A 56,977-nucleotide genomic window follows, 5' to 3' on the forward strand; every position below is an offset into this window, starting at 1 on the left:
CTGCGGCAAACTCAACATGGCTATCGAATCATGACGGAACAGCAGAAGCCCTTACCCACGATATTCTGCGAAGAACCAAAAAAGGAGACAATATTCCCAAGCGCATGGCATGGAGGTATTGTAAAGGTAGCATTACCCAAAGTAGCTGAACAACCCCAAGAAATTCATCTCGTGGTAGATGTTGCTGGAGAGAAACATAAATTCAGGTTTATGGAAGAAAAAGTAGTAAGCAAATAAAATGCTTAACGCTGACTTTTACCGAAACGCAAAAAAGCGGCCTGCGATAGGCCGCTTTTTCATCACTTCAAAATAATCTCCAACGTCAATCCTCCCACTTCCAATCCCTCACTTCTGGCATATCCTCACCATATTTCCTGATGTACTCCTTGTGCTCGATCAGGCGGTCGCGGACGTATTGTTTGATATACGCCGCCTGCGGTCTCAGGCATTCTACTCGGTTGGCTACGTCGGCTACCAGGTGGAAGCGGTCGAGGTCGTTCATCACCACCATGTCGAATGGCGTGGTCGTGGTGCCCTCCTCTTTGTAACCGCGCACGTGCAGGTTCTGATGGTTCGTGCGGCGATAGGTCAGGCGGTGGATCAGCCACGGGTAGCCGTGATAGGCGAAAATGATCGGCTTGTCGGTGGTGAACAGATCGTCGAAGTCGCGATCCGAAAGACCGTGCGGGTGCTCCTCCTTGGGCTGAAGAGTCATGAGATCGACGATGTTGACCACCCGTATCTTCAGCTCCGGCGCGAGCTTGCGCAGAATCTTCACGGCGGCCAGCGTTTCGAGCGTTGGCACGTCGCCCGCGCAGGCCATCACCACGTCCGGCTCGCCCTTTCCAGCATCGCTGGAGGCCCACTCCCAGATGCCGATGCCGCTGGTGCAGTGGCGGACGGCGGCCTCCATGTCGAGCCACTGCCATGAGGGCTGTTTTCCCGCCACGATCACGTTGATGTAGTTGCGCGAGCGCAGGCAGTGATCCGTCACCGAGAGCAGCGTGTTGGCATCCGGCGGCAGATAGACGCGAATCACCTCGGCCTTTTTGTTCACCACGTGGTCGATAAAGCCCGGATCCTGATGCGAAAAACCGTTGTGATCCTGCCGCCACACGTGCGAGGTGAGGAAGTAGTTGAGCGAGGCGATGGGCCGCCGCCACGGAATTTCGCTGTCGGTCACTTTGAGCCACTTGGCGTGCTGGTTGAACATCGAGTCGATGATATGAATGAACGCCTCGTAGCAGGAGAAAAAGCCGTGGCGTCCGGTCAGCAAGTACCCTTCGAGCCACCCCTGGCAGGTGTGCTCCGAGAGAATCTCCATCACGCGGCCATCGGGCGAGAGATGGTCGTCGGCGGGGATGGTGTCGGCCATCCAGGCGCGGTCGGTCTCCTCGAAAAGGTCGCCGAGGCGGTTCGAGGCGGTCTCGTCCGGCCCGAAGACGCGGAAGTTGGCCGTCTTGTCGTTCATCTTCATGATGTCGCGCAGGAAGCGGGCCATCGGCTTCGGCGCCTCGGCCTCCACCGCGCCGGGCTTCGGCACGTCGAGCGCGTAGTCGCGGAAATCTGGCATCCGCAGCTCCTTGAGCAACAGGCCGCCGTTGGCGTACGGAATGTCGCCCATGCGCTTCTTGCCCTTCGGAGCGAGCGCCTGCAATTCTGGCAAGAGTACGCCGTCTGGCGTAAACAGCTCCTCGGCGCGGTAGCTCTTCAGCCACGTTTCGAGCAGCTCCATGTGCTCCGGATTGTCGCGCACGGTGCTGAAGGGCACCTGGTGCGAGCGCCAATTTCCTTCGGCGGGTTTGCCGTCAACCACCTTCGGCCCCGTCCACCCCTTCGGCGAGCGGAAGACGATCATCGGCCACATCGGGCGTTCGGTCACGCCCTCGACCCTCGCCCGGCGCTGGATTTCGGCGATCTCGTCGAAGCAGCGATCCATCGTGGCGGCCATCGCCTGGTGCATCGTCACCGGATCGTCCCCCTCGACGAAGTACGGTTTGTGACCGTAGCCGATCATGAGCTTCTCCAGCTCGTCGTGCGAAATACGCGCCAGCACGGTCGGGTTGGCGATCTTGTAGCCGTTGAGATGCAGGATCGGCAGCACTGCCCCGTCGCGCTCCGGGTTCAGGAACTTGTTGCTGTGCCATGCCGTGGCAAGCGGGCCGGTCTCCGCCTCGCCGTCGCCGATGACGCAGGCCGTGACGAGATCGGGATTGTCGAACACCGCGCCGTAAGCGTGCGACAGCGCATAGCCAAGCTCACCCCCCTCGTGGATCGAGCCGGGAGTTTCGGGAGCCACGTGGCTCGGAATGCCGCCGGGAAAGGAGAACTGCCGGAACAGGCGCGTCATGCCCTCCTCGTCGAACGACACGTCGGGATAGTACTCGCTGTAGGTTCCCTCCATCCAAACATTGGCTACCAGCGCAGGCCCGCCATGCCCCGGCCCGGCGATATAGACGATGTCGATGTTGCGGTTGAGGATGATGCGGTTGAGATGCACGTAGAGGAAATTGAGGCCGGGAGTGGTGCCCCAGTGGCCGAGCAGGCGGGGCTTGATATGCTCTTTTGAGAGCGGCTCTTTCAGCAACGGATTGTCCATCAGGTAGATCTGGCCAACCGAGAGATAGTTGGCCGCCCGCCAGTAAGCGTTCATCAGTTCAAGTTCACGTTCAGAAAGCGGAATCGTCGTTTGATTCATGGGTTGTCTTGTTTGATTTCAATAATCAGTCTAACATGGCAAACTGCCGGATCAGATATTTTTTACATCATACGGAGTTCCAACTTCAGCCAGGACTCCGGGCTTTTAAACTTTTCCATTCAATTGCCCCGCGCTTCAGCGCAACTTTTTCATCTTTAACGAAAAAGCGGCACCGACTCATTGGTACCGCTCTCCGTTCGTCATTCAATGCCAAACCGGTAACCACACCATATCGGCATCACACTAACCACCTTCGAGTACACGTCTTGCCTCTCTGACAATCGTCACCTCTTCGTTGGTCTCAATGACTTTGACGACAATCTTGCTGGTTTCCTGCGAAATCACTCCAGAATGGTTCCTGTTCTTTTCATTGTCGAGCCGTACGCCAAGGAACCCGAGGCCCGCAGAGATGCGCTCGCGGATTTCGGGCGAGTGCAGGCCGATGCCGCCGGTGAAGACGATCATGTCCAGCCCGCCGAGCGCCACCACGAGCGCGCCGATGTGCTTTCGCGCCGAGTAGCAGAACAGCTCCACGGCCAGCCGCGCCTGCGAATTGTCCGCTTCAGCTTCGAGCAGGTCGCGCATGTCGGCGCTCAGGCCGGAAACACCCAGCAGGCCGGACTGTTTGTTCACCATGTCCCGAAGCGCATCGGCGTCGAGATGGCCTTCTTGCAACAGGAAAAGCACCACGCCCGGATCGAGATCGCCCGTGCGTGTGCTCATCACGAGGCCGCCCGCGGGCGAAAAGCCCATCGTTGTCTCGATGCTCCGCCCGTCGAGCACCGCCGCCATGCTCGCGCCGTGGCCGAGATGCGCGAGGATGACACGCCCCTTGCGGGCCAGCGGATCGCCTTCGGCTTGCAGTTGGCTGAGAATGTACTGGTAGGAAAGTCCGTGGAACCCGTAGCGCTGCACCCCCTGGCGGCGGTACCGTTCCGGAATGGGGCAGAGCTTGGCCAGTGGCGGCATGGTGCTGTGGAAGGCGGTATCGAAACAGGCGACCTGAAAGACGCCCGGCAACTCGTTGGCCGCGTAGCGGATGGCGTTCAGCGCCTGCGGAAGATGTTCGGGAGCGTAGGGCACGAGTTCGGCGATGGAGGCGAGCAGTTCAGGCGTGACCTTTTCGGGCGCGGTGTGGCGCGGCCCGCCATGCACCACCCGGTGGCCCACCGCGTCGGGCATTCCGGGGCCGTGCCGCTTGATCCACGAAAAAACATGCCGACACGCCGCTGCGTGATCGGGCGCATCGACGCGCTCGCAATCGATGTACCGCCCCTGCGGATCGGTCACGGAGAAGCGCCCGTCCTTCAGCCCGATGCGGGTCAGCGATCCGGAAAAGAGCAGCTCCTCCCGCTCGCCGCTCTCGTAGAGCGAGAACTTGATGCTCGACGAGCCGGTATTGACGGCAAGAATGGTACACACAGGCCTGGGCATCATGGCAAAAACTCCTCCGAAAAATTACAGGCGCAAACGGCAAACCGCGCCACCGTCCCTTCAAGTCACGCAAAGATACGCGACAGACAACACTAACCAAGTCGGCGAGTCGTTACGTTCCTGAAAACTCGGGCGAGGCGGGAATGACGTGGACTGGGTGGACGGTATGGACGTGGCGGACATTACTACCATACCGGCCTGGTCGAGAGGCATAAAAAAACAGACGGGAGCTAATAAATCGAGTCCTGCTTCAAAAAAACGCAGCCGGGTTGATCTGGCGTAGAAAAGTGTATCTTCTTCGCAAGGAACATCATAACCAAGAATGACGAAACCATGTCAAAAGAGCACCTTGAGGAGCTGATTTCAGCAGAGAAGATTCGAGAACGCGTCATAGAACTGGGCGCGGAAATTTCGCGTGACCTGGCCGGTTTGGATGAACTGACCGTGGTGTGCGTACTGAAGGGAGGATTCATCTTCACCGCCGATCTGGTGCGCCACCTCGCCATTCCATGCCGCATCGAGTTCATCCGAGCGTCGAGCTACGGCACGCACCGCGCTTCGAGCGGCAAGGTGATGCTCGATCATCACCACGACCCGCATGTCGAGGGCAAGAACGTGCTGCTCGTCGAGGACATCCTCGATACCGGACTCACACTCTCCCGCATCCTCGACGAGCTGCGCGGGCACAATCCCGCATCGATGCATGTCTGCACGCTGCTCGACAAGCCGTCGGCGCGCACCACGCCTGTCAAGGCGGACTACACCGGATTCACCATCCCGGATGTGTACGTCGTGGGTTACGGACTCGATGCCGCCGGAAAGCTCCGTGAGCTGCCGTACGTCGCCACGCTGAACGCCTGAAGCCCTCCTCTCAATCCCTCACAACCTGCACGGCGGCTCCTCAGCCAGCGAGCCGCCCTCCGTCCGCATTCTCACGCCACGCCGTCGTCCCATCCCCTGACAACGTCGGCTTATTACCATAATGTCTGCTTTTTTCTCTCAAAACCGTTTTATGCCCTAATATTTTTAGGATTAATTTTATATTCACCTAAATCAAAGAGAGACACAAAGTCGAAATACCAGAAAAAAACATCCATGTCGGCCCAGACTCAAACCAACCCCGGAATGATCCGCAAGCCGTGGATCATCGATACGACCCTCCGGGATGGAGAGCAGGCCCCCGGCGTGGTGTTCAGCCCGCATGAGAAAAAGCGCATCGCGATGCTTCTCGCCGAAACCGGCGTCGATGAGATCGAGGTGGGCTATCCGGCCATCAGCGCGGCGGAGCGGGAGGTGATTCGAGAGATCGCCGCCATGAATCTGCCGGTGCGGCTCACGGCGTGGGCGCGGGCCAGCCTGGCGGACATCGAGCTGGCCGCCTCGTGCGGCACCGAGGCGGTGCACATCAGTTTTCCGGCTTCGCGGCTCTATCTGGAGCTGATGCGCAAGGAGCAGGACTGGATCCGGGAGCAGCTCCACGCGCTGGTGTCCAAAGCCCGCGAACTGTTCGATTTCGTCAGCGTCGGCGGACAGGACGCGACGCGCGCCGACATCGCGCTGCTGCAACGCTTCATGCTCGATGCCGAAGCTGCCGGAGCCGAGCGGCTCAGGATCGCCGATACGGTGGGCATCGCCACGCCAGCCTCAGTGATGAGCCTCGGCGCGGCGTTGCGCCAGGTCTCCTCACTGCCGCTGGAGTTCCACGCGCACAACGATCTCGGCATGGCGACCGCCAACGCCTTCACGGCGCTTGGCGCAGGCTTCGAGGCGGTGAGCGTGTCGGTGACCGGCCTCGGCGAACGCGCGGGCAACGCGGCGCTCGAAGAGCTGGCGATGGCGCTCGCCATGAGCGACGGCTTCGAGAGCCGTCTCGACACGACGACGCTCGCGCGGCTTTGCGACGCCGTGGCGGCGGCCTCCGGACGCGTCATTCAGGATCAGAAACCGGTGGTCGGGCGCTCGGCCTTCCAGCACGAATCGGGCATCCATTGCGCGGCCTTGTTGCAGAATCCGCTCTCCTACCAGCCATTTCTGCCCGCGCAGGTTGGCCGGAACGATTTCGAAATGGTCATCGGCAAGCACTCCGGCACGGCGGCGGTCATCGCCCATTTCAAAAGGAGAGGCGTCGAGGTCTCCAAAGAGGAGGCCCGCGAACTGCTCGACACGATCCGCGCCCACTCCGACCGGCTCAAGCGGGCGCTCCGGGCCGAGGAGATCGACGCGATCCGCGAACAAAACTCTGTCAAACACGCTTAACTCCAACAGTTTTCATGCTCATAGCCCAGGAACAGGAACAGAGCAGCATCAGCCTTCTTGCCGAAGTCAGCAGGACGGTCAACAATGAGGAGGACATCAGCAAGGTGCTCCGGCTGGTGCTTTTCATCTTGTCGGAACATATGAACATGCTCAGGGGCATGGTCACCATTCTGAACCGCACCACCGGCGAGATGGTCATCAACGAATCGTTCGGCCTCTCCGACGAGCAGCGCCAGCTCGGGCGATACAAGGTCGGCGAGGGCATTATCGGCCAGGTGGTCAAAACCGGCAAACCGGCGGTCGTGCCCCGCATTGACGAAGAGCCGCTCTTTCTCGACCGAACCCGATCGAGAGCAAAGGAGAACAAGGAGGAGCTGTGCTTCATCTGCGTACCGATCAAGGCGGGCAACGAGGTGATCGGCACCTTGAGCGCGGATCGGCGGATTCCCATGCCAGCCGAAAATGGCAACAACAATCTCCGGCGCAAAAGCGACCGGGTGGATATTCTGCAATACTATGTCGATCTGCTCTCCATCATCGCGGCGATGATTTCGCAGGCGGTGCGCCTCAAGCAGCTCGACGACGAGGCGCGCATCGATGGCGCGCCCGATCGCGCCGGACGCACAGCGCCAGCAAGTTACCAGCTCGTCGATGGCGATATGGACGATGAGCTGCCCGAGGCGGAGCGGCCCGCCAACATCATCGGCAACGCCAAGCCGATGATCTCGCTCTTCAGGATGATCGACAAGATCGCCAAAACCAGCGCCACCGCCCTGATTCTCGGCGAGAGCGGCGTCGGCAAGGAGCTGGTGGCCAACGCCATCCACTTCAAGAGCATGAGGAACGGCAAGCCCTTCATCAAGTTCAACTGCGCGGCGCTGCCGGAGAGCATCGTCGAGAGCGAGCTGTTCGGCCACGAAAAAGGGGCCTTCACCGGAGCTGCCGCGCTACGGCGAGGACGCTTCGAGCTGGCCGACGGCGGCACGATCTTTCTCGATGAGGTCGGCGAGATGAGCTTGCCCACGCAGGCCAAGCTGCTCAGGATCATCCAGGAGAAGGAGTTCGAGCGGGTCGGCGGATCGAAAACCGTCAAGACCGACGTGCGCATCATTGCCGCCACCAACCGGAACCTCGAAGAGCAGATTCGCCAGGGTAGTTTCCGCGAAGATCTCTTTTACCGGCTCAACATCTTCCCGATCACCGTGCCGCCGCTCCGCGAGCGCAAGACCGACATTCTCTTGCTGGCGGACTACTTCGTCGAAAAGTTCAACACGGCCAACCACAAAGGCATTCGCCGGATTTCGACCACGGCCATCGACATGCTGATGCGCTACCACTGGCCCGGCAACGTGCGCGAGTTGCAGAACTGCATCGAACGCGCGGTGATTCTGAGCGAGGACAACGTCATCCACGGCTACCACCTGCCGCCGTCGCTCCAGACCGCCGAATCGAGCGGCACGCCCTACACCGGCGACTTGCAGCAGAAGCTCGACGCCATCGAACAGGAGATGATCATCGAAGCGCTCAAGCGCACCAAAGGCAACATGACCAAAGCCGCCGCAGAACTCGGCCTGTCAGACAGGATTATGGGATTGCGGATGAAAAAATTCAACATCGACTACCGCAAGTTCCGGGCGTGAAGGCTGAGATGCAGTGTCGATGAAACGAGACGCCATTCGCTTGATTTTCTCCGTACTATTCGGTGAATCAGGTGAATGGCGTTTCCTCTTGATGTCTGGATTTTGAACTTGTGAAAATCCCGTAATCTTCGTAGATATAAATCGTAAGCCTCGCCGTCGGGCTTACTCTGTACCCCTCTTGAGACGGCTTTTTGGATGAGCAGTACAACTCCCGCTGCCAAGAACACGAAACTTACAGCTGAACCTAAAAATCGACACGAACGAAGAAGACCCATGAAAGTCAAAGATCTCAACCACAACGCATTCTCCGAGCGTGAACTAAAACCTTATGAGAAGCGGGCACCCGACTTTTCTGGCCGATTTATCCGATGGTTTTTAGAGAACATATATCGACTGGAAGAGATCGATGCCGATGATGCCTGCGTGGATGCTAAGCACGATAAGGGAGTGGACGCCATCTATGTTGACGATGTTGCTGAGACCGTCCACATCATCCAAGCGAAAACAAAGACTAAGGACAATGCTGAATTCGGCGATACTGAAATTAAGGAGTTCTACGGAACTCTCCAGCAATTCGCTAGCAAAAACAAGATTGACGAAGTTTATTCCGAGACAAAAAACGACAAGCTGAAGCAGACCATCTCGAGAACGGGTCTTGCCTCAAAGGTGGACAGCGGATATGACGTACTTGGTGTCTTCATAAGCAATGCGCGTGCAAACGATGATGCAAAAGCAATTCTCGCCAAACTGCCCAAAATCGAACTCTTTGATGCAGAAACGATAGCCAATGATTACGTCGATTTAAATGTCGATGGTGGTATCAAGGGCAGCTACTACTTCGATGTTTCTGACTCTGATGTCATCAAATATGATGCTGGCGGTGCCGCTGCCCGACTATTTCTAGCCCCGGCCCTCAATCTGCTCAAGATGGATGGAATCGCGGATGGAAGTCTGTTCGAGCAGAACGTTCGATTGGCTCTTGGTAACACCAAGGTCAATAAAGGGCTAAGACAAAGCATAAAGGAAAAGGGAGAGCACAAGAATTTTCCGCTGTATCACAATGGAATCAACGTGCTATGCGGCAAGATTGTTTCTGAAACAGAGAAACGGATCGAAGTCGAGGACTACGTTGTGGTCAACGGCGCACAAAGCCTCACGTCGTTGATGGCCGAGAAGTCGAAGATCACAGACGATCTCAAGATTTTGGTGAAGCTGATTGAGACAAAAGGAGACACAGCTCTTTCCCAGCGGATTACTACGAACAGCAACAACCAAAACGCAATCAAGGCGCGTGATTTAAAATCCAACCACAACATTCAGCAACGGCTAAAAGCTGAAGTTAGTGCCGCCAGCAATGACAATGTTGCTTACGAGATTAAGCAGGGCGAGACCAACAAGGGCAAAACAGTTCTAAAAAACGAGTCCGCAGGCCTGATCCTGCTCGCAATGGACCTTGCACAGCCGTGGAGCTGTCACCAGAAATACAAGGTGATGGATGAACTTCACGCAGATATCTTCGGTAGGCCTACTGTAACGGGCGCGAGAATTGTGGGATACTGGGAATGCTTCAAGGCCGTTGAGTCAGCGCTTGATGCGATCGAAGATAAACATTTCGCTCACTACAATCTTACGAAATACTTCTTAGCCTATGCTGTTGTCAGTCTCATCCGAACTAAACCGGAGGGCGTGGCAATGTTAGATAACATGAAGGGAATTCTCACGTCTGGACGGCTCTCAGAACTTGTCGAGATCATTGGTGTTCTCGCCAAGTCACTCGCGTTTGATCTAAACGCTGAAATTCTCGACGAGAACGCTGAGGCGTTTGACTACAAAAACGAGCTTAAAAGTCCGAGCTGGTGCAAGAAGATTTCAGCAAGATTGGTCGCGCAATATTCCAAAGACGTAATGAGGAAGAAGGCTGAGGCCATTGACGATCTTTGTTCGGCCCTTTCTGTCGCAAAGTGACACACATGCGTTCGTTTGAATACTCGCATTTGGCCAAGCGATGGAAGTTTGAGTCCGGTTCAAATACCCTATAACAAGTCGCTCCTGTCGGACACATTTTCTGCTGCGCTCCAAATTTGCCGCAGTGCACGGCGTTAGACATAGAAGACGAAACAACGATGGCCATAATTGGGATAACCCAACACAAGATAGTCGCAACGTGGAATGCCTTCTCAGCATTGCCTGCATGGTGGGTGTGAACGGAGAGATTGCGCACCTTGTGAAACGGGTTTTCGCCGTTTCCAACGTTTCCAAGCCCTTTGCCTCGCTGTGGCGCAAGTGAATCACCGGCCTACGCAATAACACTTGCGTTCTCGACAACCTGAGTCAACACGGCAATCCACCCCAAACCCCGGCTTATTCGCTCTCACCCTCTTTCGACACCACCCCACTCCCAGCACTCTCCACAACCTCCAGCCTGCCGACCTTCAGCTCTCCAACCTCCAACGTTCCGATCTTCGCCTTTTTTATGAACAGCCGCCCGATGACAAGGCGGCCAATCGCAACCGCTCCGATCGCCAGCGCACCGATACTGAGCGCTCCGATGGCAAGTGCGCCGATGGCCGCCGCGCCTGACGAGATTGCCGGAAACGTCCGCGACTTGGCAATTGGGGACACAGCATTGTCGGCTTCGCTGTGTGATGGCTGATAATGCTCGCTGCCGATCATGGGTCGGCGATGGAGAAAGGTTTTCATGGTACCGGTGTTTTTGGGTTCGTGGATGTTTCCTCTCCGGTGCGGTTGGCCACTCTTGTTATAAAATATAGCGCCAACCACCACCTTTTCAAATTCCAATACCGGCGCATTTGCAACGGTTCCTCATCGAAAAAACACAAAACCGCCATTTCCTACGTTTTCGTTGCTTCCTTGAATAATTCTCGCCGAAACGCCCGGTTCTCCTGATAACCGGTTACAGAAATCCCTGAAATGTGACTCGAAGAGGCCTCCTGACCCGGATGATAGCAGGTACGACGCTAATCACAATTCCTACCATTTTGTAACCGCCACCTCCTTTCTACACAATTGTAGGTAACTCGCCTGTCTGTTTTCCACTTGGCACAAAAACAAGCGTCTGGCCACGGCATCGATCCCGCAAACCATCGAATCGTTAACTCGATTTCCTGCAACAGGTTACCGCTTCAACTCAAAATATCTCAAATAAAACCAGCTACCTCCCTCACTTTGGCACAGCAATTGCTCATTAATCTTTAATTATTCAGGTACAGAAAAACAGCGGCCTGAATATTTTAGACAAGAGGAACAAACCACAAAAAAGTACAACCATGAGAAAAGTCGCGATTTATGGTAAAGGCGGAATCGGCAAATCCACAACTACACAGAACACGGTTGCCGGTCTGGCGGAAGCAGGCAAAAAAGTGATGGTCGTCGGTTGCGACCCCAAGGCTGACTCCACCCGCCTCCTGCTCGGCGGTCTTCAGCAGAAAACCGTGCTCGACACCCTGCGCGAGGAGGGCGAAGAGGTCGAACTCGAAGACATCATCAAAGAGGGATACAAAAACACCCGCTGCACCGAGTCCGGCGGTCCCGAGCCTGGCGTCGGTTGCGCTGGCCGCGGCATCATCACCTCGGTCAACCTGCTCGAACAGCTTGGCGCGTACGATGACGAATGGGAACTCGACTACGTGTTCTACGATGTGCTTGGCGACGTTGTGTGCGGCGGTTTCGCCATGCCGATCCGCGACGGTAAAGCCGAAGAAATCTACATCGTCTGCTCTGGCGAAATGATGGCCATGTACGCTGCCAACAACATTTGCAAAGGTATCCTGAAATACGCCGATGCAGGCGGTGTGCGCCTCGGCGGTCTGATCTGCAACAGCCGCAAGGTTGACAACGAACGCGAAATGATCGAAGAGCTGGCTCGCAAAATCGGCACCCAGATGATCCATTTCGTGCCTCGCGACAACTTCGTTCAGCGCGCCGAGATCAACAGAAAGACCGTGATCGACTACGATCCGACCCATCCGCAGGCCGACGAATACCGTGCCCTGGCTCGCAAGATCGATGAAAACAAGATGTTCGTCATTCCCAAGCCGCTTGAGATCGACGAACTGGAGCAACTGCTGATCGAGTTCGGTATCGCCAACTGAGATCGGGCGCGGCTTAAAGATTTAAACAACAAAACGGAGAACACACACATGTTAATGATCAGAACCATCGTCAGGCCGGAAAAAGTACATGAGGTCATGCAGGGCCTGCTCGACGCAGGATACCCGGCAGTCACCAAAATCTCGGTTGTCGGACGAGGCAAGCAGCGCGGTCTGCGCGTCGGTGACGTGGTCTATGATGAACTGCCGAAAGAGATGCTCTTCATGGTCGTGCCCGATGCCGACAAGGATTTCGTCGTCCGCGCCATTATGGACAACGCCAAGACCGGCGACGGCAAGTTCGGCGACGGTAAAATCTTCGTCTCGGCTGTCGAAGAGGTTTACACGATCAGCTCCGGCCTGAAAGAATCCGATTCCGTGCTGGAAGCAGCGAAGGAGGCCTGATGAAAGAGATCATTTCAGTCATCCGGATCAACAAGGTGAACGAAACCAAGAAAGCGCTCATCGACGCTGGCATCCCGGCCTTCACGGCCACCGGCAGGGTGATGGGACGCGGCAAGGGCCAGGTTCACTACGACATTCTCCAGGGCGCGGAAGCCGGCCATCCGGAAGCCATCGCCCAGCTCGGCAACGCGCCGAGGCTGGTCGCCAAGAGGATTCTGACCGTCGTTGTGCCTGACGAGCTTGCCCAGACGGCCATCGACACGATCATCAAGACCAACCAGACCGGCAAACCGGGCGACGGCAAGATTTTCGTGACCCCGATTACCGACACCATCAGGGTCAGAACCGGAGAAGAGGGCGACGAAGCGCTTAACTAAGACTTAACTAAAGGTGTAAACGGAGAACGCTACAATGGAGGCGAAAGTACTCATACCAGATCCGTCCAGAATCAAGGAGGAGCTGATCAATAAATACCCGGCCAAGGTCGCCAAGAAGCGCAGCAAGTCGATCGTGATCAACGACCCGGAGACGGTTCCCGAGGTGCAGGCCAACGTCCGCACGGTTCCGGGCATCATCACGCAGCGCGGCTGCTCCTATGCCGGATGCAAAGGCGTGGTTCTCGGACCGACGCGCGACATCGTCAATATCGTCCACGGACCTATCGGATGCAGCTTTTATGCATGGCTGACACGACGCAACCAGACCAGGCCTGAAAAACCGACCGACGAGAACTACATCACCTACTGCTTCTCGACCGACATGCAGGAGGAGCACGTGGTGTTCGGTGGCGAGAAAAAACTGAAAGTGGCGATCCAGGAGGCCTACGACCTCTTCCACCCGAAAGCGATCGCCATCTTCTCGACCTGCCCGGTCGGCCTGATCGGTGACGACGTGCATGCCGCCTCTCGCGAAATGAAGGAGAAGCTCGGCGACTGCAACGTGTTCGGCTTCAGTTGCGAAGGCTATCGCGGCGTCAGCCAGTCGGCGGGCCACCACATCGCCAACAACGGCGTGTTCAAGCACATGGTCGGCAACAACAATACGCCTGCGGAAGGCAAGTTCAAGCTGAACCTGCTCGGCGAATACAACATCGGCGGCGACGCTTTCGAAATCGAGCGCATCTTCGAGAAGTGCGGCATCACGCTGGTCGCCTCTTTCAGCGGCAACTCGACGGTCAGAGCGATCGAGAACGCGCACATGGCCGACCTGAACGTCATCCTCTGCCATCGTTCGATCAACTACATGGGCGACATGATGGAGGTCAAGTACGGCATTCCGTGGATGAAGGTCAACTTCGTCGGCGCGGAATCGAGCGCCAAGTCGCTCCGCAAGATCGCCGAATACTTCGGTGACGAAGAGCTGAAAGCCCGCATCGAAGCGGTGATCGCCGAGGAGACTCCGAAGGTGCAGGCCATCATCGACGAGATTCGTCCGAGAACCGAAGGCAAGACCGCGATGCTGTTTGTCGGCGGCTCCCGCGCGCACCACTATCAGGATCTCTTCGCCGAGCTTGGCATGACGACGCTGGCCGCCGGTTACGAGTTCGCTCACCGCGACGACTACGAAGGCCGCGAAGTGCTGCCGAAGATCAAGATCGACGCCGACAGCAAGAACATCGAGGAGCTGAAGGTCTCTGCCGATCCTGAACTGTACAAGCCGAGAAAGAGCGAAGCTGAACTCGAAGAGCTGAAAGCCAAGGGCCTCGAAATCAATGGCTACGAAGGCATGATGAAGCAGATGCAGAAAAAATCGCTGGTTATCGACGACGTCAGCCACTACGAGTCCGAGAAGCTGATCGAACTCTACAAGCCCGACATCTTCTGCGCCGGCATCAAGGAAAAATACGTCGTCCAGAAAATGGGCGTACCGCTCAAGCAGCTTCACAGCTACGACTACGGAGGTCCTTACACCGGTTTCGAAGGCGCCATCAACTTCTACAAGGATATCGACCGCATGGTCAACAACCCTGTGTGGAAACTGATCAAGGCCCCATGGGAAAAGGAGGAGTCCGGATCGCTCGAAGCCAGCTATGTCACCCAGTAACAGATAAGGAGATTATTGCAACATGTTATTACGACACACATCAAAAGAGGTCATGGCGCGCGAGGGGCTGACGATCAACCCGGCAAAAACCTGCCAGCCGATCGGAGCCATGTACGCCGCGCTCGGCATCCATGGCTGCCTGCCGCACAGCCACGGATCGCAGGGCTGCTGCTCCTACCACCGCAGCACCCTGACCCGCCACTACAAGGAGCCGGTCATGGCATCGACCAGCTCGTTCACCGAAGGCGCTTCGGTGTTCGGCGGCCAGGCCAACCTGCTCGCATCGATCGAGACCATCTTTTCGGTCTATGATCCCGATGTGATCGCCGTGCACTCGACCTGCCTGTCTGAAACCATCGGCGACGACTTGCAGCAGATCACCAAAAAGGCGAAGGACGACGGCAAGATTCCGGAAGGCAAATACGTCATCTACGCCAGCACCCCGAGCTTCGTGGGCTCGCACATCACCGGTTACGCCAACATGGTGACCGGCATGGCCGAGCAATTCGCCGTATCGACCGGCGAAAAAACGGATCAGATCAACATCGTCGCCGGGTGGATGGAGCCCTCCGACATGCGCGAGATCAAGAGCCTGGCCAGCCTGATGGACGCCAAAATCGTGCTCTTCCCCGACACCTCCGACGTGCTCGACGCGCCGCAGACCGGCAAGCACGAGTTCTATCCGAAAGGCGGCGTCACCATCGACGAGCTCAGGAGCACCGGCGACAGCAAGTGCTCGCTGGCTCTCGGCTGCATGAGCGCCGAACCGGCAGCCATCGCGCTCGACAAGAAGTGCAAGGTGCCGTTCGAGACGCTCGACATGCCCATCGGCCTGTCGGCAACCGACCGCTTCATCATGGCGCTGAGCAAGGCCGCGGGCAAGCCTGTTCCGGCTTCGATCACCGCGGAGCGCGGTCGCGTCGTTGACGTAATGGCCGACATGGAGCAGTACTTCTACGGCAAAAAAGTGGCGCTCTTCGGCGACCCCGACCAGATCATGCCGCTCACCGAGTTCCTGCTCGACCTCGGCATGAAGCCGGTGCACATCGTCAGCGGTACGCCAGGCAACCGCTTCGAGAAACGCATGAAAGAGATTCTCGAACGCGCGCCCTACGCGAACTTCAAGAACGGCGCGCAGGCCGACATGTTCCTTCTCCACCAGTGGATCAAGAACGAGCCGGTCGATCTGCTCATCGGCAACACCTACGGCAAGTACATCGCCCGCGACGAAGACATTCCGTTCGTGAGGTTCGGCTTCCCGATCCTCGATCGCGTCGGCCACAGCTACTTCCCGAGCGTCGGCTACAGCGGCGCGATGAGGCTGATCGAGAAGATACTCGGCGTCCTCATGGATCAGCAGGATCGCATGGCTCTCGAAGAGAAGTTCGAACTCGTGATGTAATCCAGAACATCCGGGACAGGAATAAATGATTCGCAACCGCCCGCCTTCGATAACGGAAGGCGGGCGACAATGAAGGGAAAGGAAGTAATGGACACGCAGAACATCAACCTGCTCGAGGGCAGGGAAAAACAGGTCTATGAGAAAACCGCGGGCGGCGCGGAGGTCGAAATCGCCTGCGACAAGACCAGCCTCTCCGGCTCGGTCAGCCAGCGGGCCTGCGTCTTCTGCGGCTCACGTGTCGTGCTCTATCCAGTAGCCGACGCCATTCACATCGTGCACGGCCCCATCGGCTGCGCCGCCTACACCTGGGATATCCGGGGAGCGGTTTCGTCGGGACCGGAGCTGCACCGGCTCAGCTTTTCGACCGACCTCCAAGAGATGGATGTCATCTACGGCGGCGAAAAGAAGCTTTACCGTTCGCTCGTCGAGCTGATCGACCAGTACCAGCCGAACGCAGCATTCATCTATTCGACCTGCATCATCGGCCTCATCGGCGACGACATCGATGCGGTCTGCAAAAAAGTTGCCAGAGAAAAAGGAATCCCGGTTTTGCCGGTGCATTCCGAAGGATTCAAGGGCACCAAGAAGGATGGCTACAAAGCCGCCTGCCACGCCCTCATGAAGCTGATCGGCCAGGGATCGACCGAGGGGATCAGCGCTTGCAGCATCAACATTCTCGGCGAATTCAACCTCGCCGGAGAAGCCTGGATCATCCGGGAATATTACGAAAAGATGGGCATCGAGGTGGTGGCGACCATGACCGGCGACGGCCGCATCGACGCCATCCGCCGCTCGCACGGCGCCTCGCTGAACGTGGTGCAGTGCTCCGGCTCGATGACCACGCTCGCCAAGGATATGGAGGAGAAGTACGGCATTCCGTTCATCCGCGTATCGTATTTCGGCTTCGAGGATATGTCGAAATCACTCTATGACGTAGCGCAGCACTTCCCCGACAGGCCGGACATCATGGAGAAGGCCAAGGAGATCGTGCGCGACGAGATCAGGAAATACTACCCGGAGATGCAAAAATTCAAGGCGGCCCTGACCGGCAAGAAGGCTGCGATTTACGTCGGCGGCGCGTTCAAGACCTTCTCGCTCATCAAGGCGCTGCGCACCATCGGCATGTCGGTCGTGCTGGCCGGATCGCAGACCGGCAACAAGGAGGACTACAAAAATCTGAAAGAGATGTGCGACGAGGGCACGGTGATCGTCGATGACTCCAACCCGGTCGAACTCTCGAAGTTCATTCTCGAAAAGGAGGCCGACCTGCTCATCGGCGGCGTCAAGGAGCGCCCGATCGCCTTCAAGCTCGGCGTCGGCTTCTGCGACCACAACCACGAGCGCAAGATTCCGCTCGCCGGATTCATCGGCATGTACTATTTCGCCAGGGAGGTTTACGAATCGGTGATGAGCCCCGTGTGGCAGTTCGCCCCGAGAAAAGGAGGTTTGAGATGACAACGAACGCATCGAGTATGACGGCGAAAACCGCCACGCAGAACGCCTGCAAGCTCTGCACTCCCTTGGGCGCGTGCCTGGCCTTTCGGGGCATCGAATCGTGCGTGCCGTTCCTGCACGGCTCGCAGGGGTGCGCCACCTATATCCGCCGCTACCTGATCAGCCACTACAAGGAGCCGATCGACATCGCCTCCTCGAACTTCAACGAAGAGACGGCGGTCTTTGGCGGCAGCCACAATCTGAAGCTGGGACTCAAGAACGTCACGCAGCAGTACAAGCCGCAGGTAATCGGCATCGCCACCACCTGCCTGTCGGAGACCATCGGCGACGACGTGCCGATGATTCTGAAGGAGTACAAGGCGATCATGGGCGAGGCTGACCTGCCGGCCATGATCTTCGCCTCGACGCCGAGTTACAGCGGCAGCCACATCGACGGCTTCCACGCCGCCGTGCGCTCCGCCGTAAAAACTTTCGCCACCGGCGGGGCGAAAAAGAACATGATCAACCTCTTTTCGGGGATGATTTCGCCAGCGGATATACGCTACATGAAGGAGATTTTGACCGACTTCGGGATGCCCTTCATGCTCCTGCCGGACTACTCGCAGACGCTCGACGGCGGCCCGTGGGCCGAGTACCACCGCATTCCGCCCGGCGGCACCGCCACCAGCGCCATCGCCGAGAGCGGCTGCGCCTCGGCGAGCATCGAGTTCAGCTCGACGCTGGAAGCCTCGAAATCGGCGGCGGGCTACCTCGAATCGGAGTTCGGCGTCGAGCGACACCAGCTCCCGCTGCCCATCGGCATCAAGGCGAGCGACCGCTTTTTCGCCGTGCTCGAAGCGCTGAGCGGGCAGCCGATGCCCGAAAAGTACGAAGACGAGCGCCGCCGCCTCGTTGACGCCTACGCCGACGGCCACAAGTACATCTTCGGCAGAAAGGCGATTCTGTACGGCGAGGAGGATCTGGTGATCTCCGTGGCCGCATTCCTGCGCGAAATCGGCGTCACGCCGGTGCTCTGCGCCTCGGGCGGCAAGAGCGGCCAGATGAAAAAGCGCCTGCTGGAGCTTGTGCCAGATATGGCCGAGCAAGGCATCGAGGTTCGTGAGGGGGTGGATTTCGTGGATATCGAGCACGAAGCGGAGCGGCTCCAGCCGGACATGCTCATCGGCAACAGCAAGGGGTTCACGATGTCCAAAAAGCACGAGTTGCCGCTCATCAGGATCGGCTTCCCGATCCACGACCGCTTCGGCGGCCAGCGCCTGCACCACCTCGGCTACCGGGGCACACAGGAGCTGTTCGACCGCATCGTGAACACCGTCATCGAAGAGCGCCAGAAGTCGTCGCCGATTGGCTATACCTATATGTAATTCAGATTTAATCATGACCTGAAGGGAGGCATCATGACATTGAATATCAAAAACCACCCGTGCTTCAACGACTCGTCGAGGCACACCTTCGGAAGAATACACCTGCCGGTCGCGCCGAAATGCAATATCCAGTGCAACTACTGCAACCGGAAGTTCGACTGCATGAACGAAAATCGCCCCGGCATCACCAGCAAGGTGCTCTCGCCGAAGCAGGCGCTCTGGTACCTCGACAACGCCATGAAGCTCTCGCCGAACATCTCGGTGGTGGGCATCGCCGGGCCGGGCGACCCCTTCGCCAACCCGGACGAGACAATGGAAACGTTGCGGCTCGTTCGCGAAAAGTATCCCGAAATGCTGCTCTGCGTGGCCACCAACGGCCTCGACGTGCTGCCGTATATCGAGGAGCTGGCCGAGTTGCAGGTGAGCCACGTGACGCTCACGATCAACGCCATCGATCCGGAGATCGGCCAGGAGATCTACGCTTGGGTGCGCTACCAGAAGAAGATGTACCGCGACCGCCAGGCCGCCGAGCTCTTGCTCGAAAACCAGCTCGCCGCCCTGCAGAAGCTCAAGAGGTTCGGCGTAACGACCAAGATCAACTCGATCATCATCCCCGGCGTCAACGACACGCACGTGCTCGAAGTGGCCCGCCAGGTCGCCTCGATGGGCGCGGACATCCTGAACGCCCTGCCCTACTACAACACCACCGAGACGGTGTTCGAGAACATTCCCGAACCCGATCCGCTGATGGTCATGGAGATTCAGGGCGAAGCCGGAAAGCTCTTGCCGCAGATGAAGCACTGCGCCCGCTGCCGCGCCGACGCGGTCGGCATCATCGGCGAATTCAACAGCGACGAGATGATGCAAAAGCTCGCCGAAGCGTCGCGGATGCCGAAAAATCCCGGCGAGCACCGCCCGTACATCGCCGTGGCGAGCCTCGAAGGGGTGCTCATAAACCAGCACCTCGGCGAAGCGGACAGGTTCCTGGTCTATGCGCTCGACGAGGAGAAGAAGAGCTGTACACTCGTCGATTCGCGCCCGGCCCCGCCCCCCGGCGGCGGCAAGGATCGCTGGGAAGCGCTCGCCGCGAAGCTCTCCGACTGCCACGCCGTGCTTGTCAACAGCGCGGGCGACTCGCCGCAAACGGTGCTTAAAGCCAGCGGCATCGACGTCATGTCGCTCGAAGGGGTGATCGAAGAGGCGGTCTATGGCGTCTTTACCGGCCAGAACCTCAAGCACCTGATGAAAAGCAGCCAGATCCACGCCTGCAAATCAGGTTGCAGCGGCGCAGGCAACGGGTGCGACTGAAGAGAAATTATGAATGATGAGTTATGAATTATGAATTGAATGTAAGAATGGAATAATGGCTTTTAGGGGCGGCTCTTGTGGCCGCCCTGAAACCGGCAACATTGTTACTCTAAAACATTCGTCCCATAAGTCCTATACGTCCCATTTGTCCCATTTGTCCCATAAGACAAAAAACGATAAGGAAATAGAGTTTTTCGGCCAATACACAACCAACACCACACCATCATGGACAAACCGTCACACCACATTTTCGTTTGCGCGAGCTTCCGGGCGCAGGGCGCTCCGCAGGGCATGTGCCACAAGAAAGAGTCGCTGAACCTCATTCCCTACCTCGAAAGCGAGCTTGCCGACCGCGGCATGAGCGACGTGGCCGTATCCGCCACGGCCTGCCTGAACCTTTGCGAAAAAGGGCCGGTGCTGGTCGTCTATCCCGAAAACTTCTGGTACGGCGAAATCGACAGCGAGGACAAAGTGGATGAAATCCTCGACGCGCTCGAAGAGGGCGAAGCCTGCGAGGATCACATAATCAACTGAGCACTTCCTTCCCTTCAGGAAGCCGGGGGAAGCCGCCTTGCGTTAACTGGAAACGCAAGGCGTTTCCCCATTATTGTTGCCATTCGTTATTACTTTTAGTACATATCGAACAGCGTGTAACTCAAACAAAAAACGGCTCTTTTTTTACATGGCGTTATAACCTGAAATACTAAGCGATCGGTCGAATCGGTCGGATCAGTCCGATCTGACTGATCCGAAAAATCAACCACGACACATCACATGAAAAAAACGTCACTCATCGCTCTTTTGGCCCTGCTCTCCGCCACGGCGAATGCCCAGGATAATCAGGCCGACAGCGCATCACCGGAATACATTGCGCCCGAAATCACCGTCTCGGGCAAAAAAGGCGACCTCTTGCAAAACGTCACCGGCAAGGAGTCGGCGCTGCTCAACCCGTCGCAAATGTCGGTTTACAAGGTTATCAACATGATGCCCTCGATCAGCCAGCAGAGCGTCGATCCCTACGGGCTGGCCGACACCGTCAACTACCACGAGGCGTTCCGCTTCCGTGGCGTCGAGGCGACTGCGGGCAGCGCACCCGGCACGACAGCCAACGTCGAGGGGCTGCCCGTAACCGGAAGACCCGGCGGCGGCGCGACGATCTACGACCTCGAAAACTTCGAGAACATCGCGGTTTACAGCGGCGTCATGCCCGCCAACATCGGCCTCGGCATCGCCGACGTGGGCGGCAAAATCGACATGACGATCAAGCGTCCCGAAGAGAAGTTCGGCGTCACCTTCAAGCAGAGCGCCGGCAGCCACGACTTCAGCCGCACCTTCATGCGCATCGACACCGGCGAGCTCGGCGGCGGCTTCAAAGCGTTCGCTTCCGGCTCGACCAGCTACGCCGAAAAGTGGAAAGGGTACGGCGCGAGCAACCGCAACAACCTGATGTTCGGCGTGACCGAACAGTTCAGCGACAAGTTGAAACTCGAAGCGTTCGCGACGTACAGCAAGGGCAACATCCATCCGTACAAGGCGCTGAGTTACGATGAAATTCAGGATCTCGACAACGCCTACGACACCGATTACGGCAACGACCCGACGAAATACGACTACTACGGCTACAACAAAAACGAGTTTGAGGACTGGATGGTGATGGGCAACCTCGAAGTCAAAACCGGCGAACAGTCGAAACTCAACCTCAAACCCTACTACTGGAGCGACAAGGGCTACTACATGGAATCGATCACCGGCGGCAAAGTTCGCCGCTGGGACATCGATCACGGCCTCAAGGGAATCCTCGCCGAATACAATACGAAGCTCGGCAAGGTCGATCTCGATTTCGGCTACCTCTACCATACGCAAGAGCGTCCCGGCCCGCCGACCTCGTGGAAAAACTACACCGTCAGCGGAAGTACGCTCCAGCTCGGCGGCTGGGCGATCCTCTCCAACACTTCGAGCCACGAACTGCACGAGCCGTTCATCGAGGCGAAGTACCGCACCGGCGACTGGCTGCTCGAAGGCGGCGTGAAGTACGTCAACTACACCCTGCCATCGATTCTGACCTACGACACAACAGGAATCGGTGACGTCAGTTACGACGACGCGGTCGCCGCCGATCCTGCCATCGTCGCGGCCAAAAGCGCTGAATCGACGAAGAGCTTCAGCCGCCTCTTCCCCGACGTGACGATCACCCGAAGCATTGGAGACAATTCGTCGGTGCACCTGGCTTACGGCGAGAACTACGTCACTCACGTGGACATCTATCCCTACTTCATCTCGCAGTATGCCACCTTCCACGCCCACAACATTACGTTCCAGCAGCTCTGGGACGAACGGAAGATGGAGATTTCCCGCAACTTCGAGCTGGGCCTGAAGATGAACGGCAGCAACTGGAGCGTCTCGCCAACCGTTTATTACGCCATTCATAACAACAAGCAGGCCATCTTCCAGGACCCCGCCCTCGGCATCTCCTACCCGATGAACAACGCCAACGCCACAGGCTACGGCTTCGAACTCGAAGGTGAGTACAAGCCATCGAGCAAGCTGAAATGCTACGGCTCGTTCTCGTGGAACCGCTTCTGCTTCGATGAAAATATCCACTCCGAAACCGGCGCCCTGATCGATGTCAAAGGCAACCAGGCGCCCGACGCCCCGGAGTTCATGGCCAAAGGCATTGTCAGCTACACCATCGGCGAGTTCACGATTTCGCCGGTCGTCCGCTACTCCTCGGAGCGTTACGGCGACGTGCAGCACCAGCAGAAGATCGACGGCGCGACGCTCTGCGACCTCGATCTCACCTGGAGCAAGGCGATGCTCGGGTTCCGGAACGTTGACTGTTCGCTCTCGTTCATCAACCTGTTCGACAAAAAATACGTCAGCCTCATCAGCACGTCAGACTACAAAACCCTGAACAGCTCGTACCAGCCCGGAGCGCCATTTACGGTGGTTGCCTCGGTCGCGGTGCACTACTGACCGGCTTTTTCCCGAATGTGTTCTCCTTGTTCTTTCTCCGTTACACCCTCCCGGCGGCTGGTTCCCGCCGGGATTTATTCATCCGGTGTTCTATATTACCGTATGATTATTTATTGCAACGTAACGGACACCGCACGTGAGCACAACAAAAGACCCCATCGGCATCGAAGGTTCGATCTGGTTCCAGAAGTCCCAGAACCGCTTCCTCGGCGGCGACCGGATCGCCCTGCTTGAAAAGATCGACGAACTCGGCTCGATCAACAGCGCGGCCAAAGCCGCGGGCATCAGCTACAAGACTGCGTGGCACCTGGTGAACATGATGAACAACCTCTCCGAAAAACCGCTGGTTGACCGCATGACCGGCGGCAAGGGCGGCGGCGGCACCGTGCTCACCCGCGAGGGGCGGCAGGTGATCGAAAAGTACCGCATCGTGCAGGAGGAGCACCGCAAATTCCTCGAAAATCTCGAAGAGCGGCTCGGCGACACCGGCAACCTCTACCAGTTCCTGCGCCGGATTTCGATGCGCATCAGCGCCCGCAACACCTTCTCCGGCGTCATCACCGAACTGACCCGGGGCGCGGTCAACGCCGAAATCATCATCACGCTCAACGGCGGCCAACAGATCGTCTCGACCATCACCAACGGCGCGGTCGATAACCTCGGCCTGAAAACGGGCATGAGCGCCTACGCCATCGTCAAGTCCAGCTCGGTGATGGTGGGCCGCGACCTGCAAGGCAAAAAACTGAGCGCAAGGAACATCATCTGCGGCACCGTGCAACGGGTGATCGAAGAGGCGGTCAACAGCGAAATCGACCTCGAAATCGGCGGCGGCAATATCATCTCGGCCATCATCACCAAAACCAGCACCAGCAAACTCGACCTCAAAGAGGGCCAGCAAGCCTGCGCGATTTTCAAAGCTTCCGACGTAATTATTGGCGTGAACTGAGAAAAACACGGGTTATGCGGACTTGCCGGAAAAGTCCGAGCTTGTCCACAACTTCCACCAAAACTCACGTCCAACGCTATAACCGGAAAAACACAACGAAACTCATGCCCAAACACCTCAAAACGCTGCTTATCGCCCTTCTGCTCGCGTTGACCGCCGCCAATGCCTTTGCTGGCGAAATCCGCCTGTCGGCGGGCGCGGGGATGAAAGAGGCGCTCGACATGCTGTCGGGAAAGTTCGCGAAAACGCGTCCCGGAGCCAGTTTCATCAAAAACTACGCGGCTGCGGGCGCTCTGGCGATGCAGATCGAAAACGGCGCTCCGGCGGATGTCTATATTTCGGCGGATTCAAAATGGGTGGAGTACCTCAAGGCGAAAAAGCTGCTCGCTACGGCATGGGTTGCTCCGTTTGCCTGGAATGAAATCGTGGTGATTGGCGCTCCGTCGCGGAAAATTACGTCAATGCACGACCTGACGAAGCTTGGGCGAATAGCTCTCGGCAATCCGAGCAGCGCGCCCGCCGGTGAAATGGCGATGGAGGCGATCAAATCCGCAGGCCTCGAAAAGCAGCTTGCCGGAAAGCTGGTCATGACGCGCGACATGCCGCAAACCCTGATGTACGCCGAAACCGGCACGGTCGATGCCGCATTCGTGCACCAGACCGAAGCGCTGACGGCCAGAAAATCGAAAATCCTTTTCACTGTGCCGCACGCGCTCTACACCAGAACCCCCTTTACGATGGCGCTAACTCCAGGCGGCGCCTCCAACGCGGACGCGAAGGCGTTTTTCAACTACCTGAGAAGCACCGGAGCGAAAACGATTCTGAAGAAGCACGGGTATCTGATGCGGTAGCGTCAAAAGCACGGGGGTTCATGGCGCCCGGCCAGAGTGCGCAGGAACCTGTCGCCAGCATGACAAATCGCCTCTCGGGCTCGATACAGCGAGTGAAACCGGCGGCCTTCACCGGTTTGACTTCTGGAGAATATGGACTCGCTCAAGCATTCAGCATACGATGCACGGCGTCCAGAAGCGCTCTGATGGAAAACGGCTTCGGCAGAAAGTTATTATCATTGAGCGCGCCGTAACGATCGATGATTTCAGGAGCATAGCCTGACATGAACAGCGTTTTCAGTCCAGGGTTTTGAGCCTTCATTCTTGTGCTCAGTTCCACGCCGTTCATTCCCGGCAATATCACATCAGTCAGCAAGAGCCTGATATGCCCCAAATGGTTTTCTGCCACGGCAAGAGCCGATTGCCCCTCCTGTGCGGTCAGTACCGCATAGCCCTGCTGTTCGAGTATGTTTTCGACGAGAGAGCATATGTCGGGTTCATCCTCGACAAGGAGAATGAGATCCCGCTGAACAGCGGAAACCGGCTCCTGCTCAACGGAGAGACCCTCCCGCTTCGCATTGACGGCTGGCATGAACAGGGTGAACGCCGTCCCTTTTTCGGGTTCGCTCGTGCAATCGATGAAAAACTTGTTCTGCTTTGCGATGCCATAAATCACGGCAAGACCGAGACCGGTTCCTTGCCCCACTTCCTTGGTGGTAAAAAAGGGCTCGAAGATATGAGGAATGTCCTGTCGGCTTATGCCGCAGCCGGTATCGGTGAAGGTAAGCATGGTGTACTGGCCGGGCGTCTGGCATGGGCTGCCAGCGGCAATGTCGGACTTGCCGACGTGAACCATTCGGGTTTTGATGGTGATCGATCCATGACCTTTGATGGCATCACGGGAGTTAAGGCAGAGATTCAGGAGAATCTGGTCGAGTTGGACAGGATCGATGTAAATCGGGGATACGGGATCGGTTCGGTTGAAAACAATGCCGATATTTTCGCCAACCAGACCTTTCAGCATGGGCAGCACATCTTCGATGGAGTTGTTGATATCCACCATCCGTGGGGAAATCGGCTGCTTCCTGGCAAAAGTAAGCAGTTGGCTGGTCAGGCTCGCCGAACGCATGGCGGCTTTCAGGATCATCTCAAGTTCACCTCTCAGGACATTGTCCGGCGCGCGGTGGATGGATCGTTCGGCGGTGCCGATGATCACCGTGAGCATGTTGTTGAAATCGTGGGCAATGCCTCCGGCAAGCTGCCCGACGACCTCGATTTTCTGAGCCTCGATAAGGTTGGCCTGAAGGGCGGAGTTCTCTTCCTCGGCTTTTCGCTCACTGGTAATGTCCATGAGTACGACCTTGCATTCGGAGCCATCATCGCTGACGGTGGCGTCAACGCGGAGGATCCTTGGCAGTGAATCGCTCTGTTGCAGGCTGGTTTCGAAGCTTGCCGACCCGCCTTGCCGGAACAGGGCCTTCATGCAGGCATTGAAAGTCTCGATGTGGCCGGGTGCCAAAAAGCGGCTGAACGGACACCCTTTCAGCGCTCCACGCTCCTTGCCGATCAGGGTCGCCGCTTTCAGGTTGATTTCGCGTATGGCGCCATCAGGGGCCAGCGCCAGGTAACCCACCGGCGCGAAGTCATAGAGGCCGGAATAACGTTCGAGGCTCGCTTCAAGCTCTTGCCTGGCCTGCATCAGCTCCTCTTGCTGAAGCTCCAGCTCGATCTGGTGCACCGAAAGCTCATGGATGATACGACGCATCTCCTCCTCGGCGGGAAAGAGTTCCGGTGCATGGCGACGGCTTTGCTCAATCCGCTCTTCTGCCCTTTGTCGCAGTTCCGGAGAGTCATCCCGATATGGCTGGTGGGTATCCATGGCTTCCTTGCCGTTAGGTTTGCAGAGGCTCTGTTACTGCAAAATAGGTGTATGTTTCTGCGGATGATCCGTTAGCGCTATCAGCCACCGTTGTCATAGCGTGGGCGCTGACCCATCGACAGGTTTTTTCGGAGTGCGGTTTGATGCCAAGGACGATCTCGCCGGAAGGCTTGCCCGATCGAAGAGCAAGTGCCGAAGGAAACTCTTCGGGAGGGAGCGGCGTACCGTCCTGGCGCAGAAGGCTCGTCGGAAGTTCAGCAATCGTGCGGCCCTGCATCTCCTGCATCGAAATCCCGAAGAGCCGCCGGGCTTCACGATTGGCCATAACGATTCGCTCATCCGCCCCCTGGACGATCAACCCCTCCGGAATCGACTCCATAAGGAACGTAAACCGATGGCCGGTCACTTGCAGCTCTTTTTCATATTTTTTCGATGCCGTTATGTCAAAAAAGGTGATCACCAGGCCGTCGATCCGGTTTTCCAGCGTCCGGTAGGGCATGATCCTCACGTTGAACCAACTGTCGCCTGCGGCGGAACCGATGTTCTTTTCGGAAAAGATGAGGCTGTGCAATACCTCGCGGGCATCGCGGGCAAGCTCCGGATATTCGAGCGTGGTGACGATGTCGGTGATCGGTCGGCCAATATCTCCGGCTTTGAGCTTGATGATGCTGGTCGTCCGGTTGGTAAACCGCCGGATATTGAGCTTTTCGTCAAGAAACAGCGTTGCAATGTCGGTGCTGTTGAGCAGGTTTTTCATGTCGTTATTGGTCTGCGACAGATCGCTCACCTTCGACTGCAACTCCTGGTTGACGGTGTGCAGCTCCTCGTTGAGCGACTGCATCTCCTCCTTCGAGCTGGTCAGCTCCTCGTTGGTGCTTTGCAGCTCCTCGTTGGCCGACTGTATCTCCTCGTTGGTGGATTTAAGTTCCTCCTGCGAACTCTGCATCTCTTCGCGGATGGCCATGATTTCATCACGGGCCTCCTTCAGCTCCTGCTCCAGCACGGCGACATCGGCGTTACCTGGCGCCTCCCCTCTCTTTTTGCGGGCAGCCGATGATGCCGCAACCGCACAAGACTCCCTGAACACGGTCAGAATCAGGTCGCAAAGCGCTTCCGGCACTTTGAGCTGCTCGACAGTCAGGTCAACGACCTGTTTTTCTTGATTGCCCTCAATCACCACCCCTTTTTTCGTGACCGGCCCCTCCTGCCTGATGGCCGCGCCGAAGAGCAGATTCAGTTCATAGCCGAGCCCCTCCCTCGACATGGCGAAAATATTCCAGTTCGCCTTGCCTGCCGCCGGTTCGAGGTATTTGCCCGTCCGGCCGTTGATATAGATGATATCGCCCGACGGATTGGTCAGGACGGCCGCAGGGGTAAAATTGCGGATAAGGTACTGGTCAGCAAGCAACTGCAGGTTCATACCGTATGTGCTTTTTTTTGTTTCGGTTTCATGAAGGTTTGCCAACATCAGGGAGGTGTTGGAGAAGGCGGAGGGAAAATCGATACTTTTTGGACTGATGCTATGATGGAGCTGCCGGAAAATCCTGGCACTGAGGTCGAGTGGCTCAAAAAGATGGCCGTTGATGCCGATGGTTTCGGCTGAACCGAGGAAAAGCAGGCCGCCGGTATTCAAGCTGTAATGAAACAGCGGAATGAGCTTCTTTTGCAGCTCCGGCTTCAGGTAGATCAGCAGGTTGCGGCAGATGAGAATGTCGAGCTTCGTGAACGGCGGATCCATGATGATGTTGTGGGGAGCGAACACGATCAGCTCGCGAATCTCCCGCGACACCCGCCAGCCGCCCGTTTCGCTCTTCTCGAAGAAACGCCGGAGCCGCTGTTCGGAAACATCAGCGGAGATATTCGGCGGATAGACCCCGCTCCGGGCTTTTTCGATGGCATCCTTGTCGAGGTCGGTAGCAAAAATCTGGATATTGAAACTCCCGGCCAGCCTCTTCTCCTCGATCGCTTCCCTGAAAAGGATCGCCAGCGAATAGACCTCCTCGCCGGTCGAGCAACCCGCCACCCAGACGCGCAGCGTACCGCCGGTGGGGCGCTGAGCGAAAAGAGCCGGGAACCCTTTCATTTTCAGCGCCTCCCATGCCTTCGGATCGCGGAAAAAGCTGGTGACGCCGATAAGCAGTTCTTTGAAAAGAAGTTGGGTCTCCTGCTGGTTCTCCTGCATGAAGCGAATGTAGTCGGCAATCCGCTCTATCTGGTGGATGCCCATCCGGCGCTTGATACGGCGATAGAAGGTGTTCTCCTTGTAGAGGGAAAAATCGTGCCCCGTCCTTGCCCTGAGCAGGATCACCACCTTTTCAAGGGCGGTGAGGTCTTTGTTATCGATTGGAGAGTCGAGCTTGTGCGTTGCCGGGAGCTGCTTGAGGTACGCCTGGATTCTTGCGGGAAGCTCCTCGGCGGGGGCGACAATATCGGCCAGCCCCGCATCGATGGCGCTTCTGGGCATTCCGTCGAACTTTGCCGTAGCGGGATCCTGCACAAAGACGATGCCGCCCTTCTCCTTGATGGCGCGCAGGCCGAGTGTGCCGTCGGAACCCATGCCCGAAAGGATGACACCAACGGCGTGCTGGCGCAGGTCGTCGGCCATGGAGCGCAAAAAGAAGTCGATGGGATGACGCAATCCGCGAGGCTCCACCATGTCGAGCAGGTGCAGCGTTCCGTGAAGTAGCGACATATCCTTGTTCGGCGGAATGACATAGACATTGCCCGGCTTGATCTTGAGGCGGTCGGTGACTTCGGCGACGGGAAGCATGGTCACCCGCTGGAGCAGCTCCACCATGATGGCTTTGTGGGTAGGGTCGAGGTGCTGCACAACCACGATGGCCATTCCGCTGGAGGCCGGGATGTTTTTCAGGAATAGCTCGATGGCTTCAAGTCCGCCGGCGGATGCGCCGATGCCGATGACTGGAAAGATTTTTCCTTTTGGCGGGAGAGCCTCGTCTTTGCCGCTACGCTTGGCGGGATGAGGAGAGTCCGAAAGTGATTTTTTCATTGGGAAATTTTCCCGAGTTATAACTGTGCCGCCGCACGTCCCAGCCATCGAATTATTGCTACGGCCACTAAATTCGTCAATCGCTGGTTAAGAGAGAGTTCTGCGTGATGTCATTCCGAGCGGAGCGAAGAATCCAGAACTCTTTATTTTGTAATAAGATGGATTCTTCATTTCGCTTCGCTTCATTCAGAATGACAGACTGTTTTTCGAGCTTTCATTGCGATCTACTATGGCCGGGATAATAATATATCAGTTACATATCTGTTAATTCGTAAAATATACGCAACTTCATCAGCAAAGCCTTGCTTGCCACGAATGCCGGGTTGACATGGCATTTGAGTAGTAATCGACAGGCCTCCGCTTTTCAGAAGCTCAAAGACGCTTCCGGATTAAGGGCCGCACACAGGAGCGCCCCTGCAAGTCACGCATCGCCGCCGTTTTCCTCAGCTCGACAAACGCTCCACCGTGAACACGCCCTGCACTTTCCTCAGTTTGTCCATCAGCGTGTTGAGTTTGTCGGTGTTGCGGACGAAGATCATCAGGTTGCAGGTGAAGATGCCATCTTTGGCGTTCAGGGCGATGGTGCGGATGTTGGTGTCGAACCGGGAGATGACGCCGGTGATCTGGTTGGTCATGCCGATCTTGTCTTCGCCGACGATGCGAATGCCAGCGAGGAACTCCGTATCGAGCTTGCGGTTCCAGGCAACCGAGACGATCCGCTCGCTTTTTACGCTATTCTCGTTGGTGACGTTGACGCAGTTTTTGCGATGAATCTTGACCGTGCCCTCGGTGGCGACGAAGCCGATGATGTCGTCGCCCGGCACCGGATTACAGCATTTAGCGTAAGAGTAGGAGATATTGCTCAGGCCGGCGATGGTCACCTCGTCCTTCTGGTGGCTGAGGCGCTCCTGCGCCTCGCGGGCGATTTCGGCGAAATCCTTGTATGGAGTCTTGGCCTGGGCCGGAATTTCCTGCGCTTCACCGCTCCTGCCGTGCGGCTTGGTGATGCTCTCCATCACCTCTTCGCTGCTGATCTGCTGGTTGGCGAGCGCGCTGAAAAGGTCGGCGGGCGTCTTGATGCCATGCTTGCGGATCGCGTGAATGGCGTCGTTCTCGGTCAGAAGTTTTTTGGTTCCGGAGATCATCTTCTCCCAGATACCGCGTCCTTTCTCGATCTCCTGACGGCGCTCCTCGTTGATGGCCGCCCTGATCTTGAGCTTCGCGCGATGCGTCACCACGATCTTCAGCCAGTCCGCCTTCGGCTTCTGGCTCTTTGACGTAATCACCTCGACGCGGTCGCCCGACCGCATCTCGGCGTTCAGCCGCACGATCTTGCCGTTGACCTTCGCGCCGATGCAGCCGTTGCCAATCTCGGAGTGGATGGCGTAGGCAAAGTCGATCGGCGTGGCGCCGGCGGGCAGAATCTTCATGTCGCCCTTTGGCGTGAAGACGTAAATCTCGTCGTGGTAAAGGTTTAGCTTGAAACCCTCCATGAAAGCCGTGGCAGAGTCGGCGTCCTTGATCAGCTCGCGCGCCCACTTGAGGAAGGAATCGACCGCCGCGTCGTCCTTGGTGATCTTCTCCTTGTAGCGCCAGTGCGCCGCGACGCCGAGTTCGGCGAATTCGTGCATCCGGCGCGTCCGGATCTGCAATTCGATGACGTAACCTTTCGGCCCGATGATCGCCGAATGGAGCGACTGGTAGCCGTTATGCTTCGGAATCGAGATGTAATCCTTGAAGTGTTGCGGTATCGGGGGAAACTGCTGCGTAATGTAGCCGTAAACTGCAAAGCAGTCCGAAAGCTTGTCTGTATCGATGATAACGCGAATGCCGTAAAGATCGTGGATGTCATCGAACTCCTTGTTCTTCATCCGCATCTTGTTGTAAATCGAAAAAAGATGCTTGGCGCGGCCCTGCAACTCGACGGTGAATCCCTGCTTTTCGAGATCATCCTTGATCGGCGCGATCATCTTGTTGAGGTAGGCGACGCGCTCGTTCCTGCTGAGGCGCACCTTCTTGAGCAAAAAGGCGTACATCTCCGGATCGATATACTTGAGGGCGAGGTTCTCCAGATCGACCTTCATTTTACCGAGGCCGAACCGGTGGGCGAGCGGCGCGTAGATGTCGCGCGTTTCGAGCGCCATGCGCAGCCGACGATGCTCCGGCAAGGAGTCGAGAGTGCGCATGTTGTGCAGGCGGTCGCAGAATTTGATCAGGATGACGCGAATATCCTTGACCATCGAGAGCAGCATCTTGCGGAACCCTTCGGCCTCGGTGGTTTCGCGGTTGACCATGATTTCGGAAATCTTGGTCAGCCCTTCCACGATGTCGGCCACCTCCGCGCCGAGTTCGGCGGCGATGTCTTCGTAGGTGTAACCGCTGTCCTCGATGACGTCATGCAGCAACGCCGCCGCGACCGATACGCCGTCGAGTGGCAGCTCGGTGACGAGCAGTTTTGCCACCTCCACCGGATGGTAGAAGAACGGCTCGCCAGAGGCGCGTTTCTCCCCCTCGTGAGCGCGATAGCACATGAAAAACGCACGCTGGATGAGCGATTCGTCGTAGTTCTTGAGATTGGCCCGGCAGAGCCGCAGTATTTCGTGCAGTTTGGAGTAATGTTCCTGTTCTATCTGGGCCAGCATGGAGGTACGCTTCTCCGGAGTTGGAAATTGTTATCGTCTGATCTTCTAAACTATTATGATATGAAAACGGCGCTTCAGGTCAATACTTTTTACTCCGCCATTCGCCCGATTCGCTCCTGAAGCATCAGAATTTCGTCACGCAAATAGGCGGCTTTTTCGTAATCGGTCTCGGCGGCGGCCCGCTGCATTTCAACGTTCATCTCGGCGACCATCAGCACCACGTCGCTGCGGCTCATACTGTCGAGTACGCCGCGCAGTTCGAGTTCAGGGCGCTTCTGCAAACCGAGGCGCTTGCGGCGGTAGCGCTCCTCGGCGTCGGCGACGCTGGTGGTGTTGAGCACCTGATCGACCGACTTGATGATGGAGCGCGGCTCGATGCCATGCGTTTCGTTGTACTCCTGCTGGATGCGGCGACGACGGTCGGTTTCGTCGAGCACCTCGCGCATCGAATCGGTGATCTTGTCGGCGTAAAAAAGCACCAGCCCCTCGACGTTGCGCGCCGCGCGTCCGGCGATCTGCATGAGCGATTTGGCGTCGCGCAGGAACCCCTCCTTGTCGGCGTCGAGAATCGCCACCAGCGCCACCTCCGGCAGGTCGAGGCCCTCGCGCAGGAGGTTGACCCCCACCAGCACATCGATGTCGCCCGTGCGAAGTTCGCGCAGAATCTGCATCCGTTCGAGGCTCTTGATTTCGGAGTGCAGGTACTGCGAGCGCAGGCCGAGCTTGCGGAAGTAGGCGTGCAGGTCTTCGGACATGCGCTTGGTGAGCGTCAGCACCAGCGACTTTTGCCCCTTGGCGATGCGCTCCCTGACCCGCGCCAGCAGATGGTCGATCTGGCCACCGACCGGGTGCACCTCGATTTGCGGATCAAGCAGGCCGGTGGGCCGGATGAGCTGCTCGACCACCACGCCGCCGGAGCGCATCAGCTCGTGGGCGGAGGGCGTTGCCGAAACGCAGATCACCTGCGGCACCAGCTCCTCGAACTCCTCGAAACGCAGCGGGCGGTTGTCGAGCGCCGAGGGGAGCCGGAAGCCGTGCTCGACGAGCACCGTCTTGCGCGAGCGGTCGCCGCCGAACATGCCGCGAATCTGCGGCAGGGTGACATGCGACTCGTCCGCCACCACGAGGAAATCGTCGGGAAAGTAGTCGAGCAGGCACCACGGGCGCTCGCCCGGCTTGCGTCCGGCGATGTGGCGGGCGTAGTTCTCGATGCCGGAGCAGTAACCCAGCTCCTTCATCATTTCGAGATCGTAGCGAGTACGCTCTTCGAGCCGCTGCGCCTCCACGAGTTTGTCTTCGGCGCGAAGGGTGTTCAGCCGCCCCGCCAGCTCGTTCTCGATGGCAAGCATCGCCACCTCAAGCTTTTCTCTGTCGGCCACGAACTGCCGCGCCGGATAGACGAAGGCGTACTCATCGCTCCCGATGATTTCGCCGCTTTTCGGATCGAAGGTCTGGATGGAGTCGATCTCGCTGCCGAAAAATTCGATGCGCAGCGCCAGCTCCTCGTGGCCCGGCGCCAGGTCGATCACGTCGCCGCGCACCCGGAACCGCCCCGGCGAGAGATCGACGTCGTCGCGGAAGTAGTGCAACGACACCAGCTTTTGCAGGAACTCGTCGCGCTCCAGCTCCATGCCCTGCCGCAACTCGACGATCTGCGACATCCAGTCTTCCGGCGAACCGAGGCCGTAGATGCAGCTCACCGAGCTGACCACGATCACGTCGTTCCGCCCGCTGAGCAACGCGCTGGTCGCCCGCAGCCGGAGCCGCTCGATCTCGTCGTTGATCTTCATATCCTTGGCGATGTATTTGTCCATCGACGGGATATACGCCTCGGGCTGGTAAAAATCGTAGTAACTGATGAAGTATTCAACCGCGTTGTGCGGAAAGAACTGCTTCAGCTCGCCGTAAAGCTGGGCGGCGAGGGTCTTGTTGTGACTCAACACCAGCGTGGGGCGATTGATCTGTGCAATGACGTTCGAGACCGTGAAGGTCTTGCCGGAACCGGTGACGCCGAGCAGCGTCTGCCAGCGGTCACCCCGCAACACCCCCTCGGTCAGCGCTTTGATCGCCCCAGGCTGGTCGCCCGTAGGGCTGTATGGGCTTGCAAGCCCGAACTCTCCAACTCTCTTTCCTTCTCCAAAAATCATAGATGCGAAACCTCCAGCAATGCTCGATACCGTTGATAATAGCCATTACAAGAACTAATTACGCCTGCTGTTAGTTCTTGAGGCCAATCCGCCATGAGTATGACGCGCCCGGCGCGCCCGCCGGTTTTTTAACGTCACTTTGCCGGAATTTTCGTAATGTAGGGTTTTGTTTGAACCGGAACGAGCGGCTGGAACCATGATCGGGCTGATTCTTTCTATGACCACCATGAAGAACTATGTCCAACGGCTCATTACTGAAATCAACGGGCAGAGTGCTCGCCATCGGGCTTGCGCTGCTCCATCTCATCTCCTGTACATCCATTATGACTGAAAACAATACGAACCTGAAAGAAAATTATTCATACACCACCGTCCCCGGCGACTCGCTTCGCGCGCGGATTTACACGCTGAAAAACGGCCTCACCGTGTTTATGAGTCCCTACCACGACGAGCCGCGAATCTACACCTCCATCGCCGTGCGGGCGGGCAGCAAGAACGACCCCGCCGAAACCACCGGCCTGGCGCACTACCTCGAGCACATGCTCTTCAAGGGCACCGACTCCATCGGCTCGCTCGACTATGCGAAGGAGCACACCGAACTCGAAAAGATCATCGAGCTGTACGAAAAGTACCGCGCCACGAGCGATCCCGAACACCGCGCGGCGATCTACCGCGACATCGACAGCATCTCGAACGTCGCGGCGCAGTTCACCGTGCCGAACGAGTACGACAAGCTGCTCAACACTATCGGCGCGAAGGGCACCAACGCCTACACCTGGGTGGAGCAGACGGTCTATATCAACGACATTCCCTCCAACGAACTCGACCGCTGGCTCACCATCGAGGCGGAGCGCTTCCGCAATCCGGTGATGCGTCTGTTCCACACGGAGCTGGAAACCGTGTATGAAGAGAAAAACATGACGATGGACAGCGACAGCCGCAAGCTGTGGGAGGAGCTGTTCGAGGGACTGTTCACGAAGCACACCTATGGCACCCAGACCACCATCGGCACTGCCGAGCACCTGAAAAAGCCGTCGATCAAGAATGTCATCGACTACTACCGGTCGTGGTACGTGCCGAACAACATGGCGATCTGCATCGCGGGCGACTTCGATCCCGACGAAACGATCCGCCTGATCGACCAGAAGTTCTCGAAGCTCGAACCGAAAGCGGTGCCGGAGTTTCATCCGCCGGTCGAACCCGAGATCACCGCGCCGGTCGTCAAGACCGTCACCGGCCCGGAGGCCGAAGAGCTGGTGCTCGGCTTCCGCTTCGGCGGCGCGGATTCGCGCGACGCCGACATGCTGTCGCTCATCGACAAGATTCTCTTCAACCAGACCGCCGGCCTGATCGACCTGAACCTCAACCAGCAGCAGAAGGTGCTCGAAGGCGGCTCGATGCTGGTGCTGATGAAGGATTACTCGGCGCACATCCTCAGCGCCAAGCCGCGCGAAGGCCAGAGCCTCGACGAGGTGAAGGCGCTCTTGCTCGAACAGCTCGACCTGGTCAAAAAGGGCGAGTTCCCCGACTGGCTCGTGACGGCGGTCATCAACGACCTCAAGCTCGAAGAGCTGAAGGCGTGCGAGTCGAACCGGGGCCGCTCCGAGGCGTTCGTTGACACCTTCGTCTGGGGCATGGCCTGGGAGCGACAGGTCAACCGCTTCGAGCGCCTCGAAAAGATCACGAAGGCGGAGATCGTCGAGTTCGCGAAACAACACTACGGCAAGAACTACGTCGCCGTCTATAAAAAGCACGGCCAGCGCAAGAGCGAGGCGAAAATCCAGAAGCCGCAGATTACGCCGATCAAGGTCAACCGCGACCGCTCGTCGGCGTTCGCCGAAAAGCTGCTCGCCCAGAAAAGCGGCGAAGTGCAGCCCGTGTTCGTCGATTTCAGGAAGGACATCGGTTACTACGACCTCACCCCGAAGATCAGCCTCAACTACGCGCAGAACAGGGAGAACGAGCTGTACAGCCTCTACCTGATGTTCGACGCCGGCTCGAACCAGAACCGCAAGATCGACACGGCGCTCGACTACCTCTCGTACCTCGGCACCTCGCGCCTTTCGCCCGCTGAGTTCAGCCAGGAGCTGTACCGCCTCGGCGCGGAGTTCACGGTGCTGACTTCGGATGACTACGTTTACCTGAAGCTCTCCGGCCTCAAGGAGAACTTCCCGCAGGCGATCGCGCTGCTCGACGAGCTGTTGCGCGACGCGCAGCCAGACGCTCCGGCGCTTGAAAAGCTCAAGGAGGGCATCGGCAAGGAGCGCGACGACGAGAAGCTCTCGAAGCGTAAAATCCTCTTCGAGGCGATGGTCAACTACGGCAAGTACGGGCCGAACTCGCCATTCACCAACGTCTTGAGTGACGAGGAGATCGACCGCCTCACCCCCGAAGAGCTGCTCGGCGAGATCAAAAAGTTCATGAACTACCGTCACCGCGTACTCTACTACGGCCCGGACTCGCCCGAAACGCTGATGACGGAGCTGCGCTCCATGCGCCACTTCGGCCAGGCGTTCCTGCCGGTGCCCGTGACAGACCCCTTCGTGGAGCTCGAGACTGCGAAAAACCACGTCTATGTGGTCGATTACGACATGACCCAGGCCGAAATCATCATGCTGTCGCGGGGCGAGGGGTACGACGCCACGCAGGTGCCGCTGGTCACGCTCTTCAACGAATACTACGGCGGCGGCATGTCATCGGTGGTGTTCCAGGAGATGCGCGAGGCCAAGGCGCTCGCCTACTCGGTCTTTTCGGTTTACCGCCTGCCGAAGGAGAAGGATCGCCACAGCTACCTCTTCAGCTACATCGGCACCCAGTCGGACAAGCTGCCCGAAGCGCTCGAAGGGTTCGGCGAGCTGATGCGAAAGCTGCCCGAATCGCCGGAGCTGTTCGCCTCGGCCAAGGCGGGCATCGACCAGAAAATCCGCACGGAGCACCTCACCAAGGGCGACGTGCTCTTCGCCCACGAAGAGGCGCGGCGCCTCGGCCTCGACCACGACATCCGGCAGGATGTCTTCCGCGAAGTGCCCGGCATGGAGTTCAGCGACATCGAGCAGTTCCACGAAACCCGCTTCCGCGACAAGCCGCAGATCATGCTGGTGCTCGGCAAAAAGGAGCAGCTCGATCTCGACACGCTCCGCAAGTACGGCGACATCAGCTTCCTGACGCTCAGGGAGATTTTCGGCTACTGAGAGGGAGTTCGGCCACATGAGCGACGAAAGAGCGACAGCGGACGAAACGGGCAGCCGGGTGAATCGACCACCGAAGCTGCCCGGCCCGGGCAAATTCACGATCATCGATCGCTACATCGCCCGGCAGTTTCTGACGATTTTCCTGTTCTCGCTGGCGAGCTTCGCCGCGCTGTTCATCATCATCAACCTGGTCGAAAATCTCGACCGCTTCATGGACCGGCAGATTCCGTTCGACAGAATCGTCATTTTCTACCTCAGTGGCCTGCCGGACACCTTTCTGCTGACCTCGCCGCTCAGTGCTCTGCTCGCATCGCTTTTCGTGACCGGCAAGCTCTCGATGCAGAGCGAGCTGCCCGCGCTCAAATCGGCGGGTATGAGCCTGTCACGCCTGATGAAGCCGTTTCTTGTCGTGACGCTCGCGATCACGGCGTTCAACACGGTCAACTCCTGCTTCATCGCTCCAGCGATGTACGACTGGTCAAAGGGATTCGAGAAGCGCTACCTGAAAAAACAAAAAAACAACGACGCAGAGCCGCTGCATATCCGGGAATCGAAGAACCGCATCCTGACCGTCGCCGAGATCGGCTCCGACCGCAAAAGCGCGAAAACCGTTTCGCTCGAAACCTTCAACGGAAGCCAGATCGTCGAACGCCTCGACGCCGACTCGCTTCGCATCATCACCCGCGAAAAGTACTGGATTTTTTACAACGCGAAGCAGCGCACCTTCTCGAACGGCATCGAAACCCTCGCCACGAGGCCGGGTGCGGACACCCTGAAGCTCTCGCTGGCGACCAATACGTTCAAGATGATCGACACCGATCCGGATGAAATGAACATCGTGCAGCACTTCGATTTCATCTGGCAGAAAGCGCACTCCGGGCTTCCGGGACTCGAAAAGACGACGGTCAAGCTGCACACCAAACTCGCCCTGCCGCTGGCCAGCATGATCATTGTGATGATCGGCGTACCGCTCTCCTCGAAGAAAAAGCGCAGCGGCCTGGCGGTGGAGGTCTCCATCAGCCTGCTCATCGGCCTCTCCTATCTCGGAATGCTCCGAACGATCGGCAGCCTCGGCTACGACGGACTGCTCAATCCCGTGCTCGCCGCCTGGCTGCCCGACCTTCTTTTCATCATTGCCGGTGCCTTCCTGTACCGGTCAGCCGACCACTGACGCCATGCTCCAGCCGCCCGTCATCGCGCTCATGACTGACTTCGGCCTCGAAGACGCCTTCGTCGGCGTCATGAAAGGAGTGATCGCCACCATCTGCCGCAGCGCCCGCGTCATCGACCTCACCCACGCCATCAGCGCCCAGAACGTCCGGCAGGCAGCCTTCCACCTCGACCGCTCCATCGACTATTTTCCGGACGAGACGATCTTCGTCTGCGTCGTCGATCCCGGCGTCGGCACCGCCCGCAGAGCCATCGGCGTCCAGGCCGGGCCACACCGCTTCGTCGCGCCGGACAACGGCCTGCTCACGCCGATCTTCGAGCGCTGGCCCGATGCGCGATGCCACGAACTGACGAACGCGACTTACCAGCTCCCCGACAAAAGCGCCACCTTCCACGGCCGCGACCTCTTCTCCCCCGCCGCCGCGCACCTCGCCACCGGAATCCCGCTCGAAGCCTTCGGCCCCGCGATTAACGTTGCGGAGTGCTCAAAGATCGAGCTATGGAAAAACCGCCATTTGGAGGATGGAAAAGGGTGGCAAGGCGAAATCATCGCCACCGACCACTTCGGCAACCTCATCACCTCCTTTGAAGCCGGGATGATTGCGGACGGCGGGGACTGGCACGTCAAGGTCGGCAACGCCGAGCCACTGCGAATCGTCCGAACCTACGGCGAAGTCGAGCAGAGCAAACCCCTCGCCTACATCGGCAGTAGCGGAATGATCGAAATCGCCATCCGCAACGGCAATGCACGCGCGGAGCTGGGAGTTGAGGAAGGAGATGCGGTGGTGGTAAGGCAGATGAATTCGTAGGGGCGAACCTGCGTGTTCGCCCAATAATTAGGGCGTACGCCATGCGCCCCGACAATTGGGGAATGGTCAGGCACGGGGGGCTGCCCCTACTGAAAATCATCCTTCCCGACTTATACGTCCCATACGACCTATCCGTCCTATCTGACCTATTATTTTTCATAAAACACCAAAGCCGGCGAAACTGCTTGCCGGCTTTGATGAATTGGTATGTCGTCGCTGAATCTCAGCTTCCGATGTACTCTTTGAGCACCTTGTTGTAGGCGGACTGGCGGAGGCGGCGGATCGCTTTTTCCTTGATCTGGCGGACTCGCTCACGGGTGAGCTTGAACTTTTCGCCGATCTCTTCCAGCGTGAGCGGGTTGTCCATGCCGATGCCGAAGTAGGAGCGGATGACGTCGGCTTCACGCGGCGCAAGAACGGAGAGCGAACGCTCGACTTCGAGCGTGAGCGAGTCGCGGTTCAGGCCGTGGTCGGGCATGTGACCGTCGTTCTGCAACACGTCGAGCAGGCGGTTGTCGTCACCCTGCGCGAAAGGCGCATCGACCGAAACGTGGCGTCCGGCGATCTTGAGCGTGTCGGCAACGTCCTGCGAGTCCATGTCGAGCAGGTTGGCAAGCTCCTTGGTGTTGGGGTCGCGCTCGAACTCCTGTTCGAGCTGGCTGTACGCCTTGCTGATCTTGTTGAGCGTACCGACACGGTTGAGCGGCAGACGCACGATTCTGGACTGCTCGGCGAGCGCTTGCAGGATAGACTGCCGTATCCACCACACGGCGTAGGAGATGAACTTGAAGCCTCGGGTTTCGTCGAACCGCTTGGCCGCCTTGATCAGGCCGAGGTTTCCCTCGTTGATCAGGTCGCCGAGAGTCAACCCCTGATTCTGATACTGCTTGGCCACCGAGACCACGAAACGGAGGTTGCCCTTGATGAGCTTGTCGAGCGCCCGCTTGGCCCGCCGATACTCGACGGTATCGACCGGCATGTCGTAGCCTTCCTTGATGGCCATCGTCAGCTTTACCTCGTCTTCGGCCGTCAAAAGATCGTACTTGCCAATCTCCTGAAGGTAACGGTCGAGGGAGAGGCTCTCCCTGTTGGTAATTTGTTTACTTATTTTCAACTGCTTCATGAATTGATCCTCGTTCGAACTTCATGACACTATCAAGGATGACACACAATTTCGACCAACCGAAACACATCGACTCCGGCAGTGAAACCCAGGACAGATGAAATCAAACTGAGAATATCTTAAAAAAATTTGGACTTTTCCGTTAACTGTCTAAAAAAAACCTCTCCACTACGAGAGAACTTCGAGATTTCCCTGCAACTTCAGCACCAGCGAGCGCGACTCTTCCAGCTTCTCCTGCTCCTTGGCAACGACCTCAGCGGGCGCATTGGCCACGAAGCCCTGATTGGAGAGTTTTTTCTGGAGTGATTCGATGTAGGCGGTCACTTTGGCGATCTCTTTTTGCAGGCGGAGTTTTTCTTTATCGAAAGATATTAACCCTTCCAGCCTGATAAAAAGTTCATTGCCGTTAACCACCGAAGCCGCTGAATGGGCGGGCCTTTCGATGCTTTCGCCAAGCTCGGCCTCGCACCGGGTCAGGGCCGGGAAAATCGCCTTGCCGGCTTCGAGCGCGGCGAGCGCTTCGCCGGAAGCGGCGCGGATGACGGCACGGGCGCGCAGGTCGTGCGGCACGTTGAAGGCCGATCGGAGGCTGCGGATTTCCGACACCATGTTGCGCACCAGGTCGAACGCGGCGGCATCCTCCGCCGTCCACGTGGCGTCGGCTTGCGGCATCGCCTCTTTGGCGATGGTCTCTTCGGTGCCACGCGGCGCGATGGCGTGCCAGATTTCGTCGGTGATGAACGGCATCACCGGATGCAGCGCCTTGAGCACCCCTTCGAGCACCGAGACGGCCAGGCACACCGCGTGGCGCGAACGCTCCGCCGAAGCGTCGCCCGCAAGCTCGCTCTTGAGCGCCTCGACGTACCAGTCGCAGTAGTCGCCCCAGAAGAACTCGTGCACGATCTTCACCATGTCGTTCACCTTGAAATTCACCATCGCCTGGTGGTAGCGTTCGAGCATGGCGTTGTAGCGCGACAGAAGCCAGAGTCCGGCGGTGGACAGCAACTCGCGCTGCGGCGTGAAACCGGCGAAGGCTTCGACGAACTCCTCGCGCGTCGAGAAGAGCTTTTCGCGCTGCATGAAGACGAAGCGCGAAGCGTTCCAGATTTTGGTGGCGAAGTTGCGGCCCAGCTCGCACTTCTCCTCGCCAAAGAGCACATCCTGCCCCAGCGGGGCGATATAGACGATCGTGAAGCGCAGGGCGTCGGTGCCGTAGGCGTCGATCACCTTGAGCGGGTCGGGCGAGTTTCCGAGCGACTTGGAGAGCTTGCGCCCCTTCATGTCGCGAATGATGCTGGTGAAATAGACGTCGCGGAACGGAACGTCGCCCTTGAAGTGCAGCCCGGCCATGATCATGCGGGCCACCCAGAAGAAGATGATGTCCGGGCCGGTCACCAGCGTGTCGGTCGGGTAAAACGCGCGGAGATCGTCGTTGTCGCTGTGCGGCCCCGTCCAGCCGAGGGTGGTCAGCGGCCAGAGCCACGAGGAGAACCAGGTGTCGAGCACATCCTCGTCCTGCGCGAGCTTGTCGGTGCCCGCCAGGTGACACGCCTCGTCGTATGACGAAGCGACCCAGACGTTGCCCTTGTCGTCGTACCAGGCCGGAATGCGGTGGCCCCACCAGAGCTGGCGCGAGATGCACCAGTCCTGGATGTTCTCCATCCAGTGGCGATAGGTACTGATCCAGTGTTCCGGGTGGAAACGAATCTGGCCGTCGTTGACCGCCTTGAGCGCCGGTTCGGCGAGCGGCTGCATTTTGACGAACCACTGCTCGGAAAGGTAAGGCTCGACCACCACGTCGGCGCGTTCCGAGTAGCCCACGTTGTGCTCGTAGTCCTCGACCTTGACGAGATGACCCAGCTCTTCGAGATCGGCGATGATCTTCTCCCGCGCGTCGAAGCGATCCATACCCGCGTAGCCGCACTCGTCGGTCATGCGGGCATCCTTGCCAATCACCGAGAAGGTCGGCAGATTGTGGCGTTTTGCCACCTCGTAGTCGTTCGGATCGTGCGCCGGAGTGATCTTCAAGGCGCCGGTACCGAACTCGATATCGACGTAGTCATCGGCGATGACCGGCACGTGGCGTCCGGCAATCGGCACGACGACCAGCTCGCCGATGAGGTCGGCATAGCGCTCGTCGTTCGGATTGACCGCGATGGCCACGTCGGCCAGAATCGTCTCCGGGCGCACGGTGGCGATGGTGATCGAGCGCGACGGATCCTTGGCGAGCGGATAGCTCACATAGACCAGTTGGTCGCGGCGCGACTTCATGATGACCTCTTCGTCCGAAAGCGCCGTCTGCGACACCGGGCACCAGTTGATGATGCGGCGTCCGCGATAGATCAGCCCCTCGCGGTAGAGCGCCACGAAGGTGTTGATAACCGCCTCCGAGGCGCGTTCGTCCATCGTAAACAGGTTGCGCCGCCAGTCGCAGGAGATGCCGAGCTTGCGGAGCTGGCGCAGAATCAGGCCGCCGTACTCCTCGCGCCACTCCCACACCTTGCCGAGAAAGTCACGGCGTCCGAGATCGTGGCGGGTGAGGCCCTCCGTGCGCAGCCGCTTCTCCACCACCGTCTGCGTCGCAATGCCCGCGTGGTCGGTGCCGGGCAGCCAGAGCGCCTCCTTGCCGCTCATGCGGGCGTGGCGGATGAAGATGTCCTGGAGCGTGTGGTTCAGCACGTGGCCCAGCGTCAGGCTGCCGGTCACGTTCGGCGGCGGCATCAGCACGGTGTAGGGCGTCGCGCCATCTTCGAGCACCCGCGAGTGTTCGGCATGGAACGCGCCGAGCGCCTCCCAGTGCGCGCTTCTCCAGCGCTCCTCTACTTCGTGGTGGTTGTATGTTTTATCGAGATTCTGCGCGGAATGGTCACTCATGAGTCTGGTTGAAAGCAAAATTGGAGGTTACGAACGCCCCGGCGAAGAGGCGTCCGAAAGTCGTTATTTCCCGATCTGTCCGATCTGTCTCAATCCTGTTTGGCAGGAGCGGGACGCTTTTCGAAAATCTGGTCGATCAGGCCGTACGCTTTGGCCTCGGCGGCGTCCATCCAGCGGTCGCGTTCCGAGTCTTCGCGGATTTTCGTCACATCCTGACCGGTATGTTTGGCGAGCAGATCTTCGAGCAGGTGGCGGATTTTTTCGATCTCGCGGGCCTGGATGAGAATGTCGGTCTCCTGACCCTGCGCTCCGCCCGAAGGCTGATGAATCATGATGCGCGAGTGCGGCAGCGAAGCCCGCTTGCCGGTCGTTCCGCTGGCGAGCAGGAACGCGCCCATGCTGGCCGCCATGCCGACGCACACCGTCGAGATGTCGGGGCGGATGTACTGCATCGTATCGTAGATGCCGAGGCCCGCCGAGACGCTTCCGCCAGGCGAGTTGATGTAGATGTAGATGTCGCGCTCCGGGTCTTCCGATTCAAGGAAGATGAGCTGCGCCATGATCAGACCGGCCACATGCTCGTCGATGGGAGAGCCGAGGAAGATGATGCGCTCCCGCAGAAGGCGGGAAAAGATGTCGAACGCGCGTTCGCCGCGTCCCGAAGTCTCGATCACCATCGGCACGAGCTGGCTCTGAATGCTGTTTTCAATCGCTCCGGAGTAGAGCTTTTTGGCGTGATGGTCGAAACCGAAATTGATATTTGCCATGTGCTTGAACTTTTTTGTTGTTGCCCGGCGAAATATACGCTCAAATTCCGCAGAGTGGTGCAATGAACACCTAAAATACAGAGACGAAACAAGAATTCCAGAAATCCGGTTCCGTTTCCTTAAATTATTCACAGCGGTACGCCGTCTGAGTTACTTTTCCTTTGATTTGATATATTTGCGGCTTCCCAATATCCTCAAGACCACCAGACCGCCATGCAGGTACGCCTCATCTCCGTCACCAATCCGATCATCGAAATCGACAACAGCCAGCTCACGCCTGAAGGACTCATCGCCTACTGCGCGCGGGTTTCGAGTCCGAACCAGGAGACGCCCGACTACGAAAAGCTGCTCTCCTACTGTATCCAAAACAAACACTGGAGCGTCTTCGAAATGGTTGACATGACGGTCGAGATCACCACCTCCCGCGCCATCTCACCGCAGATTCTCCGCCACCGCAGCTTCTGCTTCCAGGAATTTTCACAACGCTACGCCAAAGCGCAAACCACCGAAAAGTACCAGCCGAGACGGCAGGACACGAAAAACCGGCAGAACTCGCTCGACGACCTCGACGAGGCAACCGTGAAATGGTTTGACGAAGCGCAGGACAAGGTGGCGCGGTTCGCGTTCGAGAGTTACGAAGAGGCGCTGGAAAAAGGCATCGCCAAGGAGTGCGCCCGTGTGCTGCTGCCGCTCGGCACCCAGACCCGGCTCTACATGAAAGGCTCCGTGCGGAGCTGGATTCACTACCTCGAAGTCCGCACCGACCCCGCCACCCAGAAAGAGCACCGCGACATCGCCGAAGCGGTACAGGCGATTTTCACCGAGCAGTTCCCCGTGACAAGTGCTGCTTTAGGCTGGAAAATCAATTGATAATGGATAATTAACAATTGAAATTGTAAAGGGCGGTTCGCGAGCCGCCCCTACAAAAAGAATTATCTTTCTCCTATTCGTCCCATTCGTCCTATAAGTCCTCTTCTTTCTTCTTCACCTCATGTGCCCGAGCAGCTTGATGAGCTGCGAGCGCAAATCCTTGCGGTGCACGATCGTGTCCACGAAGCCGTGCTCCTTGAGGAACTCCGCTCGCTGGAACCCTTCGGGCAGGTCGCGCTTGATGGTGTCGCGGATGACGCGCGGGCCGGCGAAGCCGATGAGCGCTTTCGGCTCGCTGAGGTTCAGGTCGCCGAGCATGGCGAAGGAGGCGCTGATGCCGCCCATCGTGGGATCGGTCATGAGCGAGATGAACGGTATGCCACGCTCGCCGAGACGGGTGAGCCGCGCCGAGGTCTTGGCCATCTGCATGAGGCTGAAGGCCCCCTCCATCATGCGCGCCCCACCGGACTGCGAAATCACGATGAGCGGCGCATTCAGCTCCACGCTCCTGTCGGCGGCGCGGGCGATCTTTTCACCGACCACCGAACCCATCGAGCCGCCGATGAAGCCGAAATCCATCGCCGAAACGACCAGCGGCGATCCATCCAGGACGCCGGTGGCGTTCCGGCACGCCTCGCTTTTGCCAGATTTTGCAATCGTGTCTCGAACGCGCTGGGGATAGTTTTTCGTATCGACGAACCCGAGCGGATCGGCTGCCCTGAGCTGGCCGTCAAACTCCTCCCACTTTCCGCCGTCAAACAAAAACGAAAAATAGAGAACCGGTGAGATGCGGAAATGAAAACCGCAATCCGGACAGGTGTAGAGATGGTCTTCGAGCTGTTTTTTGTGCAGGGCCGCCCCGCATGAGTCGCATTTCGACCACAACCCCTCAGGGGTGTCGCGTTTATCCGTCGTTCGTATCGAAGGATTCGCCCGTTTGAACCAGACCATTTTTATTATTATCTCTAAAGAGTTTACATTGGAATTCAAGATATAAACTCGACACGATTTCCCAAAAACAGGCTGTGCCCGGAGTCCCCTGTGAACCGCAAACACCAGCAGCTTCTGCATCTTTCACACTTCCGAACATCGATAAAGCTGGCGCTTATGCTCCCGATCGCCGCTCTGGCGATACTGCCGCTCCATGAGGCTCGAGCCGCGACCATCGTCTTGCCCGACACCCTCGCCACGCCAAATCATCGTTACGAAATCATGCCGGCGATGCGTCCGCTCCGCAAAACCGTCGGGCTGGCCTTGTCGGGCGGCGGCGCGAATGGCATCACCCAGATCGGCGTACTCAGGGCGCTGGAGGAGGAGAACGTGCCCATCGACTTCATCGCGGGCACCAGCATGGGTGCGCTGGTCGGCGGGCTGTACAGCTCGGGCTACACCGCGCGAGAACTTGAATCGCTCGCCTTTTGCCTCCCCTGGCAGAAGCTTGTGTCTCTCAATAATGACGCGCCCAGAACCAACACCTGGCTCGAACAGAAAAACATCCGCGACCGCGCCTCGATCGCCATCCGCTTCGAAAAGTTCAAGCTGATCGTGCCAAAATCGCTGAGCGCGGCCCAGACGCTCACCCGAACCATCGACCTGCTGATCCTGAACGCGCCCTATCATACCGGCCACTCGTTTTCAGACCTGCCGGTACAGTTCCGCGCCGTCACCACCGATCTGATTTCGGGACGCCGGATCACACTGGACTCGGGGCCGCTGTCGGAAGCGATGCGAGCCAGCGGCACCATTCCGATTCTCTACCAGCCAATCGAGCGAAACGGCCGACAGCTCGCCGACGGCGGTCTGGTGGCCAACCTGCCCGTCGATGAGCTTGACAAATTCGATGCGGGCTACAAGGTGGCCGTTGACACGCACGGCAGAATGTACACCGCCAGCAGCGAAATCGACGCGCCGTGGAAAGCTGCCGACCAGGCGATGAGCATCCTGACCCAGGTACAGTACCCGCAGCAGCTCGAAAAAGCTGACATGGTGATCACCCCCGACATCGACAACCACAAGGCGACCGACTTTTCCGACATTCGCCAGATGATCGCCGCCGGATACGCCAAAGGGCGCCTGCTCGCGCCGGTCATCAAACGCAACATCCAGCTCGCCCCGCGAAACGACATCGACATTACCGGATTCAGCAAAAGCATCGAGGGCCTCCCGGACTCTGCCGGTTATATCGAGCAGTCGAGAATGGCAAAAGCCATCGTCCGCAGCGAAACCCGCGTCAAAAAAATTCTGAACGCACTGCTCGAAACCGGCCTCTTCACGCGGGTTCATGCCCGGCTCGACCGGCGAACGAAAAGCGTGGCATTCGTGCTCGAACCGCTGCCGAGGATCGAGAAGATCGAGGTGACGGGCGGCCCCGCCAGCGCCGTTCCGGCAAAAGAGATCGAGAGCGCATTCCTGCCCGTGACCGGAAAACTCTACACCGGCGAGGTGGCGACCCGCTCGCTCGAAAAGCTGATCCGGCTCTACCGCGACAAGGGCTACTGCCTTGTGGAGATCGAGAGCGCCTCGGTAGCCGGAACGGCGCTCACGGTTCACCTCACTTCGGGCAAGATCGAGAATGTGGAGATCGAGCAAGACAGAAAGCTCACCAAGCCATTGACCGTGCGGCGGGAAATGGCTATCGACTCCACCAGGGCGTTCCGGTACGCGGATGCCGAAAAAACGATCGACAATCTCTACGGCACGGGCGTCTTCAACCGGGTCTCGCTGAGCACGGAAAGCCCCGGCGAGCAGGCAAAAAGCGGCGACGGCGCACTCCTCGTCCGGCTCGACGAAAAGCTGCCCTCGGTGCTGCGCATCGGTGTGCGCTACGACGACACCTCGAATGCCCAACTGCTGCTCGACTTCAGGAACGAAAACCTCTATGGCACGGGAAACTCCGCCGGTGGCTGGGTCAAAATCGGGCCGAAGAACAACCGCTTCAATCTCGAATTCAGTATGCCGCGAATCGGAAAAACGCCACTGACCATGTTCACGCGAGCCTTTTTCGACCAGCGCGATTTCGAAACGCGCCAGCTCGCGCTCATCGGGCAATCGGGCTTGCAGGCGACGGGCCAGGCCCGCTCGCTCGGCATCCAGCGGTACGGCATCACGACCTCGTTCGGCACCCGAATCAGCAAGAACGGCCGTCTGATGGCGGACGTCACCGCGCAGAACGCGCAGTCGTACATGAGGGACAATATCGACGAGCCATTCGCCACCGGAAACCTCACGCTGGCGTCCATCGGCGGTCAGTTCACCTTCGACAACCGCGACAGTTCGTTCCTGCCCTCAGGCGGTCGATATACCAACATCCGGTACAGCTCGACCTCCGGACTTTCCGGCGATCTGGACAATTTCTGGCAACTGGCGGCGACGCACGAAGAAAACTTCTCCATCGGATCGAGCATCACGCTCCAGTTGACGGCCTTGGCCGGAACCAGCAGCGAGGAGGTTCCGCTCACCGAGAAATTCTTCCTCGGCGGAACGGGCAACCCGTACAGCTACCGCTTCATCGGGTTGAAAGACAGCGACCTCGTCGGCAACAACATCGCCGTGGCCGGAGCGATGCTGCGGTACCGGTCGCCGGTGCAGCTCTTTTTCCCGACTTCGTTCACCCTGTCGTACAACATCGGCAATGTCTGGGAGCGGCGCGCGCAGATGTCGATCAGCAAGCTGATCCAGGGAGTGGGCGCGGGGCTGGTTTGGGATACGCCGATCGGCCCGGCGCAGTTCACCGTCGCCAAGCCGTTCGCTTTTGAACGCGAAGAGGTCAAGGATGCCGCCCAGATCGACTTTACCGATACCCTGTTCTATTTCAGCCTGGGTCACGACTTTTAACTTTATCTGAAACCATATATCGACACCTTTTGACGACAAGCATCAAACCGCGGAAACCACATATTCTGGTCAGTAACGACGATGGCATCGAAGGACCCGGCCTGCATGCGCTCGTCGCCTCGATGAAAAAGCTCGGCTCCGTGACCGTGGTCGCGCCTGCCGAACACCAGAGCGGCAAGGGCCACGCCATGACCCTCGGCGAGCCGTTGCGCATCAGGAAGTACCAGAAAAACAACCGCTTTTTCGGCTATACCGTCTCCGGTACGCCGGTCGATTGCATCAAGGTGGCGCTGAGCCACATCCTCGACGAGAAGCCCGATCTGATCGTTTCGGGCATAAACTACGGCAGCAACACGGCCATGAACAGCCTCTACTCCGGCACCGTGGCCGCCGCGCGTGAAGGGGCGATCCAGAAGGTGCCGTCGCTGGCCTTTTCGCTGACCACCTACGAGAACGCCGACTTCACCTACGCCGCCAAATTCGCCCGGCAACTGGCCCGCGAAGCGCTCAGGCGGGGACTGCCGCCCGACACCATCCTGTCGGCCAACATCCCCAACGTGCCCGAAAAGGAGATTCGCGGCGTCCTCTGCACCCGGCAGGGGCGGTCGCGCTGGGAGGAGTCGGCCATCGAGCGGCACGACATGTACGGCAATCCGTACTACTGGCTCGCAGGCTCGCTCCAGCTTCACGACGAAGGGCTTGCGGAGGACGAATACGCCGTGCGGCACAACTACGTGGCTGTTACGCCGATTGCCTGTGACATGACCGACCATCGCTTCCGGAGCGAACTCGAAACCTGGGGCCTCCAGAACACCATCAAGAAATAAAGCGCGTGAACACCTTCCTCATCGATTACCAGCACATCCAGACGCCCAAAAAGGGCTTTTCCCGCCTCTTCTGCGACTACGCCTCCGAAAGCGAGGCTCGCGCGAAACTGCTGGCGGAATGCTTCCATCTCGACTACCGCAAGGATGCCGACTACTATCGGCGCCTCGGCCTCCTGGCGTCGCGCAACTTCAGGCGGGAGGCGCTGGTGGAACTCTTGTCTGACCAGAACCGGATGTTCGGCGGCTCGGAGCGACAGCAACGGGAGATCGAAAAGCTGCGCTCGCCTCGCTGCATGGCGATCGTCACCGGCCAGCAGACCGGCCTCTTCACCGGCCCGCTCTACACGATCTACAAGGCGCTGAGTGCCGTGGTGGTCGCCCGCAAGCAGAAGGAGCTGTTCCCGGAGTACGACTTCGTGCCGGTGTTCTGGATCGAAAGCGAGGATCACGATTTCGACGAGGCCTCCTCAACCGTGCTCTTCTCCGGCGGCGGACTGGAGCGGATCACGGCGGAGGGAGCGCACCGCCAGCCCGACCAGATGGCCGGAGCCACCCTGCTCGGCGCGAGCATCGGCGAGACCTTGCAGAAGTTCCTCGATCTGTTGCCCGAGACGGAGTTCAAGCCTGAGATCGCCGAACTGCTCCGCGCCTGCTACGAACCGGGCGTCACCTTCGAAATCGCCTTCGCCAGCACGATGAACCGGCTCTTCCGGGAGCACCCGCTGATTCTGCTATCGCCGCAGGACTCGCGCTTCAAGCGACTGGCCTCTGAGGTGCTCTGCCGCGAGATCGAAACCGCGCCCGCCTCGTCGTACGAGGTGGTGGCGCAAAGCTCGATTCTCGAATCGATGGGCTACCCGGCGCAGACCAAGCCGCGCCCGGTCAACCTCTTCTACCTCAACCAGCTCGGCCAGCGGCTCAAAATCGAGCAGCCCTCGCCCGACAACTTCCTCGTTTTGCCCGACCGGCAGCGCTACACGCGCCATCAACTGATGGAAATCTGTCAGGATCACCCCGAAAAATTCAGCCCGAACGTCATCCTCCGGCCAATCGTGCAGGACGCCGTGCTCCCCACCTTCGCCTACATCGGCGGCCCCGGCGAAATCAGCTACATGGCGCAGTTCCGCAAGGCCTACGAGCACTTCGGCCTCGCCATGCCCTTCGTCATTCCGCGCGGCAGCTTCACGCTGGTCGAGCCGAAAATCGCCCGCACGATGGACAAGGTGCTCAAAGCGAGCGGAAGACCGAGCTTCTCGCGGCGGCAGGTCTATGAAGCGGTGTTCGAAAATGTGCAGGAGCTGCGCAAATCGATGGTTTCCGGCGGTGACAGCGTGGACATTGACGCCTTGTTCGGGCAGGTGGAGTCGGAGGTCGCCCGGTCACTCTCGACACTCGAACCGGCGCTCGTGAAAATGGATCCGACCTTGCAGGCAGCGCTGGCCGCCTCGTCGGGCCAGATAGCCAAGATCATCGGAACCATCAGGGAGAAAACATATCGCGCGGGCCGCCGGAAACACGACGAGCTTTTCCAGCAGCTCGACAAGGCGGAGCTGAACCTCTTCCCCGAAGGCAAGCCGCAGGAACGAAGCATCAACATCTTCCACTACCTCAACAAATACGGCCCCACGCTGATCGGCGAACTGGCGAAGGTGCTGCAAGGCTACTCGACAGAGTCGCATTTGATCGTGGAATTGTGAAGCAAAGAACTTCAAGGACGAAAACGACAAAAGGGACAATGAAGATTTTCTGATCCTCTTTGTCCCTTCAGTCCCTGATGTCCTTTAAGTCCCTTGCTATTCCCCGCCTCACCCCGAATAGGTGTGTACGCTGTTCTGCGCCGAGGGGAGGTAGTTCACGCCGAACCAGCAAACGAGCAGCACGAAGAACGACAGGCCGAGGTACCACTGGAGCTTGCGCGGGTCGGTCTTCCGAGCCACGAGGTGCAGGTAGCCGAGGTAGGCCAGCCACGAAATGAAGGCCCAGGTCTCCTTTGGATCCCACGTCCAGTAGTGTCCCCACGCCTCCTTGGCCCAGAGCGCGCCGAAGATCAGGCCGAAGGTGAGCAGGACGAAGCCGAGCAGGGCGAGATAGTGCGACATCGACTCCCCCTTCTCCGAGCGCCTGCCGCGGAAGTTCTGGATCACGTTGTGCCAGCCGGAGACCGCCGAGGCCGCCAGCAGCACGTAGCCTACCAGATAGACCACGACGTGGGGCACGAACCACGGACTCTGCAACGCAGGCATGAGCGCCTTCTCAAAGACGTCGGGGTGCAGGTAGTTAATGCCGAGAAACACCGTCGCCAGCCCCATGCAGTAGTACTTGAGCCAGCCGATCTTGTAGCGATATTCGACCAGAAAACCGACGACGGGAATGAGCATCGCGTACCAGAGCCTCGTTTCGCCAAGCGTACGGAGCGGCGGACGTTCCAGCGCGATCCAGTAGGAGGTGAGGAACCACGCAAGCACGAGAGTGCCGGAGAGCATGAAAAGCCAGGAGAGCGAGCCGAAAATTCTGGAGTTTTTCGCCGGAATCTGCAAAAGGCTGCCCGCCGCCCAGCACACGACCGCCGCGAGCGCTATTGCCGGAAATTCGACCAGGGTCATGCCGCCTCCATCTTTTTAACGCCTTTCCAGAAAAACAGCACGTTACCCGCCATGATCATGAAAAATCCCACATAAACCGCTGGCAGCCACGGGTCTCTCACCGCCTCGACAAGGCTCAGCGTTGACCAGCGTCCGGCGCTCTCGTCGTAGCCCGACTGGTAAAGCTTCCATCCGTAAAAATCGACCGGCTTGTTCACTTCGAGCGTTTCCGTTTTCCGCTCGCCGCCAGCGCCGATCAGCGTGACGTCCGACCGGAACGCCTTGGGCGCGCCATCGGCCATCACGATGAAATAGTTGCCCATCGGAACGAAGAGCGGCTTGAGCTGAGGCCCGCCGGAGCTGATCCAGTGATCGGAAACCTTGCCGTTTTCATCGATCCTCACCCTGGCGAAAGCCACCCCTTTCTTGCCGTCAACCGCCACCGGTACGCCATTCGCGCCGGGCATCGCACTCGGCAGATAATCGAGCACCGTCACCGAACCGATGCCCGTCCACTCGACCTTGACTCCTTTGCCGATCTCGGGAACGAGCTTCGATTTCGGCTCGACGAGCCGGTCGTGCTCGGGATCGTAAAGGGCGAACTTGGGCGCATACTGTTCGATCTGGAAATCTTTCAGGTAGATGGAAAAGGGAAGATGAATCGCCTTCTCGGATTCACGATTGTACGCCACATCGCTCGCCTTGCCTTCGTAGAGCGGCACTACCAGACGTTCGAGCTGCGTGGCGCCGAGCAAGCCGCAGGAGAGCGCGATCCAGAATCCGCCGTGAAACAGCATGAACTGAAGGTTGGCCACTTTGAACGGAATAGTCTTCCAGACCAGCGCGAGGCCGAGATTGAAGAGAAAAAGCAGCGTGACCAGCGCGAACGGCCAGCTCGAAAACATGCCGTTCAGCCGCAGCATCGCCACCATCGAGCCGGGCGGAAACTTGTTCTGGGGCAGAACGCCGCCAACGAGCGAGAGCAGCGCCAGGCCGACAATCAGACTCAGCCCCAGCGGAATACCGCCGAGCCAAGCCACCAGCGGATGCTCCCTGAACATCAGGCCGACGACCAAAATCAGTCCGCCGAAAAGAAGCAGGAAAACAAGATTGAAGGGCCAGCCCGGAATGTCGATCCCGGCGCCCGACGAGAGCAACTCGATGCCCAGTCCGGCCAGAATGGCCACTAAAGTAAAAAGCGCCGCCTCCATGAAACCGGTGGGCGCTGAACCGGCGATTACAGAATTCTTACTTCCAGACATATATACTTAACCTGCTGTTCCATCTCCACAACTGCCACCGCTAACTTCCACATCGTCTTTCTTCAGTATCTGACAACACTTGCAAACAAGAGTATATAACTCCGGCCCGGCAGCGCCTTCGCGGAGCTTGTCCACGGCATTGCGAATCTCCTGCTTGTAAACGCGCGATTTGATATTCTGCCCGCCACGCTTTTTGTGCAGATACTGGGAAACGGCTGCCGGAGTGACGCCGAGCATCTTGGCGGCGTTCGACTGGGTCATGCCGGTTTTGACCAGCTCCTTGGCAAGATCCGCCCTGATCTGGGGCAGATAATACCATACAGCTTTTTCACATGGAAAAATCATCGATAACTTGTTTTCTTGATGGTGTTGATACAGGCGCGAACCAGTTCCGGGCAATGCTAACCCTGGCTTCCGGCAAAAAACACCTGTTTGCCGTAATGTATGACAAAATCCGTTAACCTTGTTACCACTCCGTAACTCTCAGATTTTTCAATGGCTGCGAACAAAATGAATAACAAGAGCGGCATCGTCGCCGGCTGGATCATCATCGTCCTTATTCTGATCCAGTTCATCCCGCTGGATCGAGTCGGGCATCCGTCGAAACCGCCCGCCAGCATTCCCGCGAGCGTGCTTGCCCCTCTCGAAGCGCACTGCTTCGCCTGCCACTCTTCTCAGACCCGGTGGCCCCGAAGCGCTTACGTCGCGCCGCTCTCGTGGTACGTTACCGGCAAAGTCCGGCAGGCCCGCGAAGCCGTGGACTTTACGAACTTCGACGCGCTCCCGGAACCGGCTCGCCGCAAGATCGAAAAAGCGGCGTCCCGACTCGCCGGATCGGCTGACCTGGCAAAACACGGCGCGATTCCGGGATTTCCGCCGATCAGGATGACTGAAAGCGAACGACGAGCACTGGCCGAATGGGCGACGAATAACAATCGTGAATGAAATAACACGATAAACAATTCATCGCATTGATAAAAGTATGCGATGCCGAAAATTTTTACCCCGTTAAAAAAATCCGCCTCAGGATTGGAAAGCGATCCGGTACGCAAACGGCTAACGCATTGCCAGACTAAAAATTGATACTATACCCTTCGGGATAGAAGTTCAGGATGAGGTCGATGACCTTGGCCGGATCATCCTCGATGAAGATGAAGTCGAGATCGGTTTCGGCGATGAATCCGTTCTCTTCGAGCATCCGCTTCCGGATCCAGGCGTACAGGTCGCCCCAGTACTCCGAACCCATCATGATCACCGGAAATTTCTGGCTCTTGCCGGTCTGGATCAGGGTGATCGCCTCCGACAGCTCGTCGAGCGTACCGAAGCCACCGGGAAGGACGATGAAGGCTTGCGAGTATTTGAGGAACATCACCTTGCGCACGAAAAAGTACTCGAAGGTGACGAGCTTGTCGTAATCGATGTAGGGGTTTGGGCGCTGCTGGTTGGGCAGCTTGATGTTGAAGCCGATCGACGCGCCGCCTTTGCTTTGCGCCCCTTTGTTGGCCGCCTCCATCGCGCCGGGGCCGCCGCCGGTTATCACGGCGAAACCGGAGTCGGCAAGCAGCTTGCCCATCGTTTCGCCAAGCTGGTACTCTGGGTCGCCCGGTCTGACTCTCGTGGAACCGAAGACCGAAACCGCAGGCCCGACAGCCGACATGATCTCGAATCCGTTGACGAATTCGGCCATGATCTTGAAGACGCGCCAGCCGTCGGCCATGAACTCGCTGCCCGGCAGAAGCGCCATCTCTTTTGCAGGTCTGCATTGCGGCGGCTCGGAAGCCCAACCCGGCTTGTCGCGTTCACGTCCTTCCATGCGGCGATCAGAGTTCGAGGAAGTTCTTGATGAGGTCGTGCCCGACGGAGGTCATGATCGATTCGGGATGGAACTGCACACCGTACAGGCCGAGCGCCTTCGAGTCGAAGGCCATGATGATGCCGTCCTCCGTCCACGCGCGGATTTCGAGCGCCGCCGGAAGCGTTTCGCGCTCCACGATCAGCGAGTGGTAGCGGGTGGCGGTGAAGGGGTTCGGGATGTTGCGGAACATCCCCTGCCCGTCGTGGAAGACTTCGGAGGTCTTGCCGTGCATGATCTGCCCGGCGCGAACGACCTTGCCGCCAAGCGCCTCGCCGATGGCCTGATGGCCGAGGCAGACGCCAAGCAGCGGAATCTTGCCTTTGACGACGTCGATAAGCGCAATAGAGATTCCAGCGTCGGCGGGCGTTCCCGGCCCGGGAGAGATGACGATCTTCTCCGGCTTCAGCGCAAGAGCCTGTTCGACGGTAAGTTCGTCGTTCCGGTACACCGCGACTTCGGCTCCGAGTTCGCCGATGTACTGGACAAGGTTGTAAGTAAACGAGTCGTAATTGTCTATAACAAGAATCATGAGAGCACGTAAACCACTAATTTTCAAAGACTTAAAAGAATTTCTTCCAGATGCCCGCCGCATCGGCATTCGTCGGCACCGCTGGCGGACTTCAAGGCGCAATATAGTTCCGTTTAGGCTCGAAACTCAAATGTGTTGTTTGGGTTGTGGTTAGGGGAAGTGGATGGAGTTGGATTGATGAGCGATTTATGGGAGGGGATAGACGGAAGAACATGCGAGGATGCGCAGACGGATTACATGGCTGAGCTAAGCCATCTGAACTTTAAACTGTGAAGGTACGTGAAGCACGGCAAAAAGAGTCATATTTCGATTTCATAAAATGGTTTATTGAGAGATATATCAATTTCCTTTTGTTTAATCACTTGAGAATCCCGTAATATTCTCAACACAAGAGTATTTTCTAAATATTCTTTTTTGAAATCAAAAGACCAATAACCCTTCTTATCAGTTAAACAAATTACCTCAGACGCTTCAACCTTATCATGATAAACGAGTTCCACTTTAATTTTTTCAAAATATTTAAAACATTTTTTATTTTCCCCTAATATATTACCGTATATCTTCTTTGCAAGAAGTTCATTGCTTGCTTTTTGCACTCTCTCCGCGAAAATCTCATACTGTCCATCAGGACAAAATAGAATTTCAGTCTCATCTATCAACGCACTCTTATTACTCCGGCCAATAAAGGTATCAATTCTTGGCATAGCGAACATTGGGATGATCAAACAGTTTTTCGACTTTGC

42 protein-coding genes are annotated in these 56,977 nt (G+C 58.0%); 25 read left to right on the top strand and 17 right to left on the bottom strand.

Going from position 1 to position 56,977, the window contains the following annotated elements; genetic code table 11:
- Positions 1 to 237, top strand: a 237-nt coding sequence (locus FGF66_RS07785) for a hypothetical protein (protein WP_211341991.1), incomplete at its 5' end; no start/stop codon positions are given.
- An 85-nt stretch (positions 238 to 322) separates the two neighbouring features.
- Here the strand turns inward: FGF66_RS07785 and FGF66_RS07790 are convergent.
- Positions 323 to 2,698, bottom strand: a complete 2,376-nt coding sequence (locus FGF66_RS07790; protein ID WP_139457100.1) for a phosphoketolase family protein — start codon at positions 2,696 to 2,698, stop codon at positions 323 to 325.
- A 243-nt stretch (positions 2,699 to 2,941) separates the two neighbouring features.
- A complete protein-coding gene (locus FGF66_RS07795; RefSeq protein ID WP_139457101.1) occupies positions 2,942 to 4,135 on the bottom strand; it encodes an acetate/propionate family kinase in 1,194 nt (397 codons plus the stop codon).
- Positions 4,136 to 4,465: 330 nt separating this feature from the next.
- On the opposite strand from FGF66_RS07795, the gene hpt reads away from it, so the two are divergent.
- The 4 genes from hpt (at position 4,466) to FGF66_RS07815 (ending at position 9,993) form a co-directional block, all read left to right on the top strand.
- Positions 4,466 to 4,993 carry a hypoxanthine phosphoribosyltransferase gene (gene hpt / locus FGF66_RS07800; RefSeq protein WP_139457102.1) on the top strand — a complete coding sequence of 176 codons (528 nt, stop codon included), beginning with the start codon at positions 4,466 to 4,468 and terminating at the stop codon, positions 4,991 to 4,993.
- 234 nt (positions 4,994 to 5,227) lie between these two features.
- Positions 5,228 to 6,388 carry a homocitrate synthase gene (nifV, locus tag FGF66_RS07805; protein WP_246046627.1) on the top strand — a complete coding sequence of 387 codons (1,161 nt, stop codon included), beginning with the start codon at positions 5,228 to 5,230 and terminating at the stop codon, positions 6,386 to 6,388.
- 14 nt (positions 6,389 to 6,402) lie between these two features.
- Entirely contained in the window at positions 6,403 to 8,028 is a 1,626-nt protein-coding gene (locus FGF66_RS07810) for a sigma 54-interacting transcriptional regulator (protein ID WP_139457103.1), read from the top strand.
- Positions 8,029 to 8,301: 273 nt separating this feature from the next.
- A complete protein-coding gene (locus FGF66_RS07815; RefSeq protein ID WP_170181277.1) occupies positions 8,302 to 9,993 on the top strand; it encodes an AIPR family protein in 1,692 nt (563 codons plus the stop codon).
- A gap of 396 nt (positions 9,994 to 10,389) precedes the next feature.
- On the opposite strand, the gene FGF66_RS07820 is transcribed toward FGF66_RS07815, so the two are convergent.
- Positions 10,390 to 10,728 carry a hypothetical protein gene (locus tag FGF66_RS07820; RefSeq protein ID WP_246046628.1) on the bottom strand — a complete coding sequence of 113 codons (339 nt, stop codon included), beginning with the start codon at positions 10,726 to 10,728 and terminating at the stop codon, positions 10,390 to 10,392.
- Between the two features lie 587 nt (positions 10,729 to 11,315).
- On the opposite strand from FGF66_RS07820, the gene nifH reads away from it, so the two are divergent.
- From nifH to modA, 12 genes are all read left to right on the top strand, one after another.
- Positions 11,316 to 12,140, top strand: a complete 825-nt coding sequence (gene nifH / locus FGF66_RS07825) for a nitrogenase iron protein (RefSeq protein WP_139457105.1) — start codon at positions 11,316 to 11,318, stop codon at positions 12,138 to 12,140.
- 48 nt (positions 12,141 to 12,188) lie between these two features.
- Positions 12,189 to 12,542: a P-II family nitrogen regulator gene (locus tag FGF66_RS07830; RefSeq protein WP_139457106.1), complete on the top strand. Its 354-nt coding sequence runs from the start codon at positions 12,189 to 12,191 to the stop codon at positions 12,540 to 12,542.
- Positions 12,542 to 12,919, top strand: a complete 378-nt coding sequence (locus FGF66_RS07835; protein WP_069808940.1) for a P-II family nitrogen regulator — start codon at positions 12,542 to 12,544, stop codon at positions 12,917 to 12,919. The genes FGF66_RS07830 and FGF66_RS07835 overlap by 1 nt, the downstream gene beginning before the upstream one ends.
- Positions 12,920 to 12,953: 34 nt before the next feature.
- Complete coding sequence (gene nifD, locus FGF66_RS07840) at positions 12,954 to 14,585, top strand: nitrogenase molybdenum-iron protein alpha chain (RefSeq protein ID WP_139457107.1); 1,632 nt, start codon at positions 12,954 to 12,956, stop codon at positions 14,583 to 14,585.
- A gap of 22 nt (positions 14,586 to 14,607) precedes the next feature.
- Entirely contained in the window at positions 14,608 to 15,987 is a 1,380-nt protein-coding gene (gene nifK, locus FGF66_RS07845; protein WP_139457108.1) for a nitrogenase molybdenum-iron protein subunit beta, read from the top strand.
- 69 nt (positions 15,988 to 16,056) lie between these two features.
- Entirely contained in the window at positions 16,057 to 17,442 is a 1,386-nt protein-coding gene (nifE, locus tag FGF66_RS07850; RefSeq protein WP_246046629.1) for a nitrogenase iron-molybdenum cofactor biosynthesis protein NifE, read from the top strand.
- Positions 17,439 to 18,806 (top strand): nitrogenase component 1, encoded by a 1,368-nt coding sequence (locus tag FGF66_RS07855; protein ID WP_139457109.1) that lies wholly within the window; start codon positions 17,439 to 17,441, stop codon positions 18,804 to 18,806. The genes nifE and FGF66_RS07855 overlap by 4 nt, the downstream gene beginning before the upstream one ends.
- Before the next feature lie 33 nt (positions 18,807 to 18,839).
- Positions 18,840 to 20,114, top strand: a complete 1,275-nt coding sequence (locus FGF66_RS07860) for a radical SAM protein (RefSeq protein ID WP_139457110.1) — start codon at positions 18,840 to 18,842, stop codon at positions 20,112 to 20,114.
- Between the two features lie 225 nt (positions 20,115 to 20,339).
- Positions 20,340 to 20,648: a (2Fe-2S) ferredoxin domain-containing protein gene (locus FGF66_RS07865; RefSeq protein ID WP_129052346.1), complete on the top strand. Its 309-nt coding sequence runs from the start codon at positions 20,340 to 20,342 to the stop codon at positions 20,646 to 20,648.
- Positions 20,649 to 20,888: 240 nt separating this feature from the next.
- Positions 20,889 to 23,087: a TonB-dependent receptor gene (locus tag FGF66_RS07870; protein WP_139457111.1), complete on the top strand. Its 2,199-nt coding sequence runs from the start codon at positions 20,889 to 20,891 to the stop codon at positions 23,085 to 23,087.
- 136 nt (positions 23,088 to 23,223) lie between these two features.
- A complete protein-coding gene (locus FGF66_RS07875) occupies positions 23,224 to 24,033 on the top strand; it encodes a TOBE domain-containing protein (RefSeq protein ID WP_139457112.1) in 810 nt (269 codons plus the stop codon).
- A gap of 104 nt (positions 24,034 to 24,137) precedes the next feature.
- Positions 24,138 to 24,884, top strand: a complete 747-nt coding sequence (gene modA / locus FGF66_RS07880) for a molybdate ABC transporter substrate-binding protein (protein WP_139457113.1) — start codon at positions 24,138 to 24,140, stop codon at positions 24,882 to 24,884.
- 142 nt (positions 24,885 to 25,026) lie between these two features.
- Here modA and FGF66_RS07885 read toward each other — a convergent pair whose 3' ends face one another.
- From FGF66_RS07885 to uvrB, 4 genes are all read right to left on the bottom strand, one after another.
- Positions 25,027 to 26,742, bottom strand: coding sequence for a response regulator (locus tag FGF66_RS07885; protein ID WP_139457114.1), 1,716 nt, complete (start codon positions 26,740 to 26,742; stop codon positions 25,027 to 25,029).
- A gap of 13 nt (positions 26,743 to 26,755) precedes the next feature.
- Entirely contained in the window at positions 26,756 to 29,752 is a 2,997-nt protein-coding gene (locus tag FGF66_RS07890; RefSeq protein ID WP_139457115.1) for a chemotaxis protein CheB, read from the bottom strand.
- Between the two features lie 443 nt (positions 29,753 to 30,195).
- Positions 30,196 to 32,394, bottom strand: coding sequence for a RelA/SpoT family protein (locus FGF66_RS07895; protein WP_139457116.1), 2,199 nt, complete (start codon positions 32,392 to 32,394; stop codon positions 30,196 to 30,198).
- Positions 32,395 to 32,483: 89 nt separating this feature from the next.
- The gene (gene uvrB, locus FGF66_RS07900) at positions 32,484 to 34,541 is read right to left on the bottom strand and encodes an excinuclease ABC subunit UvrB (RefSeq protein ID WP_139457117.1); all 2,058 of its coding nucleotides are present in this window, start codon (positions 34,539 to 34,541) and stop codon (positions 32,484 to 32,486) included.
- Positions 34,542 to 34,864: 323 nt separating this feature from the next.
- Between uvrB and FGF66_RS07910 the strand changes: the two genes are divergently transcribed.
- From FGF66_RS07910 to FGF66_RS07920, 3 genes are read left to right on the top strand one after another with little or no spacing between them, the layout of a single operon-like run.
- Complete coding sequence (locus tag FGF66_RS07910) at positions 34,865 to 37,732, top strand: M16 family metallopeptidase (protein WP_139457118.1); 2,868 nt, start codon at positions 34,865 to 34,867, stop codon at positions 37,730 to 37,732.
- Positions 37,733 to 37,748: 16 nt separating this feature from the next.
- A complete protein-coding gene (locus FGF66_RS07915) occupies positions 37,749 to 38,903 on the top strand; it encodes an LptF/LptG family permease (RefSeq protein WP_139457119.1) in 1,155 nt (384 codons plus the stop codon).
- Positions 38,904 to 38,907: 4 nt separating this feature from the next.
- On the top strand, positions 38,908 to 39,711 hold the full coding sequence (locus FGF66_RS07920) for an SAM hydrolase/SAM-dependent halogenase family protein (protein ID WP_139457120.1): 804 nt from the start codon (positions 38,908 to 38,910) through the stop codon (positions 39,709 to 39,711).
- A gap of 223 nt (positions 39,712 to 39,934) precedes the next feature.
- Here the strand turns inward: FGF66_RS07920 and FGF66_RS07925 are convergent, their stop codons facing one another.
- The 3 genes from FGF66_RS07925 to clpP form a co-directional block, all read right to left on the bottom strand.
- Complete coding sequence (locus FGF66_RS07925; RefSeq protein ID WP_139457121.1) at positions 39,935 to 40,834, bottom strand: sigma-70 family RNA polymerase sigma factor; 900 nt, start codon at positions 40,832 to 40,834, stop codon at positions 39,935 to 39,937.
- Positions 40,835 to 41,002: 168 nt separating this feature from the next.
- Positions 41,003 to 43,708 (bottom strand): valine--tRNA ligase, encoded by a 2,706-nt coding sequence (locus tag FGF66_RS07930; RefSeq protein WP_139457122.1) that lies wholly within the window; start codon positions 43,706 to 43,708, stop codon positions 41,003 to 41,005.
- Between the two features lie 89 nt (positions 43,709 to 43,797).
- On the bottom strand, positions 43,798 to 44,475 hold the full coding sequence (gene clpP, locus FGF66_RS07935; RefSeq protein ID WP_139457123.1) for an ATP-dependent Clp endopeptidase proteolytic subunit ClpP: 678 nt from the start codon (positions 44,473 to 44,475) through the stop codon (positions 43,798 to 43,800).
- Positions 44,476 to 44,688: 213 nt separating this feature from the next.
- On the opposite strand from clpP, the gene thyX reads away from it, so the two are divergent.
- Entirely contained in the window at positions 44,689 to 45,345 is a 657-nt protein-coding gene (gene thyX / locus FGF66_RS07940; RefSeq protein ID WP_139457124.1) for an FAD-dependent thymidylate synthase, read from the top strand.
- A gap of 114 nt (positions 45,346 to 45,459) precedes the next feature.
- On the opposite strand, the gene accD is transcribed toward thyX, so the two are convergent.
- The gene (accD, locus tag FGF66_RS07945; protein ID WP_139457125.1) at positions 45,460 to 46,296 is read right to left on the bottom strand and encodes an acetyl-CoA carboxylase, carboxyltransferase subunit beta; all 837 of its coding nucleotides are present in this window, start codon (positions 46,294 to 46,296) and stop codon (positions 45,460 to 45,462) included.
- Positions 46,297 to 46,386: 90 nt separating this feature from the next.
- Here accD and FGF66_RS07950 point away from each other — a divergent pair, with 90 nt between their 5' ends.
- The 3 genes from FGF66_RS07950 to bshC are packed head-to-tail and all read left to right on the top strand — an operon-like array spanning position 46,387 to position 51,703.
- On the top strand, positions 46,387 to 49,179 hold the full coding sequence (locus tag FGF66_RS07950; RefSeq protein WP_342779647.1) for a BamA/TamA family outer membrane protein: 2,793 nt from the start codon (positions 46,387 to 46,389) through the stop codon (positions 49,177 to 49,179).
- Between the two features lie 29 nt (positions 49,180 to 49,208).
- A complete protein-coding gene (surE, locus tag FGF66_RS07955) occupies positions 49,209 to 50,006 on the top strand; it encodes a 5'/3'-nucleotidase SurE (protein ID WP_139457126.1) in 798 nt (265 codons plus the stop codon).
- A gap of 5 nt (positions 50,007 to 50,011) precedes the next feature.
- The gene (gene bshC / locus FGF66_RS07960; RefSeq protein WP_139457127.1) at positions 50,012 to 51,703 is read left to right on the top strand and encodes a bacillithiol biosynthesis cysteine-adding enzyme BshC; all 1,692 of its coding nucleotides are present in this window, start codon (positions 50,012 to 50,014) and stop codon (positions 51,701 to 51,703) included.
- Positions 51,704 to 51,811: 108 nt separating this feature from the next.
- On the opposite strand, the gene FGF66_RS07965 is transcribed toward bshC, so the two are convergent.
- Genes FGF66_RS07965 through FGF66_RS07975 form a run of 3 tightly spaced genes read right to left on the bottom strand, consistent with a single transcriptional unit; the run spans position 51,812 to position 54,195 of the window.
- Positions 51,812 to 52,609, bottom strand: a complete 798-nt coding sequence (locus FGF66_RS07965; protein WP_139457128.1) for a cytochrome c biogenesis protein — start codon at positions 52,607 to 52,609, stop codon at positions 51,812 to 51,814.
- On the bottom strand, positions 52,606 to 53,850 hold the full coding sequence (locus FGF66_RS07970) for a cytochrome c biogenesis protein ResB (RefSeq protein WP_139457129.1): 1,245 nt from the start codon (positions 53,848 to 53,850) through the stop codon (positions 52,606 to 52,608). The genes FGF66_RS07965 and FGF66_RS07970 overlap by 4 nt, the downstream gene beginning before the upstream one ends.
- 6 nt (positions 53,851 to 53,856) lie before the next feature.
- Positions 53,857 to 54,195, bottom strand: a complete 339-nt coding sequence (locus FGF66_RS07975; protein ID WP_139457130.1) for a transcriptional regulator — start codon at positions 54,193 to 54,195, stop codon at positions 53,857 to 53,859.
- 150 nt (positions 54,196 to 54,345) lie between these two features.
- Between FGF66_RS07975 and FGF66_RS07980 the strand changes: the two genes are divergently transcribed.
- Positions 54,346 to 54,795: a heme-binding domain-containing protein gene (locus FGF66_RS07980; RefSeq protein ID WP_246046630.1), complete on the top strand. Its 450-nt coding sequence runs from the start codon at positions 54,346 to 54,348 to the stop codon at positions 54,793 to 54,795.
- 127 nt (positions 54,796 to 54,922) lie between these two features.
- On the opposite strand, the gene FGF66_RS07985 is transcribed toward FGF66_RS07980, so the two are convergent.
- The 3 genes from FGF66_RS07985 to FGF66_RS07995 form a co-directional block, all read right to left on the bottom strand.
- Positions 54,923 to 55,594, bottom strand: a complete 672-nt coding sequence (locus FGF66_RS07985; RefSeq protein WP_456236793.1) for an LOG family protein — start codon at positions 55,592 to 55,594, stop codon at positions 54,923 to 54,925.
- 76 nt (positions 55,595 to 55,670) lie between these two features.
- Positions 55,671 to 56,234, bottom strand: a complete 564-nt coding sequence (locus FGF66_RS07990) for an aminodeoxychorismate/anthranilate synthase component II (protein ID WP_139457132.1) — start codon at positions 56,232 to 56,234, stop codon at positions 55,671 to 55,673.
- Positions 56,235 to 56,533: 299 nt separating this feature from the next.
- On the bottom strand, positions 56,534 to 56,977 hold a 444-nt coding region (locus FGF66_RS07995), incomplete at its 5' end, for a hypothetical protein (RefSeq protein WP_211341992.1).

Origin of the sequence: Chlorobaculum thiosulfatiphilum (assembly GCF_006265165.1) — a bacterium.
GTDB classification, from domain to species: Bacteria; Bacteroidota; Chlorobiia; order Chlorobiales; family Chlorobiaceae; genus Chlorobaculum; species Chlorobaculum thiosulfatiphilum.

Bases quoted from the DNA above. Each gene is read 5' to 3' on its own strand.
- FGF66_RS07790 (WP_139457100.1), bottom strand. From the start codon at position 2,698: ATGAATCAAACGACGATTCCGCTTTCTGAACGTGAACTTGAACTGATG.
- FGF66_RS07795 (WP_139457101.1), bottom strand. From the start codon at position 4,135: ATGATGCCCAGGCCTGTGTGTACCATTCTTGCCGTCAATACCGGCTCG.
- hpt (WP_139457102.1), top strand. From the start codon at position 4,466: ATGTCAAAAGAGCACCTTGAGGAGCTGATTTCAGCAGAGAAGATTCGA.
- nifV (WP_246046627.1), top strand. From the start codon at position 5,228: ATGTCGGCCCAGACTCAAACCAACCCCGGAATGATCCGCAAGCCGTGG.
- FGF66_RS07810 (WP_139457103.1), top strand. From the start codon at position 6,403: ATGCTCATAGCCCAGGAACAGGAACAGAGCAGCATCAGCCTTCTTGCC.
- FGF66_RS07815 (WP_170181277.1), top strand. From the start codon at position 8,302: ATGAAAGTCAAAGATCTCAACCACAACGCATTCTCCGAGCGTGAACTA.
- FGF66_RS07820 (WP_246046628.1), bottom strand. From the start codon at position 10,728: ATGAAAACCTTTCTCCATCGCCGACCCATGATCGGCAGCGAGCATTAT.
- nifH (WP_139457105.1), top strand. From the start codon at position 11,316: ATGAGAAAAGTCGCGATTTATGGTAAAGGCGGAATCGGCAAATCCACA.
- FGF66_RS07830 (WP_139457106.1), top strand. From the start codon at position 12,189: ATGTTAATGATCAGAACCATCGTCAGGCCGGAAAAAGTACATGAGGTC.
- FGF66_RS07835 (WP_069808940.1), top strand. From the start codon at position 12,542: ATGAAAGAGATCATTTCAGTCATCCGGATCAACAAGGTGAACGAAACC.
- nifD (WP_139457107.1), top strand. From the start codon at position 12,954: ATGGAGGCGAAAGTACTCATACCAGATCCGTCCAGAATCAAGGAGGAG.
- nifK (WP_139457108.1), top strand. From the start codon at position 14,608: ATGTTATTACGACACACATCAAAAGAGGTCATGGCGCGCGAGGGGCTG.
- nifE (WP_246046629.1), top strand. From the start codon at position 16,057: ATGAAGGGAAAGGAAGTAATGGACACGCAGAACATCAACCTGCTCGAG.
- FGF66_RS07855 (WP_139457109.1), top strand. From the start codon at position 17,439: ATGACAACGAACGCATCGAGTATGACGGCGAAAACCGCCACGCAGAAC.
- FGF66_RS07860 (WP_139457110.1), top strand. From the start codon at position 18,840: ATGACATTGAATATCAAAAACCACCCGTGCTTCAACGACTCGTCGAGG.
- FGF66_RS07865 (WP_129052346.1), top strand. From the start codon at position 20,340: ATGGACAAACCGTCACACCACATTTTCGTTTGCGCGAGCTTCCGGGCG.
- FGF66_RS07870 (WP_139457111.1), top strand. From the start codon at position 20,889: ATGAAAAAAACGTCACTCATCGCTCTTTTGGCCCTGCTCTCCGCCACG.
- modA (WP_139457113.1), top strand. From the start codon at position 24,138: ATGCCCAAACACCTCAAAACGCTGCTTATCGCCCTTCTGCTCGCGTTG.
- FGF66_RS07885 (WP_139457114.1), bottom strand. From the start codon at position 26,742: ATGGATACCCACCAGCCATATCGGGATGACTCTCCGGAACTGCGACAA.
- FGF66_RS07890 (WP_139457115.1), bottom strand. From the start codon at position 29,752: ATGAAAAAATCACTTTCGGACTCTCCTCATCCCGCCAAGCGTAGCGGC.
- FGF66_RS07895 (WP_139457116.1), bottom strand. From the start codon at position 32,394: ATGCTGGCCCAGATAGAACAGGAACATTACTCCAAACTGCACGAAATA.
- uvrB (WP_139457117.1), bottom strand. From the start codon at position 34,541: ATGATTTTTGGAGAAGGAAAGAGAGTTGGAGAGTTCGGGCTTGCAAGC.
- FGF66_RS07910 (WP_139457118.1), top strand. From the start codon at position 34,865: ATGACTGAAAACAATACGAACCTGAAAGAAAATTATTCATACACCACC.
- FGF66_RS07915 (WP_139457119.1), top strand. From the start codon at position 37,749: ATGAGCGACGAAAGAGCGACAGCGGACGAAACGGGCAGCCGGGTGAAT.
- FGF66_RS07920 (WP_139457120.1), top strand. From the start codon at position 38,908: ATGCTCCAGCCGCCCGTCATCGCGCTCATGACTGACTTCGGCCTCGAA.
- FGF66_RS07925 (WP_139457121.1), bottom strand. From the start codon at position 40,834: ATGAAGCAGTTGAAAATAAGTAAACAAATTACCAACAGGGAGAGCCTC.
- FGF66_RS07930 (WP_139457122.1), bottom strand. From the start codon at position 43,708: ATGAGTGACCATTCCGCGCAGAATCTCGATAAAACATACAACCACCAC.
- clpP (WP_139457123.1), bottom strand. From the start codon at position 44,475: ATGGCAAATATCAATTTCGGTTTCGACCATCACGCCAAAAAGCTCTAC.
- thyX (WP_139457124.1), top strand. From the start codon at position 44,689: ATGCAGGTACGCCTCATCTCCGTCACCAATCCGATCATCGAAATCGAC.
- accD (WP_139457125.1), bottom strand. From the start codon at position 46,296: ATGGTCTGGTTCAAACGGGCGAATCCTTCGATACGAACGACGGATAAA.
- FGF66_RS07965 (WP_139457128.1), bottom strand. From the start codon at position 52,609: ATGACCCTGGTCGAATTTCCGGCAATAGCGCTCGCGGCGGTCGTGTGC.
- FGF66_RS07970 (WP_139457129.1), bottom strand. From the start codon at position 53,850: ATGTCTGGAAGTAAGAATTCTGTAATCGCCGGTTCAGCGCCCACCGGT.
- FGF66_RS07975 (WP_139457130.1), bottom strand. From the start codon at position 54,195: ATGATTTTTCCATGTGAAAAAGCTGTATGGTATTATCTGCCCCAGATC.
- FGF66_RS07980 (WP_246046630.1), top strand. From the start codon at position 54,346: ATGGCTGCGAACAAAATGAATAACAAGAGCGGCATCGTCGCCGGCTGG.
- FGF66_RS07985 (WP_456236793.1), bottom strand. From the start codon at position 55,594: ATGGCGCTTCTGCCGGGCAGCGAGTTCATGGCCGACGGCTGGCGCGTC.
- FGF66_RS07990 (WP_139457132.1), bottom strand. From the start codon at position 56,234: ATGATTCTTGTTATAGACAATTACGACTCGTTTACTTACAACCTTGTC.